Here is a 56405-nt window from a genome sequence, read left to right on the forward strand (position 1 = left end):
AAAGACAAAAATCGTAGATAAAAATGATACATCTATTATTACGCTGCAGCATGACAAAGAGGAGCTCATTCTTACGACTTGCTATCCCTTTTCGTATATCGGCAATGCCCCGAAACGGTACATCATTTATGGAAAAAGAGTTTGATCATAAGTCGCAGGAATCTCTGCGACTTATTTAAATCGAAAAATTCGATTTACATACCGTTCTTTCGATGAGGTTTTTGATGGGTTACAGCGAAACATGTACAACCTGTTGGCTGTAGATGAAGAATTATGATTTGATGTAGTTATGCTCGTTTTCGCTGCTGGTATTAATCAGCCTTTCAGGTTAGAGGTGAAAGATATGGAACAATTAAAAAGCAGAATAAAAAAAGCAATGATAAAGAAAGGTCTTATAAAACCCTGCACAAATTGCAATCATGATGAAGCGATCATAATAGACCCATATGTAAGGCTGGATCTGCAAGATTATTCTTCTGTTTTGAATGTTAGGCCTGAAGCGATTCCTTCCGTCGCTGTCGTATGTGCCGGCTGCGGAAAAATTGATTTATATGCAGCTAAGGTGTTAATGCCTTCGGAATTTATCTGAAAAATCATTCTGCCTGAGTTTTATACAGGAAAATTCAAAAAAGATAGGGAGGATGTTTTTTGGAAAAAGGAGCATTTATTAGGAAAATGGATGACCTGGGGAGAATTGTCTTACCTAAAAGGATAAGAAAAGTATTGAAAATTAACGAACAAGATTCAATAGAGATATTTGTTGAAGATGAAAAAGTCATATTGCGCAAATATTTAGAAGGCAAAGCGTGTTTTGTTACCGGCACGGTGTCGGATAATAATAAAATTTTATCAGGCGGGATTGTGTTAAGCCCTGAAGGAGCGAGAATTCTACTGCAAGATTTATTGTCTCTCCGATTACAAAAAGAAATCTAAAGTAACCCATTATCAAGCTTGCAAATCAATGGCGGAAAAGGCGGTGCGGGAAATGTCAGATTATCCGTTAAAGCATGACCATGTAGGGAGTGTCGTTTGCAAACTGGAAAAAACGGATTTTCAGTCCCTGCTGCTGAAATTCAAATCATGGATGTTCCAGGAGAAAATGCATCCTTTTCTTTTCAAATTGAAAGAAATGAGAGATTTGGGCCTGACCTTTCGTTCGATTTTTCAAAATGATTGTCCGCAGGTGTCTGTGAGTTCGGACAAAATGTACGGCTCCAAAATAGAAGCTTTACAGGCGGCCACAGATGCTGTCGAACATATTCTTAGAAAGCATAAAGCACAAGATAAATTGGAGTTTGGAAATACCGGAAAATCATTAATTATAGAAGCTCGCCCTTAATTTCTAAGGGCGATTCTTTGTTTTGTAGAAAATGCATCCACTTAGAAAAGACATTTAATGAAACCGTGGCAGGCCATCCTTAAATAGAATTCCTTCTCATCAAAAAATGTTTGAGGGCCGTTGCCGAAACTGGCAACAGCTCCGCTTCAGCTCTTTTGCAATTTAAAAACGATAAAATCAGGACATCTGAAATCTTCTGCAAATGACGAATTTTTTTCAGCATCTCTTCTGCTGGCTTTGGTTCTATTAAGCCTTACAGCATGAAGCCTGGTTTCATCAAAGTGTTGATATCGCTCGTCATGCTTATTTTAATATTCAAGTCTTCACAGCGCCCATCCTGATACTCAATCGGCAAATCATTTGGCGTGCCTTTCTATTCCCGGTAACGCATCGACAGCTGTTACAGAAGCTCCAGACTTGGTCAACGGAATCCCGTTCTTGCCTTAAATGTATGGAATATGACGAGATGGCGAATTTTTGATTTTTAATAGAGGGGAATTTTGGTATAACAAAGGGAGAATAGGCTCCTCTATAAAAATAGAAATAAAGACTTCATTAGAGGAATTTAACACCAAATAGTAATAAAAAGGGTTCATTTTTGTAGTTTTCTTTTGAAATCCCATGGAAGCTATTTAATTTTTATGTTAATTTATGCTTTGGACATTGGGAAGGAGCTTCTTTATGAAAAAATTGGTAACATTTTTAGCAGCTTTCACTCTATTATTTATTTTATCTATGAATTCAGTTTCTGAGGCTAATGCTGAAGAATCTAAAAGTTTAGGAACAATTAAAAAAATGAATGACAGTGAACTTGAATTAACATTTTATCATTCTGAAGTTGTTATGAATTCAAATGGTGATGTAACCGTGATTGATAGTATCACTGGCAAAAAAGAGACATTGCCAAGTCGTACTGTCGACAAAAATGATAATCCGGTAGATTTAGAATATGAAAAAAACGATAATGGACTATTAGTAAAGGTGATAAAAAGAAATAGCAGCAATATGTTCAGAACACAATCAGTTGCAAAATGTGTACTTGGAACATCTGGAGGAGCTGTTACAGGCGCAGGTACAGGGGGATTAGCAGGAGCAGCTGTTGGTACTGTAACGATACCGATTGTTGGAACGGTTAGTGCAGGCCTTGTAGGAACTATTGTTGGTGGCGTCGGTGGAGGATTGACTGGTGCTGCAGCATCTTGCTTTGATTAACTGTTTAAAAAAATAACGAGGGAAAGAGAAATCCCTCGTAATTTAATCTGATATATATAAAGGTGATTCCATATGAATAAGTTAATATTACCTTCTATAATCGTAATTTTTATATTGTGGATTTTGTTGCAAATATCATTAAATATGAATATTTTTAAAAATCCATTGAATTATTGCATCGTAATCGTTATATTTTTCTTGTTTTTGAAGTTTGCAAAAGAAAAATAAATAAATACTTTTTCCTTATAATCGTTCTTGTTTCAAATTCTTGCTTTTAACGTTTTTTTAATTTAAAAACGATAAAATCAGGACATCTGAAATCTTCTGCAAATGACGGATATTTTTTCAGTATTTCTTCTGATGGCTTTGGTTCTACTATGCTTTCGAGCATGAAGCCCGTTTTCCTCAAAGTGTTAATATAGCTCGTCAAGGTTCTATGGAAGAACAGCATATTCTCCCGATCGCCAAGCTTTTGTTCGTATGTACCTTCATAAAAATACCGGTCTACATTCCAATGCAGTTTTTTTCCGTCTTTTGTTTTTTCCCAGCCGCTTTCCGGCGTAATGAAGCAGGGATGCAAAATTGAAAAAATAAAAAATCCGCGGTCTGTCAGCAGCCGATGCATTCCCTGAAACGCTTTTTCATAATCCGCAAGGTCTTGCATGACCATATTCGATATAATTAAATCAAAGCTTTTGTCTTCTAACATATTCAGGTCTTCACAGTTCCCGTGCTGATACTCAATCGGCAAATCATCCGGCGTTCTTTCCTTGGCAATGTCGATCATTCTCGGCGAGTAATCGACAGCCGTTACATTGGCTCCGGCCTTGGCCAGCAGCCTGCTGAAATACCCTTCACCGCACCCGGCATCGAGCACACGTTGATTCTTTACCGTTTCAATGAGAGAAAAAATAGCAGGATTTAAAAACACTTCTTTGTGGATGTCTCCAAGTTCGGTATGATTGGCGGCATACGCATCGGCAAATCGATTCCATCTTTGAATGGCTTCTTCTGTGCCAATTTTCTTTGTCATATTTCTCCTCCTTTTCAAAGTCTGTTTATTCATTTAACACGATATCCCCTGATCATAAAACTGATCAATTTTTTCAAAGACCCTTTGAATAAGGGTATTAGAGATAAAAGGATTTAACAAAACGGCACGGAGCCAGCGGTTTCCCCTATATGCAGGCAATGAAAAGAAGACGTTTTCTTCATTCAACAAAAACTGCTGCAATTCGAGATTCCAGTTATCCCATTGAGCTTCATCAAGGTGATGCGGGATGCCTCTAAAGCAGACAACGTTTGTATCCGGCTCGCTGGACAGTTCGAGATAATGGCGCTGTTTCACCCGCTTGGTAAACTCGTCTTTTAATGCGAGGCTTTCATGCAACAGCTCCCTGTAGCCTTTTAATCCAATGTGCTGAAGCGATAAATATAACTTTAGGATATCCGCATGCCGCGTGCCCTGAACACTGATTTCGCCCAAGTTAGCAAAGGCTGTTTCATTCATATAAGGGGCGGAAATGCGAAAACCGGTTTCCAAAACGCCGTGATTTTTGAATAAAACCATTGCACAAGTCTTCGCAATGTACATCCATTTTTGCGGATTGAATGTGATGGAATCTGCCATTTCGATTCCGTTCAGCTTATCGCGGTAAGTTTCTGAAAAAATGAGTGCTCCTCCGTATGCCGCGTCGACATGCAGCCATAATCCGTTTTCCTTTGCGATGTCAGCGATCGATCGAATGGGGTCGATGCTTCCTGTGACTGTCGTTCCGGCCGTGGCTGCAATTGCAAAAGGAATCTTGCCTTCATTTTTTGCCTGCTTGATTTTCTTTCTTAAATCGTCAAGATCCATTTTCGAATCGCTGCTGCTTTTCACCGGGATTACGCTGGAGGTACCCAGTCCCAACAGCATCGCTGCTTTATGCAGGGAAGTATGGCTGACGTCTGAAGCAAAGACGACCGGCTGTCCGGAAAGACCGAATAACCCCGATTCCTTTACCTTCAATTGATCGTTTCGTGCTGCTGCGAGCGCTTGAAGATTCGCGAGGCTTCCGCCGCTTGTCATCACACCTCCTGAGTTGTCGTCATATCCAAACATACGGGCAATGGTGCCCAAAAGCTGTACTTCCATCTTCGAAAAGACAGGCGACATTTCAAGGCTCAGCATATTGTTATTGATTGAAGTGCTGACGAATTCGCCCAGACAAGACATTAGAGTCGGTATGGAATCCATATGCCCCATATAATTCGGGCCTAGAGGATTCATGGAGTTTTTTACAATCGCCTGCAACTTTTTTAAGAGCTCTTCTAATTCGATTCCGGTCTCGGGTATATCGCCGTAATGTGATGATTCCGGAGAAGGCAAAGTGCGGTGATTTCCGGCGTTGCTTGCGTGCTTAATGACAAATTTGACGATTTGATCAACAAGAATCGATATTTCCTTAATATTCTGTCCGTTCGGATCGATAAAAGTGTTACTGGGCAAAAAGGATAGTTTCATAGTTCACACGCTGCTTTCTTTCACATTTTTTCTCAATTATAGCATTTTGATTTTGGCGTAGCATGGTTGATTGCTGAGTATAGAAGGTTCGAAGGAAAAATTAATGTGGTGACAGAAGCTGCTATGACGCCGGTCACAAGACATTTGAGCATGTCTATCGACAGAAGCCCGACACCACGCCGCGTTCTCTTTGGTTCATGTGAGCGTCGCTAAACAATAGGTAGCTTATCGCCGATCATAAAAGTAAGGATATTGATGCAAAAGGATAGATGAATGGAGTTTTTTGAAAATGGAATTTAACGAGCTTATCGAAACGCGTCACTCTGCAAATAATTTTCTGGAAGATGTTCAAATTACGGTGAAAGATTTGGAGCCTATCTTTGAGGATATCAAGCTAGCGCCTTCAGCGTTCAATTTGCAGCACGCAGAGTATAAAGTGGTATTGGAGAAGGATTTAAAAGAAAAAATCAGGGAAGCTGCGAGCGGCCAATATAAAGTACATTCAGCCTCTGCCGTGATTTTAGTGACGGGAGACCGCTACGCCTACCGGCAAACGGAAAAAATCAACGAAGGCATGAGGGATTTAGGAATTATTAAGGACTTTGAGCTGCAGGAAATGGTTGAAAACAATACCCAATTTTACGAGACGCGCGGGGAGCCATTCATGAAGGAAGAAGCGATTCGCAATGCTTCTCTTTCTGCGATGATGTTTATGCTTGCCGCCAAAAACCGGGGGTGGGACACATGCCCAATGATCGGATTTGACAGCGATCAGGTCCGCGAGTTGCTAGAGATCCCGGATACACATGAAATCGTCCTCATGATTACGATCGGCAAAGAAAAAGAAAGCAGCCGACGCTTGAGAGGATATCGCAAGCCGGTTAATGAATTTGTTTCTTTCTATTAAAAAAAGGAGAGGGCGCCTTAAGACAGGCAGCCCTCTTTATCATTTTTCCCCGCGGTGAGACAGTACTTCGACTAAGTGGTCAAGATCAAGCTTAAGGTGGCGAATCATCGCTTTTGATGCCTGCTCGTCGTCTCTTTGTTTCATATGGCGGAAAATTTCCCGATGCTGCTCCAAAATGGCTTCAGCCCGTTTTTCTCCTTCAAAATTCAAAATGCGGAAATAATAAATTAATCCTTCCAAATCGTTGAGCTGCTTCCGCAATAGACTGTTTCGTGTATATTGGATAATTAAGTCGTGAAATGTATCATTTAATTGGATAATTGTGTTTTGATCCTTGGATTGAAGGATGGCTTCCTCCGTTTTTTGCAAAACGTCTTCAATCGTTTTCAGTTCCTCTGCCGTTGCAATTCTTGCCGTCAATCCCGCAGCGAATGATTCAAGCGCCGTTCTGCAAAAATAGATTTCTTCAACGTCCTTGATTGTCGGCTGATAGACCTTCACTCTTGAGTCGATGACGATGAGCCCCTCTTTTTCCAGAACTCTGATCGCTTCTCTTAAAGGGCTTTTGCTGACGCCGAGCTCCTTAGCTAACTTCGCTTCGGCGATTCGTTCACCGGGCTTTAATTTCCCTTCAAATATCATTCGCTTAATCGCATGGTAGGATTGTTCATAAAACGGTTTTGGTTTTTCAATCACGCTTCTCATCCTCGTATTCGTTTTCATTTCGTATTTTACCACAGGTTCCTTCGTGATCTCCCGCTATAGCCATTCCAAGTTAATTAAAATAAGAGAATGAACCCTGAAACGGCGGGAGTTAAAAATAAACCCGATTTCAAGACGACTTTCGGCAGGACATTGGTGAATTTAGCTCCGACATAAGCGCCGCACATCGTACCGATCAAGATTTTGACCAACAGAACATAATCGACGAAGCCTTCTGAAATATAGCCCGCCCCACCGCCTAACGAGAGCGGAATAATGACGAGCATCGTCGTTCCTACGGAATGGCGAATAGACAGATTCAGCATCATCATCAACCCGATTTGAATAAAAGGCGCCGAGCCGATTCCGAACGTTCCGGACAGGATGCCGGCTACGATTCCCAATAAACTGGCCTTGATCCAAAAGGCAAGGTTCGTTCCCTGGTCAGCTTCTTTTTCTTGCAAAAAGAATAATCTGATTAAAATCAGAATGGCCGATAAGAATAACATTCCTGCGGTCATATAGTGCAATGAACTTGAAGGTATCAGAGAAGTCAGCTTAGCTCCTGCAAAGGATCCTATTGCAGCAAAACAGCCGACGGTTAAGCCGATTTTTAGCTTGATATTTCCTTCGCGAAAGTGGCTGTACGTTCCTGATAAGCTCGTAAAAGCCATACCGGCCAGAGATGTTCCCAATGCTGTATGAATCGGAATGTGAAACATCATCGTTAACAGTGCGATGACGAATCCGGCTCCGCCGGCCCCGACAAAGCCAAGCACAAGACCTAATAAAAACATAACCAACACAATCAACATGTTGCTTCTTCCCCTTTATGAATAACTGATTTCGCATCATCTGAGGGTCGACGGTATCTGGTCGACCAAAATCAATGATAACATCTTACTCTATTATTTCCATATTGACAAGAGAGCCAGGAGGGCGTATGTCGTCTACTTTTATTTTTTTAGCCAAGTGAAAGACATTCCTGTTGACAATCAGTCTATTTGTAATTATGATAGTTACATCAAGTGTAACGTTTTTTGTTACAGTTCGACATTAAAACATTAGGAGGAATTTGATTATGAAAATGTTAGTAACAGGAGCAACTGGAAAATTAGGATCGAAAGTTGTGAAAAAACTGCTGGAAACTGTACCGGCGGATCAGTTGGCGGTCAGCGTGCGCAATCCGGAAAAAGCGGAAGCGCTGCAGGCGCGAGGAGTCGATGTGCGTCAAGGGGATTTTGACCGCCCGGAAACATTGGCATCCGCATTTCAAGGCGTTGACCGTCTGCTGATCATCTCTGCCGATGGAGACAATGAGACGAGAATCCGTCAGCACGGCAACGCGGTAGCCGCCGCAGAACGCGCGGGAGTTCGGTTTATCGCTTATACGAGTATTGCGAATGCCCGCGAAAGCAAAAACTTCCTTGCGCCGACTCACAAAGCAACTGAAGAAGCGATTTTGAAAACGGGGATTCCATACTCCTTCTTGCGCAATAACTGGTACTTGGAAAATGAAATGTCGAGTATTCAAGGTGTTTTGGCGGGAGCCCCTTGGGTGACGTCAGCAGAGAACGGCAAGGTGGGCTGGGCGCTGCAGCAGGATTACGCGGATGCAGCGGCGGCGGTTCTGTCCGGCGAAGGCCATGAAAACACCGTCTACGAACTTTCAGGCAAACTATTAACTCAGGAAGAAATCGCTTCTGCCCTTGCAGAAGTATTGGGCAAAGAAGTATCCGTTCAGCATGTTGACGATGCTGCCTATCGCGATATCATGAAAAATGCGGGTGTACCGGATTTTCTGATTCCGATGGTTGTCGAAATCCAAAAAGGCATTCGTGAAGGCACACTTGAAGTCGAAAGCGATGATTTTGAAAAAGTGCTCGGCCGTCCGCTCACTCCAATTAAAGAAGGATTGGCTCAAATTGTTGCAAAAATCTCAGAAGCGAAATAATTAACGGCATTCGAAAGAGTGATGAACAAGATTCCAGTGTTCATCACTCTTTTTTTAAAGATAGATAACTAAAAAACTCACCACAATCACCGCGCATACCTTATAGCCCAAATTCCTTTTTTTAAATAAGTAAAAAATCGACTGGATTCCAGAGCTAATGATGAAGGCGTAAAAAAAGTGTTCAAATGTAAAGTGAAATCCGCGAAATATAAATTGCATGAAAAGGGCGATACCGGTCAGGTAAAACCAGCCGTGATCATCTAACATTTTTTTAAATTCGGATTTAGCTTCATCAGTGGAAGATATAGAAACAGATTCAGTTGACAGCTCTCTTTTTAAAGATAAAAAGCCGGCTGCGAGAACCGAGACCCCTAAAATAAATAGAATAATTGCTTCGAACATTGAATACCTCCGTTTCGACTAACAATAAAAATCCGTCGGGGACGACCATTTTGAATCTTTACAAATATGCACCTGACCGTTATTTGATCTTTTGTTGCTGTATTAAACTTACGGCCACAAGCATGGCGGTGCCGAGTAAGGCAACCGGAAGAAACCATCCGCCAAATCCGCTTCCCAAGTCTAAAGCGATTGACACAGATTCCATTAATATGAGAGAAAAAATGATGAGGCATGCATTTTTTAAGCGGTTGATCAACTTTCGGCTGAGCAGGTAGAACTGTTCAGCGTTTGTTTCATTCAGACGCTTTGGATGATTATGAATCTCAGGGTGCTTTTCTAAGAATTGCATGAACAGAAGGATAAGTAATCCGATCCCCGGCAATATCAAAAGCTCCCATTTTGATCCCCAGCGATCGACTTCACCGAGTGCGTTGTAATGTGCAGGCACTTTTTCGGGGAGTGCTCCCCAGACAGCGGCCAAAAAGATAATTGATCCCAGGTAAAAGAAATAGCCAAATACGTTCCAAACCCGTTCCCCTTTTGTCTTTTTAATTTTAATGTGAGTACCGTTAGCTCTGTTTGGCATATGTGATCTCTCCTTTAGTTTTAAATACGGTTTAACCCATGAAAAAGTTCGGGATTTTTGCCTGTTGGAATAGGGTATATTTGCGATCAGTCCAGGCAATGTTAAGGGAATGTAAATCATCAGCCGGCAATGTTAAGTTATTGTAAATTTTCGATTTGAATCGTTTACATAGGCTTTAATCTCCATCATAATCATAGTGTTTGGTTTGTAGATTTATGTCGAATTAGGGGGGCAACGACTTTGGAAATAGATGTGCAGAAATTGCTTTTTGAATTCATTGGAGGTCTCGGGATTTTTCTTCTTGGTATTAAGTTTATGGGAGAAGGACTCCAAAAATCAGCCGGAGATAAGCTGAGAGACATTTTAGATCGTTTTACAAGCAACCCTCTGATGGGTGTTTTGGCAGGTATGATTGTCACGGTTTTAATTCAAAGCAGTTCCGGCACCACCGTTATTACTGTCGGTCTTGTCAGCGCCGGCTTTATGACCCTCCGCCAGGCGATCGGCGTCATTATGGGTGCGAACATCGGAACGACGGCCACAGCCTTTATTATCGGCTTTGACGTTGGGGCATATGCGCTTCCGATCATCGCCATTGGTTCATTTTTGCTGTTTTTCTTTAAAAACAAAAAGCTCCAGAACATCGGACAAATTCTGTTTGGATTTGGTGCACTTTTCTATGGCTTGGAGTTAATGAGCAGCGGGATGAAGCCGCTTCGGACGGTTGAAGCTTTTCATGATTTAACAGTCAGCATGAGTGCGAATCCAGTTCTCGGTGTGATTGTCGGCACCCTTTTCACCGTTCTCGTCCAAAGCTCAAGTGCAACGATCGGGATCCTGCAAGGGCTGTTTGCCGATTCATTAATAGATCTCAACGGCGCTCTGCCTGTATTATTTGGAGACAATATCGGTACGACGATTACCGCCGTACTGGCATCTCTTGGCGCCTCCGTTGCAGCCAAACGGGCCGCGGCCGTTCACGTATTATTCAACCTGATTGGGACAGTTATCTTCCTGATCTTGCTGAAGCCGTTCACAGCTTTGATTTTAACGCTTCAATCCTCTTTAGGGCTGGACCCTAAGATGGTGATTGCGTTTGCCCACGGGATCTTTAATACGTCGAATACGCTGATTCAGCTTCCGTTTGTCGGCATATTGGCTTTGATCGTTACGAAGCTGATTCCGGGCAAAGATTCGGTTGTGGACTATAAAGCAACACATCTGGATCCGCTGTTCATTCAGCAGTCTCCTTCAATTGCGCTGGGTCAGGTAAAAGAAGAAGTATTGCGCATGGGTGAATTTGCGGTAAAGGGACTTGAGGAAACAAAAGAGTTTTTTAATACAAAACAGGCAAAACATGCGCAAAGCGCTTTTCAAATAGAAGATGCGATCAACAATTTGGACAGAAAGATTACTGATTATTTGATCGAACTGTCAGCGACCACTCTTTCTGAACAAGAATCTGAAGAACATCATATGTTAATGGACACAGTCAGAGACATTGAAAGAATCGGCGATCACTTTGAAAACTTGGTTGAGCTTGGCGAGTACCAGCAATCCAACAGGGTGAAAATTTCCGAAGCGGCAATGGCGGACTTAACAGAAATGCTTGATCTGACTATTTCCACTGTTAAGGAGTCCATCACAGCTCTTGGAGAAAATAACGAAGATGCCGCAAGACGTGTAGTCGAAAAAGAAAATCAAATCGATAAAATGGAACGCAAGCTTCGCAAAAAGCACATTCTTCGCTTAAACGACGGATTATGCAGCGGACAAGCAGGCGTGATCTTCGTCGATATCACCAGCAATCTGGAAAGGATCGGCGACCATGCCGTCAATATTGCAGAAGCTGTTTTAGGCGAAGAAAAGCATTAAAAACCGGGAGTCATTCCCGGTTTTTTATTTTGTAGGCCTTTTTTATCACTGTGTGACATATATACTAAATTATGTGTGGGAAGGAAGAACATTCTTCTTCTGTTGACCTAAATAAAGTATAATAGTTTTATTCTTTAGGAGGTATTAAGATGCAGAAACACAGAAGAAGAAACACAACGGCCTTTACGGTTATGTCATATTTCACATTTTTTGCGGGGGTCTTTTTGTTCGGTATCGGCCTTTACAATGCGGACAACCTGCAGCTCAATGAAAAAGGCTATTACATAGCTGTGATGATTTTAGTGGCGGTCGGCGCGATTTTGACGCAGAAAGTGACGAGAGACAACGCTGAGGATAATGAAATCATCGCGGAGCAGGAGAGAAGACAGAATTTGTCTAGTGGTGAGTAAGCATAAAAAAAGCATCTTTAGGGATGCTTTTTTCAATTTGAAATATTTTTATATTTGTTTTCCAAAACGAAGTCAATCATTCCAATAATTTTTGTATGGTTCGATTTTTTTCTAAAGTGTAAGATGTTTTGGTCTTTGTTTCTCTGTGATTTAGTGATCGTGCCGAACACCCAGATCGAGCTGGCTAAAAGTAATATTGTTAATATCAAAGGAAAAGAATTATGCTCGATGTCATATGAAATGGAAACGACTTGACCAGAAAATATAGCAGTTATAATGCTGGCAGTGAAGGAGCTGTAAAGCGAAGCTTTGATCACGTGGCTAATTTTTAGCGTAGGACCCGAAAAATAAACTTTCAGCCGGTTTAGCGTGGATAAATCTTGTTTTTCGAGGTATGCCATCAGCTCTTCATCGTTTTCAGCTTTCGATGACAATATAGCTTCAGCTTTTTGTTTTGTTTCTTCGAATAATTGTTTGTCTGTTTGCATGTCTTTTGTCCTTCTTTTTTGTTTAATAGACCAACCAAAGCAGAGGTAATGTTTCTCTGCTTTTTAATCAAATTCTTTTTTAAAACGTTCATCTAAAATAAAATCAATCATACCCGTGATTCTGGAATATTCCGCTCTTTTTTGGAAGTGCAGGATTGTTTGCATCGGTCCTTTTCGTGAGGAGATCAGCATCTTGACGATCCAAAGAAAAGAGAAGATCAGATAGAACATGAAGAAGAATGAAAATAGCCTTGAAAGACCATGGTTGAGGGAGGAGATCTGACCAGATAAAAAGGCCGCCATAATGACAGCAGTCATACTGCTAAAAAAAATCCCTTTAATCAAATACGTTAATGTAAAACTTGGATTTGAGTAATAGATTTTTAGCTGATTTAATGTAACAGATTCTTGATTTGCAAGGTATGTAAGCAGCTCTTCGTCACTTTTGTGAGACTCAAGAAGTTTGGCTGTATGTTCAGCTTTTTGAAATAATTGTTTTTCGTTTCTCATTGGATTGTCACTCCTATTCATAAAAAACATGAGATTTTATTGGTTCGGTATATTTTTTAATGCCTTTTTGTATTTTTGTTGTAAAACATAATCAATCATTTTTACGATACGTGCAAACTCGGCTTTCTTGGAAAAGTGTGTAATGAATTGAATCGGCTTTTTTTTCAGGATGACAAGCTGTTTAAGCACCCAGAATAAACACCCCGTAAATATGACAGCTAATATTAGAATGGAGATGCCGGAAATGAAAGGGAATATCGAATCTGCTTGACCAGAAAGAATTGCAGTTATGAACGAAGCCAATATTATACTGAAAAATGCTGCACTGATGAAATAATGAAGCGCAAATGAAGGATCTGAGTAATAGACTTTCAGCTGATTTAAGGTCAGTGAATCTTGTTTAGCGAGAAAGGCTAATAGCTCTTCGTCGCTCTTATCGCGGTAAGTTTTAAGGGTTTTGGCTGTTTTCTGCGTTTCAATGAATACTTGTTTGTCTGTGTTCAATATGAATACCTCCACGATATTTTATATATTAAAGATTTGGAAAAACTGCATAAATACATTATATTATGTATTTATGCAGTTTTCATTAAATAAACAAATTAATCAGTCGTTTCACCAAATATTGCAAATAACACAGCGGACACTGCCGTGCCAATAGCGATTTCAGGTGCTGCAATTCCCGCTATGACAACAGCTGCTACACCCACAGCAGCTACCATAAACCCTCCGACTGCAACCCCAATTGCTCCCCAATCGATTGGTAACGCTTCTACAGGAGCTGCAACTGGTTTGTTAGGTGAGACATATAATTTCTTAATTTTAAAGGTAATTGTAGCCGACATTTCAGTTTTTGTACCATCGACTACCGGAATTTCATCGCTGAATATTGTTAATGAAAGATCCAAAGATTCAACAGAAGGTGAAACGTTTACCATGATATATCCGTTACGAACCGACAAGCCGATATTCTTTAAAAGCTCATCATACGAATGAATTTGTGAAGAACTCAATGATGTTTTTGAGTTTCCTAATACTTCGGTAATGGATGCTCCGACCTTTCCGTTTTTAACTTGTAGTGTGCCCGGTGATGTTTCACTTGGCTTTTTAAATCTCAGTGAAGTAGATAACGTAATATCTAAGTATAGAGACTCGTAAACTGTCTCAGTTTTATCAAAAATAAACATTGTTGTAAATAGTTCAGAAATACTGCTCAGTGCCGGGATATTTGCCAAAACATTTCTCAACATTCTAACTCGTGCGTCATAGACCGGATCTGACGACGGGGTGACACTAGCTGTTCCCTTGTCTCTGCCAGAATAAGCGTCTTTATCAATGCCGATGGCGCCGCTGCCTGTGCCGATTGAATATTCGTAGAATTGGTCAAAGGCCCAGTTTTGCGGCATCGTATACCCGAGGTTGCCGCTGAAGCCGGTCGACATGTCGGCGACGAAGCTGTATTCCGTTAATCCGGCGTCTGCTGTTCTGATACAAATGTTTCTTGGGCCATATACACCGATCTTATATTTAGGGGTATTCGGAATGCTTTGCATTTTATCAAACGCTGCTCTGATTTCGTTAAAATACGGGATGATTTTATTTGTTACTTCATAATCATACGCGTCGAAATCAACGGCAAAATAAATGGTTGTGCCGGATGGGAAGCCTAATCCTTGCGCTGCGTTGACAGCGGCATACGCATCTGTTGTTCCTTGATTTTCTACAAAATACGAGGATTCATAGCCGCCGTCTTGGTAAATCGGAAACACTCTCAAACCTTCATTAAAAATGATTGAAAGCTCGGCAGGAGTCATCGCTTTTGATTTAAGCCCACTGCTTGTCCGCACATTGCCAGTCAAATATCTGCCGACCACTTTATATCCGTTTGTCCGTAAAGTTTTCGCAGTGTCCGCCGTTAAGATTGTGGCAGTATCGCATGCCGCAGCAGCACGTGAAGTATCGCCGGAGCTTGCCAATAAGGCTTTAATCGTTGCCATATTGGCAATTCCTGTTACCGGCAAACACATGAAACTTTGGAAACGTGAGACGGCAGATTTTACTTCAGCATCGTATTTGCCGTCAAATTCACCAGAAGGATAGCCATTGCAATATAGTGCGTACTGAAGAATCTGCACGAGCTTGGTTCGGGAGTCTCCGGGTGAGAGTGTCGGGCATTTGCTTGTTGTACCTGGTCCAAAAAAGCCGTTAGCCACACTTGTACTCATACCTTCTTCTTTTTGCAAGGCATAAATGAGCGCCTTATTTGTCTCTCGGGAATAAACACCGTCACAAGGCATTAGTCCGAAATAATTGTTGTAATCCCGATTTAGATTTTGCTGAATTTGACGGATTTTCGTATCGCCGTTTGAAACCAATGTAAAAGCGCTCATGTTGAGCAATGCTTTCATGATCTGTGCTGTGACAACACCATCTTGTTTGGCCAGGCCCGCAGCTTTTTGAAATTTTTTCACGGCTTCCTCTGTACCTTCAAAGAATTGACCTGTTAATCCGCCGGGATTAAACCCGCTTCCTTTCACCCAAAAAGCGCCTTGTAGAATGTAATTGAGGTTTGTCGGTTTTTCATTTTTGGCCTGCCGTTTGAGCGGAATAAACTTACTCTCTGTTGCCGGTCCGAAATTATCAGCGGGCTCCGCGATTCCGAGCTCGATCTGCAATGCTCTCGTTAGACCGTAAATCGTATTCCAATTCGGTATTCCGTTCTCCTCCACCTTGTTGTAACCGTGTTTCCCGCTGTAGGTTTTGTTTAGCCATTCCTGCGTTTTCAACACCATTTCATCCATTTATGATCCCTCTTTCTTTCATTGTGCTTTCACTATTAGGTGGCAAACGTATGACATAAAAAAATACGGAAATTGATCCTTCATTAAATGAAGCGAAGTCAATTTCCGTATTTTGTTTATCTCAACAGCCCCAAGCTTCCTGTCAGCCGCGCGACTTTTTTCTTATCGCCGCAAACGCCGATTCCAAAATAGCGGTAATCGGAAGCTGCGGTGCTTTGAAATGTTTCAATAAATTCTTCATATGTATGAATGCCTTGCGCGACATCGGTGAAATCGACAGTCAGAATATCGTTGAATTCGTCGGTCAACAGCTTTTGTCTTAATTGATGAAGCAGCTCGGCGTTGCCTTTTAAAATGGGGATTGGAAGTTTGACGATACCCAAATGGTCGATTCCCGAGCCGTCCGTTACATGTTCTCCGAGCAGGCCGGGGTTGTTTTTGCCGAGTGCAGCCCCCAGGATTGCAGCTGTATTGGCAATTAGCCCGAGCGGCAGGCTTTCATCGATGATCAGTGCGCATTTTGTCTCTTCTATCAAATTTGTTCCTCCTTCAGCTGCGGTTTTGGTTTTGTTTCAGAAATATAAAGACCGGCCAATGTGAGCGCTCCTCCGCAAAAAGCAACCCATGTCAGTTTTTCTTGCAGAATGACGACGGATGCGGCAATGGTGATGATGGGTACCATATAGATATAAGCGCTCGTTTTTACCGCCCCAAGCACACCGACCGACCAGTTCCATGTCACAAAGCAAAGCGCAGATGCGCCCGCACCTAAGAACAGGATATTCAGCCAATTGGCGGGGGAGGCGAAAGGGCTTGCGTCGAAGCGGAAATCAAACAGGAACAGAGCGGGAACCATGAATAGCAAGCCGTACAGAAAGATCCGCTGTGTGCATTGGATTGTATGATAACCGAAAGTGCTGATTTTTTTCATCAAAATCGCATATGCTGCCCAGACGAATGCAGAGGCAGCAGCAAGAATGTCGCCGAGCGGATTCAGCTTGAGCATCATTTGTCCGTTAAAGAAAATGAGCGCAAGTCCTGTAAAAGCAGCGGCGAATCCAATGAAGAATCGGGGCTCCAGCTTTTCGCCCGAAAGGAAAAAATGCGCCAATACCGCGGTGATCATCGGAATAACCGCGACGATCATGCCGGCGTTTGAGGCGTAGGTAAGGGTAAGCGCGATGTTTTCCAACAGAAAATAAAGCGTCACCCCGCATAAGCCTGCTCCCGCAAACAGCGCTTCCTGCCTCCAGCTCCGGAATGTCAGCACATGCGGATGCACCATAATCAGCACGATCAATCCGATGAGAAACCGGTAAAACAATATATCTACGGGCGCAAAATCCTCGAGCAGCACCTTTGTCGAGACAAAAGTGGTACCCCAGATGATGATCGTGATAACAGCTGCGAGGTGTCCGGCGGTTTCGCGTCTTGTCTTCATCCTTTGATCTCCTGCCTGTCATATTCAAAGATTTTCATATATTGTTTCGGCGTCAGCCCGACCTGCCGCTTGAAAAATTTCGTCATATGGCTCTGATCGCTGAAGCCTGTTTGGAAAGCGGCATCGATTGGTTTTACGCCTTCTTCCAACAGCTTTTTCGCATGATTGATACGGACGGTTTCCAAGTAGCTGTAGGGGGAAATTCCTTTCTGCTTCGTAAACGACCGCAGGAGGTGATACTTGCTCCAGCCTGCCAGCTTGCTTAAATGTTCAAGCGTAATGTTTTCCTGGTAATGGGATTCCAAATAACCGCACACCGCTTTGACTTCGTCGGACGGTTCAGGCGCATTTTCGAGAAACGCAACATCAGAATACGTCCGAATCAACTCCTCGAGGAGGTTGAGAAAAAGCTCCTCTTTTTTCAAGGCTTTTTCTTTCTGCAATATTTGAATGTGAAGCTCCTTCAAGCTGGCGTTCAGCTCATGACGGAACAAGACATTTTTCGTGAAATATGGGAGGCTGTCGGTTCCGGTGATCTCCTTCACAAATTTTTTCATAACGTCAGGCATCACATTTATGCAGCGATAATCGAGCGCCTTTCCGTCAATCTGCTCGCAACTGTGCGTGTCATAAGGATTGAAAAGCACGAGATCGCCCTGATTAATGATGTATTCTTCTCCTTTGCAAAGCAAATAGCGCTGCCCCTTCTCAATAAAACCAATCACAAAGTACTCGTGAAAGTGATTCGGAAACTTCTGCATAATGCCTTTAAAGCGGTAGGCTTCAACATTTAGATCAGGGTCGAGGAAAAGCGTGCGGGTTTCATTTCGCATGTCGGGCCTCCTTGGTGTGATGATGTTTAAGTTTATCATGTTTTTGAGAAATTTCTTGTATGATGTTGCTTAATGAAAAAATCGTATTTTTTGTGAAAAGAATGAGCACTTTAAAGCTGTCGTGGAATGGAATCACAATGGTGAAGATCATAAGGAGAGTGTTAAACTGACAGCAATTACAGGGTCATAAAAATTGAACCATTGTAACTTTTAGTGTAATATTACACTAAAAAGAACATCGGAGGTTCCTCCATGGATAAAGAATACATAACCGAACTCATTTCATCCAAGTTAAGATTAATCCGTGCGGAAAGCGGCTATACGCAGGAGAAAATGGCGAACGTGCTCGGGATGTCGAAGAAAACGCTCGTGCAAATTGAAAAGGGCAGGTCGGCAGCGGGGTGGGCGCATGTTGTCGCGGTATGCGCGCTTTTTCGGAACAGTGAGGTGCTGCAGGCCGTGCTCGGGGATGAGCCCCTTGAGGTGGTGGAGACTGTCGCTCACCGAAGCATCGACAGACCAAAAGGGAAGACGCTCGGCGGAAAAGTGTGGTGGCGGGACATTGAGAAAAAAGGCGAGTTTCGCCTTCAGCAAAACTTGATTTCTCACCATTACCGCATTTTGGATTCGTATGACGACCTATGGTTCAGCACCTTTGAAAAACAGGATGCTGTGGCGCGTTTGGACGAGCTGTTCAATGAACAGGATGGGGTGGAATGAAGAAAAAGTTAAGTCCTCTGAATTTGCTGGTCTTCATTCCTCCAAGATAAGACATAGTGAAAAAGACTTCGTGTCTCGTCTGTGGAATCGGAGTTGAGAACAGTTTTCCACCCGCTTTATTTTCACTCCAGCACATCATCAAGCAGCTTCCACATCAGCTCCCTCCGGTTTCCTGCGCCCGTCTTCAAAAAAATCGATTTCAAGTGGTCTTGAACGGTGTAAGCCGATATATGCAATTCGTCTCCGATGGCTTTTGTTGAAAGTCCGCGGATGACCCGGTACACGATGTCTTTTTCCCGGTCGGACAGGTTGTAGGCTTCTGCTATCAGCGGTATGGTTTCTGCCGGTGAAGCAGGCTCGAATGAAACGGCGATCTGGCCTGATGGACCAAAGCCGTCTAAACGACTCGCTTTAATGGATAGGCAGGAATGACCCGGAATCGAGATGACCGTTTTTGCCGGATCGGCAGTTTCAGCCGCTGCCCGCGTGCAGACGGCCCGGACAGGTCTCGGCACGGCATCGCTGCCGATCCTTTCCCAGCCGCGCAAGATATTTAGCCAATGGAGGGCCGCTCGATTGCATGACAAGGGCTGCAGGTCTTCCGACAAAATCAGAATGCCTCCGACATGTTTCATGTGAAACACGTCTTTTTTTGACAGGTGGTGTCTGAATTGCTGAAGGTGCCGGCCGATAAGCGGTGCGAGTGAAGCGAGTAAGCTCTTATCCTTTTCTGTAAATAGCGGCTGTCCTCTTTTCCTCAACAGGGTAAGGTATCCCCGGCACTCCCCCTTGCTGAGCAGAACGGCGCGCAATTCATCTTCATAGCCTGCAGGCCCAAGAATGTTGCTGTAGCGTTTGCTTTGCCGGAAGTCTCCTTTGACCGATTCACTTAATATAGCCGCTGTCTGCCGTGTCTGAATTAAGGCTTCGAATCGATTCACATCCTCCTGCGTGTACTCAAGCTCGAATAATTGCGGATGGATCGCTTCAATTTGATCGTCTGTGACGGCTCCGATGGACAGTAAGGTCTTGGGGTCTACAGCCGTGCAGCATGATGCATCAAACGGAATCGCCTGTTTTAATGCAGACAGCATGGCTTCGATATATTGGGGCGAAGAACGGGTTGTGCGCTGCAGTTCGTTCAGTATGTCTTTTAACGGCCGGTTCATGTCGGTCCTCCTCTTTAAAAATCCCAGGTTTAAGGGATGGTGCTTTGTTGCAACTCCTTTATAATTGAGAACAATTCTTAATTAATTTTACTAAAAGGAGAACGGCTTGTCATGAACATGGACTGGAATCATCCTGATGTCTATCAATACGAAAAGAAAATCCCTTTAAAAATCCCATGCTATGAAATGCTCTACGATATGATGGATCGCTTGTTGACGGTCCGGCTTTCTGAAGATGCGGCTAATGTGATGGTCGTCGGGGCCGGAGGCGGGCAGGAGCTCGTGACGCTTGCAAAAAGGCACCCGAATTGGTCATTTACAGGAGTCGATCCGTCTGCCAGCATGCTCGGTTTGGCGAGAAAAAGGCTGGAGCTCGCCGGAATTCAGCTTCAAGCCGATCTGATTGAAGGAGAAGTACAGCAGCTTGAGTGCGGATTTCAATATGATGCTGCGACATGCATGCTTGTGCTTCACTTTGTCCGCCATAAGCTTGAATTTTTGCAGCAGATCGCCTCAAGATTGGCGGATGGCGCTCCATTTTTCATTGCGGCCATTCAAGGCGACATGACGTCAGAGACATTCAAGTGGCAGATGTGTGCCTGGAAGGAGCATATGCTGGCAGGCGGGATTTCTGAACAGGAATGGGAGAGCTTTTCCGCTTCAATCGGCAGCCGCTCTCATCCGGTGCCGGCTTCAGAGGTGGAGGATCTGCTCGGCAAAGCAGGCCTTACAAACGCAACGAGATTTTTCAGCGCTTATGTAATCGACGGCTGGTTTGCTGTGAAAGGAGGCGGCAAACAATGAAGAAACATATTGTCGTGATCGGCGGGTACGGTCATGTCGGCGCCCAAATCTGCCGGAGTCTCGGGGAAAAATATCCGGGCCGTGTGTATGCTGCCGGAAGAAACCTGGATCACGCCGAGCGTTTTAGTCAGGAAACGGGCGGCCAAGTGAAGCCGATGCGTTTCAACAGAGATGCACCGGCTGACTGGGATTGGCTCAAGACGACGAAGCTGGTGATCGTGTGCATCGATCAGGAAAACACTGAGTTGGCAGAGGCTTGTCTGGCGAGCGGCACGGATTATATCGACATTACGGCGAACGGTTCATTTTTAGCTCAGCTTGAACAGCTGAATGACAAAGCATGCCGCGGCACTGGATTATTAAGCGTCGGCCTGGCTCCGGGGCTTACCAATTTACTTGCGCAGAAAGCCGCCCAGGCTCTCGATGAAACGAGCCGGATTGATATTGCGATTATGCTCGGTTTAGGTGACAGCCACGGACAAGCGGCGATCGAGTGGACAGTTGATCATCTGAATACGGTGTATGATGTGAAAGAAAATGGACGCTTGATGGAAGTCAGCAGTTTTACAGACGGCCGGCGGACAAACTTCGGCGGGCGATTGGGGCGCCGGACAGCGTACCGGTTTCCTTTTTCCGATCAGGTGACATTGCCAGGCACATTAGCCGTCCCTTCTGTTTCTACCCGGCTTTGCTTTGATTCAAGGCCTGCCACCGCACTGATTGCGGCCATGCAAAAAATCGGCGCAGCCAAGCTCTTAAACAATAAGGGAATTCGAAATCTGGCGGTCCGTATGCTGGGGGCGCTCAACATCGGATCAGCGCAATACGCGGTAAAGGTGGATGCTGAAGGATTGAAAAACGGCCGGAGCACCGGGACAGGCATCGCGCTGTTCGGCGAAAATGAATCATTCATTACCGCACAGACAGCCGCTGCAGCCGCATCAGCTTTGTATACCGGAAGCTTTCCGCACGGAATATTTCATTTGGAACAGCTGTTTGAGCTTGAATGGGAAGGAAGAGAGTCTTGCTTAATTCAGAAAGAAACCGGTGACCGGTTTGTGATATCGTTTGACATCTTGTTAGAAAGTGAGATGATAAATATTAGAAAATAATAGAAGGAGTGGGAAATATGCAGCCTGAAGATATTGTCAGAAGCGGTCCGAACCAGTACGTTTGCAGAGAGGGGATCGCGAAAGAACTGCCGTCATTTGCGAATGCATTCGAACGGCCCGTCATCATTACTGGAGTCAAATCGTTTAAAGCTTTTACGAGTTATACAACGCCTCCAAACGATTGGAAAGTCGTTCAGCATACGGGCTGCAGTTCCCTAAATAAGATTAAAAAAGCAGCAGAAGCAGCAGAATCGGCAGATGTCATCATCGGGATAGGCGGGGGAACCGTCTTAGATACGGCGAAGGCAGCCGCCGATTTGTTGAACATTGAAGTCATGATGATTCCGACGATCCCGGGAACATGCGCGGCAAGCACGCCGTTAAGCGTGATCTATGATGATGACGGCAACTTTTCGGGCGTCCAATACCATAAGCGCTCAAGCTATTTGACGCTGGTCGATCCGCTGCTTCTCCTTTCTTCGCCGGTCGCTTATGTGAAAAGCGGAATCGGTGATACGCTTGCGAAATGGTATGAGGCCGAAGCGATCATCAGAAATACGGCCGATTCGCTTTCCATCATGGTTCAGACAGGGCTGAGGCAGTCTGTCTATATTCGGGATATTTTGTTGACAGAAAGTCTGAAAGCCATAGAAAGTCTTGAAAAAGGCGAAACCTCCTCATCTTTCGCAAATGTCCTCGAAGCGGTTATCGCGCTGGCTGGCACAGTAGGCGGATATGCGGGACGCTATGGCAGAATGGCCGGAGCCCATGCCATTCACAACGGCTTAACGTTCATCCCCGAAACCCATCGTGTGCTGCATGGCCAAAAGGTAGCCTACGGGATACTCGTGCAGCTTGCTTTAGAAGGACGGACAGATGAAATTGCCGAACTGATTCCCTTTTATGAAGGGCTCGGTTTTCCGAAAAGACTTAGCGATTTAGGCATTTTAGAAAACGTTGAAGAGGCAAAACGGACCGTTGCCGCTCATGCCGTGCGTCCGGATGAATCTTTATGTCTGATGGGATCTTTTCATGAAGCTGATGTGATGGCGGCGATAGAGTCGCTTGAATAAACCTGATAAATAAAACGAGTCAGCCATCCTGTAACGGATGGCTGACTTTGTTAAATTTCCACTTTCACATCGGCGCTTTTTTTCAGTTTTTCAACCTGCTGTCCGAGTTTTTCCTGTCTTTTTTGCTGTTTGAGCATGTCTTGGATTTGTTTCTTGACATCGTCAAACGCAGGTGTGTTTTTCTGTCCGCTGTCTTTTTGCTGTGCGGCAAATTGATCATAGTAATCTTTGATTTCTTTGTCTGTGACCTGATCTGCCGGCAGTTCTTTGTCAATATATTTTTCTGTTTTGATATTGTCGGCAATGTCACTTTTCAGCGTGTTCATGTTTAAGCCGGCTTTCTTGACAGCTTCCTCAAAATCTTGTTCATTTTTATACTGCTTTTTGCTTTCGTCCAGCTGTTTTTCAATTTCTTTCTCAGATGCTTTGTAGCCTTTTTTGTCCGCTTCTTGGGTAATTAAAGCCTGTCCGACCAGGCTGTCGATGGCCTGCTTTTTGATTTGCTGTGCCGCATCTTTTGAAGTCGGATCCTGTCCTGTTTGCTGATACTGCATTTGTGCGGTTGATAATACGCTGTTATAGTCCTTGCCTGTGATCTTTTCATCGTTAACGACAGCCACTGTTTTTGTATCATCGACTTTTTGCTGATCAAGCTTTTTCTGCATGGCTTTCATTTGCTTTTCTTGATCCTGCTGCCCGCTTTGGGCTGTTTTTTCTTGATTGTTTGCCTTGGATTGCTGATCATCATGATTTGAAGTGCAGGCGCCCAATACGACAGCCAATAATCCAATCATGAGAGATGATATGCCTTTTTTCATAATATATCTCCTTTCTTCAAACAGAAGTGATTCTTAAAATGACCTTTAGTGGGCATTCTAAACGATCGTCTCTGAAAAAGAAACCATTTGGAATCAATTTTCCAAAATGTAATCGAATTGAAAGGAGATCGTAATGTGATGGCCGAGTTCCGGTTTACTTGATATGTTTCGGATCAAAGCCGTAGACTTCGAAGTCCTTCGCAAAAATCTCCTGCACCAGCTCTTTTGTTTCGTCATTGTAAAAGCTCTCAAAAGTCGGTAACACCCAGTCGAAGGATGACATGGTGAAAACGGTGTCCGCGAATTTTCCTTTTTTGAGCATAGTATCGGAAAGATGGTGCGGTGATTTCGACAGCTGTGATATCGGAGATTTCAATAATTTGTATTTGTTTTCAATCTCTCTGATTTGCGCGCTGAATTGCTCGAGGTAAATATAATTGGTGACAAACTCTTCTTCTCCTTCGAGATACTGAGGACCAAGGTGCCGGTCAATGGCGCTGATTTCCGGCCCCAAATCTTTTAAATAATGCAAGAATTGGGTGAAAGACAGCCCTGTATTCATGTCACTGTTGAACAGACAGATATAATTCGGGGAGCAAATTGCCGCCAGAAAGGAACTGACTGCTCTCCGGAAAGGGTTGCGCACAAGCTTGTAAGTGTCCTTTTTTCCCTCTTTTAATTCTGCCAGAAGATCCTTCACATAATCCGGCTGCTGCGTATAGATCGTATTTCTGTAGTGATGAACCTCCCCCGCGCATCTTCGGCCAACATCTTCAAGCAGTCCGTTTTGGAAAAAGAACCAGCGATTCAGCGTCGTGCAGCCGCTTTTTGGAATCCAGAACAGAATGATCGGAAAATCTTTCGCAAAAAGAGGGGTATAAAGGTAAATCAAGCGATTCAGTCTCTCATCTTCAAACATGCAGAACACATCCACTTCTTTCTTTGTTTTGGTCCGCCTGAGACAGCGGTTGCCTTTATACACAAAGTATGCCGTCACCAATGAATTGATAGGGCGATAATATGAATATATTTCAAAATGATAAGATCTGGCAGACGGTTCCTTATTGAACCATATATAGAAAAATAAGTTTATGCTTTAAAACAATCTTATGATACTAGAGCATGCCTGTACAGTTTATATTTAATGGAACTTTCTGTTTCACTGCATGCTCCGCCTGAGGTAACATGAAAATGAGAAATGCCTGGGAGCGTTCTGAAAGGTCAGATGCTCAAGGAAAATGGAATAAAGGGAGGGTCGCTCATGCAGATTCGCATGACTGAATATCACGTTCCCGACCCCGAGTCGGGTCCGTACGGGATCGCCGTATGTGCAAACGGGCGCATTTGGTTTACTGAACAAAAGGGAAACCGGATCGGTATGCTCACAGAGTCTGGAGATATTACCGAATATACGATTCCGACGAAGAGCGCAGGCGCCTCGATTATTACTCCCGGGATTAGCGGTGAGCTATGGTTTACGGAGTATAAAGCGGGGAAAATCGGAAAAATGACGCCTCAAGGGGAAATAACTGAGTATGCCCTTCCTCCAGGTACTGCCCCGTTTGGGATCGCCGTAGGCTGTGACGATGCCATGTGGTATACCGATATGGCCGGACATCAAATCGGCAGGCTGTCATCTTCAGGCGAAATCACTGAATATAAACTGCCCAAACCGGGAGCCTTCCCGTCATTTATTACAAGGGGAGCAGACGATGCACTCTGGTTTACACAAAATCAAAGCGGCTCCATCGGGCGAATAACGGCAGATGGAGACATCAGCGAGTATCCGCTTCCTGGAGAACAATCCGGACCCGTCGGAATCACTGCAGGCCCGGACGGAGCTTTGTGGTTTACAGAAATAAACGGAAATCAAATTGGGAGAATTGCGGTCTCAGGGAAGATCAGCGAATACCCGCTTCCGACAGCCAATGCCCGCCCGCACGCGATTACCGCCGGCGGCGATGGTGCCCTGTGGTTTACGGAATGGGGTGCGGGTCAAATCGGCCGCATTACAGTCAACGGGGATATTACGGAATATCCAATTCCGACGGCCGAGTCTGAACCGCACGGGATAGCGGCCGGACCAGCCCAATCGATCTGGTTTGCAGAAGAGTGCGGCCGTATTGGGAAAATCTCTATTCTTGATTAAAAAACGTCCAGTTTTCTGGACATTTTTTATATATTATTCCGTTCTCGTTTCCATTCTGCGGTTGGGAGAGCCAAGGCCTTTATTCATCAAGTAAAAATGGAAAATGTATTCACCGATTGCCATAGCGACTGCTGCAAAAAACGCGGCCAATGCAGCGGTGTTTGCAGCCGTTCCCATCGCAAGAGCCATCAGCCAAACGACAAGAAAAGCGACGCCTAAATCGGCTAAAGTGGCTGTGATGTTATTGGTCTTCGGCAAAATAAACAAATCACCCAGCAAATAGGATACCGCGCCAAGAACAATTGTGATGAAGAGGGTGTTTTCAAAACTGAAACTAAACCCGAGCCCGAGAACAAGGTACAGTATCACAATTGTCATGATGCCTTTAATGGCAAGGGCTTTCACATGTTCCATAACAATTCGCTCCTTTATACGAGATTTTAGTTTTTCTTTTCCTCGTATTCAGAAAACGAAACATGCAAACTTGCTTTTTTAACGGGCTCAGACATTTTTCCGCCATTCTTTCTGTTTCTTGCATAGTAGATGATATAGCATAACGCCATAAATGGAACACCGCAAAAAAGGGCGATTCTTTGGTTCGGATCAAAGGCAATGCCGATGCAGGATGCCAGACATAATAGAAAAGCGGCAATCGGTACTGCCGGATAAAACGGTGTCCGGTATTTTAAGCCGTCTGCGGTGTTTCCTTCAGCCAAAAAGCGTCTGCGGAACATGAACTGCGAGGCTGCAATGCTCATCCAGACGGCAACAACGGCAAAGCCTGAAATTGATACAAGAACGATATAGACGGAATCAGGTGCAAAAACACTGGAGAGCAGCGACAGAATGCCGCCGATCATACTGAAAATCAGCGCGTTCAACGGAATTCCCCGTGAAGTCAGCTTTTGAAAAACGGGGTGTAACGTTTTTTCTTTTGACAGTGACCAGAGCATCCGGGAGCAAGCATATAAGCCTGAGTTGGCCGCGGAAAGCAGAGCCGTCAGAATCACAAAATTCATAATGTCGGCCGCGTATGGAACACCGATACGGTCAAAAACGACGACGAACGGGCTTTTGATCACACCGGCTTCTTTGACCGGAATGAGGCATGAGAGCACGAAAATCGTTCCGATGAAGAAAAGCACCAGTCTCCAGAGTGTTGTCTTGATCGCTTTTGGAATGTTCTTTTCCGGTTCCGCGCTTTCTCCGGCGGCAATCCCGATCAGCTCCGTACCCGAAAACGCAAAATTCACGGAGAGCATCGCCATAAAAATTGGAAGGAAACCGTTCGGAAAGAGCCCGCCTTCTCCTGCAAAGTTTGAAAGAAGCGGTGCGGAATCTGTATTTTGTAGCGGGATGATGCCGAATATCGCCGCTCCGCCTAAAATAATAAACAATATAATGGCAAGCACTTTAATGCTCGAAAACCAAAATTCGGACTCGGCAAAAAATCTCACTGAGACAGCATTGAACACGAAAATCAGTGCAGCGAAAACCGCGCTCCACATCCACACCGAAGTATCGGGGAACCAGCGCTGCATTAATAACCCGGCAGCGGTAAATTCCGAACCCAGCGCGACAGCCCAGGTCAGCCAGTAAAGCCAGGCGACGGTGAATCCGGTGCCCGGCCCGATGAATTTAGAGGCATACATATGAAACGATCCGGTCACAGGCATGGCGACCGATAATTCGCCGAGGCAGAGCATGACAAGGTAGACGATCAGAGCCCCGACTAAGTAGGCTAAAATCGTTCCGGCAGGACCCGCCTGTGAGATCGTATAGCCGGAACTTAAGAAAAGACCCGTGCCGATAACGCCTCCCAAGGAGAGCATGATCAGGTGTCTCGTTTGCATTTTTCTTTGAAAGTTCTGACGATTGTTGTTTGACTGTTCCATCATATCTCCAGCTTTCTCGCCCAGTCGGCGACGGCTTTTATGTCTTCAGGTGTTGTTCTGCAGCAGCCGCCGATCAGCTGTGCTCCTTGGTTGTACCAGCTGCGGGCGCTTTCTCCGAAGGAAGCTTTGCATGCCGCACCATGCCATGTTTTTGTCTCCGGATCATACTGTTCACCGGAATTCGGATAGACGATAATCGGTTTAGCTGTATGCTTTTTGATGCCGCCAATGAGCGAAGAGACATGCTCCAGCCGCGTACAGTTTACGCCAACTGCCGCAACCTGGTCATGCTGATCGAGCCATTTCGCGCATTCGCCGGCTTTCGTGCCGTCGCTGATATGACGTCCGTCTTTAGCGCTGAAACTGATCCACGCATGTGTGTCAGGGAATTCTTTCAATAAATGAACGATTGCTTTTGCTTCTGAAAGGCACGGTATTGTTTCACAGGCTAACATATCGGCGCCTGCATCGATTAAAGCGGCCATTCGCTGCCTGTGAAAATCGGCCAATTCGTCTTCTGTGACGTCATAATCCCCCCGATATTCGGAACCATCCGCTAAAAAAGCGCCGTAAGGGCCTACTGAAGCGGCTACAAACGGTTTGGGCCGGCCTTTGCGGTTTTCCGGAACCGCCCAAAATTCATCGCGTGCTTCTACAGCAAGACGTACAGACTCCCGGATAAGGTGGAGCGCTTCTTGTTCACTGAGGCCGCGTTTTGTGAAACCTTCAACCGTCGACTGATAGCTGGCTGTCATCGCGCAATCGGCGCCCGCACGGAAATAATCCAGATGCACTTGTTTGATAAGCTCGGGGTTTTCGATGAGCATTTTTGCAGACCACAGGCTGTCGTTCAAATCACAGCCGTACCGTTCAAGCTCGGTGGCCATCGCGCCGTCAAGTGTGATGATAGGAAATTGTTCTAAAATCGATTGGATCGGATTGGTCATCTCATTGTTGAGGATCTGTCGTTTGAGACCCCGGCCTCCTTTTTTAGAGTTTTTAAAAATATATGAAAAATAGTTTAAAAGACTTCAGTAGCTTTTGTCAATCTACCAAAAATCAGTTTTTACTAGTAGCTTTTGTCGTTTTCTATTTAGGGTAAAACGGTACGTCTCCGCATATTTTTTTAAAAAAAGACTGATAAGGAGTATTGGATGGATGAAAAAACTGATTATCAATGCTGATGATTTTGGATATTCAAGAGGCGTGAACTATGGAATTATTGATGCCTATAAGCTGGGGATTTTAACATCAGCGACGTTCATGACAAATATGCCGGGCGCAGGTCATGCGGCGCGGCTGGCTCGCGAATCGCCCGGGCTCGGGATCGGCGTACATTTGGTGCTGACCTGCGGAAGACCGCTTTTGTCTGATCACCGGACGATCGTCGATGCAAAGGGGAATTTTCGCAATCTCGCATTTTATCAAGGTGCTTTTACAATTGATACTGATGAAGTATACCGCGAGTGGAAAGCGCAGATTGAAACATGCATCAACAAGGGCTTGGAACCCGATCATTTGGACAGCCACCATCATATCAACGCTTCCCCGGGCATCTCAGACGCATTTTTGACGCTCGCCAAAGAGTACCGTTTGCCTGTCAGGCGCAATATGGAGAGTGCTGTGATCACGGAAAAAGGAGTGAAAACAACAGACTTTTTTTCACCTGTCCTCGAAGCGGCTTTAAAGGATGAAGAAGCCGTCTCTGAACTGTTTGAAGAGCATGATACTGTGGAGGTCATGACCCACCCGGCATACCTCGATAAGGAGCTTTTGACGAACTCTTCTTATACTTATCCGAGAGTCGATGAACTTGAATTTTTAACCGATCCGGACGTTGTCATCCGTTTGAATAAGCTTACTGATGTCCAGCTCGTATCATTTAGGAATTTGACATAAGGAGAATGCCGGAATGAAACATATTTTTCAGCTGCTGGGAAAGTCTTTGCTGATTCCGATTACCGTTCTTCCGATCGCCGGCCTGCTGCTGCGTCTTTCTGCGGAAGATATGCTGAATATACCGCTTTTTCAAGCGTCAGGCGTGATATTGAACAATATGGATGTCCTGATCGCAATCGGCATCGCCATGGGCTTTGCCCGTTCAAAAGATAAAGGAATTCCTGCGCTGACAGGATATTTGGCGATAACCGTATTAAAAGAGGGGCTCGGCATCTTGAATCCTGATCTTGATATGAGCGTCTTCGGCGGGGTGCTCGCCGGCCTGATGGCGGCTTTCATTTATAACCGGTTTCAACATACGAAACTGCCAAGCATGTTTTCATTTTTTGGCGGAGAGAAGTTTCCGATTACGATGATCGTATTGGTGACGATTCCGGTGGCAGGCTTTTTTTCAATCGTCTGGCCTTATGCAGAAGCGGCGATCGACACTTTTAGCCAGTCGCTTGTAGGTCTTGGCGCTTTCGGGGTGTTTGTATTCGGATTTCTGAATCGGTTTTTGCTGCCGTTCGGCCTTCACCATGTCATGAATACGTATATTTATTTTGGGCTTGGGCGCTATGAGACGGCATCCGGCGAAGCGGTGACAGGGGAAATTACGCGGTTTTTGAATGGAGACCCGACAGCCGGCTACTTTCTCGGCGGCTTTTTTATCACGATGATGTTTGGCATTCCGGCGATCGCTTTGGCAATCGCGCATGCAGCCAGAACGAGAAAAAAGGAAACGAAAGCGCTCATGTCTTCAGGAGCAGCCACATCACTGATCACCGGGATTACGGAACCAGTTGAATTCACGTTTTTATTTACTTCGCCTTTATTGTACTTTCTTCACTCGGTCTATACGGGACTTGCCGGAGCGGTGCTCTGTTTGCTTGGGATTCGTCACGGCTTCTCATGGGGAGCAGGCGCAATCGATTATTTGCTGAACCTTAATTTATCAGACGGCGGATTATGGATCATACCCGTCGGCCTTGCCTTTTTTGCTCTCTATTATGTTACGTTTTACTTTGTGATTATAAAGCGAAACATTCCGGTGATCGGAAGGGAACAGGAAACACCTGAAGGAAACCGGCTGCATCAGTCTATGGCTGCAGGCATTCTTAAGCATATCGGCGGCCGTGAGAATGTCGTGACTTGCGAAAACTGTATAACCCGTTTGCGAATGAAATTAAAAGACACGTCCTTGGCGGATGAAGCGCAATTAAAGCAATTAGGAGCGCACGGTGTGGTCAAAATTGACCAGCATCATATCCAGATTGTGATCGGAACGGATGCTGGGAATGTGAAAAAAGATTTGCAGAACTTAATCGGGGAGACTCCGCCGGATTAAAAACTGGAGTTGATTGTCCCGTACCTTTTGGAAAAATCACGAGTCTGCGAAAAATAAGCTTGCACCTCCAGCAGCGTGAGGCGTTATGATAGGAATAAATCGTCAGTTGGAGGGGATTTTTATGGAAAATGACGGATATTATTCAATCGGTGTTTTTTCAGAAATGACAGGGACATCCATTCGGACGCTCCATTATTACGATGAAATCGGCCTGTTGAAGCCTGAAAAACAGCCGGGAACAGGCCGCCGTTTCTACACAGACAGAGATGCGAGAGAGTTGCAGAAAATCACATGTTTTAAGTTTCTCGGGTACAGTCTTGAACAAATTCGCGCTTTCATGAAGGATGCATGCTTTGATGCCGGCCTGATTGAGGCGCTGCAGGAGCAGAAAAAGGTGCTGGAGGAGAAAAAGGAACATATTGAAACAGGGCTGAAAGCGATAAACAGGACAATCGGTCTTCTGGAGGAGGAAGAGGAAATCGACAGTTCTGTTTTCATGAGCCTGCTGAACAGCATCCAGACTGAGAAGGAGCAGCGCATATGGCTTGAACAGCAGGTGTCCAAACGTTTTGCCGATGATGTATTCGGCAAATCAGAAGATGAGATGGCCAAATTGGATCAAGAGTATGTTCGTTTATCTAAGGTAGCCAAGCGGCTCATGGGAAAACCGGTTGATGACCCCGAAGTGCAGGAAATGGCGGACCGATATATGAAGACGAGTTTGGAATTTGTCGGAGAGGGCGTGCTGTCGGCTTTAGGACAGATGGAGACAATCGAATCGCAGCAGCTGGCAGAGAAGTTTTCTTCACCTTTTACAAAAGAAGAGGATGAGTGGCTGCAGCAGGTGTTCGAATATTACATGATTCACAACGATTTCTGTCCCGAAAACGGCCGATGAAAAAATCCGCCGGAGCTTTTAATGCAAAAGCTCCGGCTCAATTTTCGCCGTTTCATTATCAAGTGAAACATGCAGTTGATGGTTTTGATTAACCGAAGCGAAAAAGATTTCATCCATTCGTTCAAGCCCTTTTTTTTTCAGCTGGTTTTTGAGCCAGCTTTCCGTTACATTCAATTGGTGAAGGACAGATGTGTACACTTTCCCTTCAATGATGACCGGATATGAAAATTCGCCGCTGCTTTTTTGAATCCCCATATCTTCAGCCGTGACTTCCATTTTATTTGGCTTTTTGTATACCGTTAAATTTCCATTCGCCTCTATAAACGCCATTTCTACGTCGCTGACATTGAAAACATCTTTTTCACGAAGCATTTGCAGAACATTATCCACCGAATATCTGATTCGTTTTAAATTGCCGACAATAAACGTTCCATTTTTGATGACGATGGTCGGTTCAAATGTAATCAGACGTCCGAGTGTTCTGTTTTTGATCATGATTTTTGAAGCGAGTCTTTGCAATAGGGCAATCGCAGCCACCGCAGCGGCGGTATGCAAATGTTCAATCCTCGGATCGGCTATGTCAGCTCCGACGACAGCCCCCAATGTAATAATGATTAAAAAATCAAATACAGGCATTTCGCCGATTGAGCGTTTTCCCATTAGCAATGTAACAGCCAATAAAAGCGGAAGGATGGTGATGATTCGCCCGTAGACAACCAAAATTTCTTTCATAGTTTCCATTTTCTCGCTTCCTTTTTATAGCCTTTTGCCAATTCAAGATTGACGGCCGTCATTTTCGAGTTGAGGTCATGATATGGATAAGAATCGCTTATTTCAGGAAGCCGGTTGGCATCCTCCTGGTTTGAAATCACACGACCCGCCGAAACAAACCGTTTTGGGGGAATTGTAACACCGATTACTGTTGCTCCCGGTTCAATCACCGTATTCTCTTGGATATAGGCATCAAAAACAAGGCTTTGCATCCCGACAAAAACATTGTTGTCAATTCTTACGGGGCCGTGAATTTGACATTGCGGGGCGAGTGATACTTTCTCGCCTATGTAAATGGAATACGATTCACGATCTTTAAAAACGGATTGTTCAGTAACAGGGCTGTTGTATTCATAGTTTTTCATACCGTGCAAGACAGCTCCGTCCTGGATATTGCAATCATGGCCGATGTAGATTTTTAATCCCGTGTCTCCTCTGATCGAAGAGAAAGGCCCGATGAAAACGTTTCGCCCGATGACCACACTGCCGATGACCGAGGCGAAATGATGGATGTATGAGGACGCATCAATATCTGGAATATCAGCTTCTTGATTAAATGACGCGGTAATATTGGGGCTGACATTGTCTTGGATCAGCAGCTTTTCAAGAAACTTCCCGGCGAGTGACGAAACCGTTAACCCGAGGATGAGTTTGTTGCTTAATTTCATATGACCTGCCTCCTTTATTCAGGTAGTCTGTCTAAAAAACGGGATAATATTTATGGGCGGCGGTCTGAAACTAAAAAAGAGGATATGGGGAGATAACGGCTAATAAAGCAATGGAATAGGTTTTAGGAAGCGTTCAAGACGATTACCATTCTCATCTCTAAAAAAACAAAGGAAAGGATTCATTTAGAGGAGGAAATTTACGGTCAGCTTGCCTTGGCTGACTCCTCGACAGAGCTCTATTTTAAGGGAGGTTGAAACTTTGAATCTATCTTTGGCAGTTGCATTAGTTATATCTGTGTTTTTAAATATATTTCAGCTGGCACAACTCAAATCCAATAACCGTAAAAACGCAAACTGGAATGAGAGTACAAAAAGGCCGCTCAATCCCTTTACTTCCATTATTTGGACTTATTTCGCCATTATCATTCTTTTGATGTTGGCTGCATTAGTAACCGTTATCATACAGCTTAACGAATAATATTAGCGCTTCTCTTCTGCTGCCGGCTTTTTATTATTGCCACAGTCATAACGAAAAATGCGCAGAAATTGCAAGGAGAAAAAACGATGAAAACGGGATCGCTCGCTTTGACACACACGGAAACGATTGCCCCGAAGGGATCTATTTTAAATGAAGAGACGTTCGAATTTGAAACTCAAAAAAGATGGGCAAATCGTAAAGCATGCGGTAGAAAATCATAAGGAAGAGACAAATACCGCAGCTCCTCCTGCCAAAAAGGATAGAGACATTGGACATGTCAAAAAAACAGGAGGCAACCCGCTGCCGAATACAGGAAATAATCGCCTGTACCGTGCTTTACTTATTGGACCCATCCTTCTTATTATCGGACTTGCTATGTTTGTTTTAAACTGTAAAAAGACTCAAAATCAAAGTGCGTAAATATTCCCCAAAAGACAGCGTTACGGCTGTCTTTTTCGTTTGCGGAACAGCACTTCGCCCACGGCACCTGCGGAAACGCCGAGCACATAAGCCAATAAATCGCTCCACAAAAATCCATAACCGAGAATGAGTCCGCCGAGCGGAACGGCTCTGATATCATCAATCCATGGAGCGTGATACAGCTGGCTGCATTCGATTAAAAAACAAAATGCGAGCGCAATCAGCGCCACTGAAGCTGTCTTCGCGTTTTTGAACAAAAAGCCTGCGCCGAAGAAAATCATCAGCGCCCACAGCGCATCCCCTAAATAGGCATTCACGATGTCCGGCAGCATATCGGCCGCCTTTCTTGAAGCAAGCCCCGCCGCCATCGCTGCGAATATCAGCGCAAGCCGGCGGATACGGCTTCTTTTCATATTCATGGCTGGACCCCTTTTCTGCCAAAGCAGGTGAAGTAAATCTTTGGAGACATGACGGATACAAGAGGAAAAACGTTTTATTATTTTGGACGGTTTAAAATGAACGAAAAAAGCCGCCGGATACGGCGGCTTGTGTTATATCGCATTTTTGCTTTCGGTTTTTTGTTCGGTGCCGGAGCGTTCCCAGCATTCGACGCCTTCATGGTTTTCAAGAACATCTTTATAAAAGACCGGATCTTTTCCAGCTTTTCGCTGTTTCACATAGTCTTTCAAGGCGGCAAATGCCACTTTTGACAGCAGGAAAATCGCGATTAAGTTGACGATGACCATCAAGCCCATGAACAAGTCGGCGAGGTCCCACACAAGCTGGACTTTTGATACCGATCCGAAGATAACCATCGCAAGCACACAGATTCTGTAAATGAAGAGCCATGCTTTGTTCGTGTGCAGGAATTCGATATTCGTTTCTCCATAGTAGTAGTTTCCGATTAAGGTGCTGAAAGAAAACAGGAACACCATAATGGCAAGAAAGCCTGAGGCCCATGCTCCGATGTGCGTGCTGAGCGATGCTTGCGTCAACTCGATTCCGCTCAGCCCCGGTTCTTGATACGCATCGGAAAACAAAATGATAAAAGCTGTGCTTGAACAAATCACCAAAGTGCTCGTGAAAACCCCTAAAGCCTGGACAAGACCCTGTTTGACAGGATGGCTCGTTGTCGCTGCGGCTGCTGCATTCGGCGCGCTGCCCATCCCGGCTTCATTCGAGAAGAGGCCGCGTTTGATTCCGTTCATCAGCGCTGCGCCGATGGCTCCGCCTGCCGCTTGTTCAAGGCCAAACGCATGACCGACAATCAAAGAGATGACGTCCGGCAGTTTCGTAATGTTCATCAGCATGACAAAAACGGCGACGCCGATATATAAGACGGCGAGAAATACGACAATATATTCGGACAGCTTGGCGATCCGTTTGATACCGCCGAAGGTAATGATGCCGAAGGCAATCGTAATGATAATCCCCAGTGTAAGACGGTCTGTGCCGAATGAGTTTTCAAAAGCGACCGTTATCGTATTGGACTGGACCGCGTTAAACACGATTCCGAAGGATAATGTAATCAAGACGGCAAACAGCGCACCCATCCAGCGTTTTTTCAAACCCTTTTCCATATAGTAAGCAGGGCCGCCGCGGAAGCCGTCTTTATCCTTTATTTTATAAATTTGCGCCAGCGTGCTTTCGACAAAGCTTGACGCCGAACCGATGATGGCGATGATCCACATCCAAAAGATAGCGCCGGGTCCGCCCAAGGCAATGGCGATCGCAATCCCCGTAATATTTCCTGTGCCTACTCTCGCGGCCATGCTAATGCAAAAAGCCTGAAAAGGAGAGATTCCGTTTTTGTCGGGTGCTCCTTCCTTTAAAACCCGGAACATGTCTTTCAGCAAGCGAACTTGAAAGAACTTCGATTTAAAAGTAAAAAACAGTCCCGAAGCCAGAAGCATAATAATTAATAGTTTTGACCAAAGAAAATCATTTGTGACAACAATGACTTCTTGAAGGAATTGCTGCATGCTTTCACCTCTTTTTTGTGATTTTAAAAAATACTGAGATCCCATTCACGGGCTATATGTTTTAACAGCATTCCGCCCGTCATGCTGTTGCCGTAATCGTCAATCGCCGGACCGTAGATGCCGATGCCGCATCCATGCCGAAAAGGCTGTTCTCTTTTCATGCTGGCAGGCACCGCGCACATGATTCCGCCGGAGACGCCGCTCTTTGCCGGAATGCCGACAAAGGCCGCGAATTTTCCTGAAGCATTGTACATGCCGCACGTCAGCATTAAAGCTTTTGTCAGCCTGGCGACATCCTTCGGGATCACCTGCTCTTGGCGGAGAGGGTGATATCCGTCATTTGCGAGAACCATGCCGATCAAGGCGATGTCTTCAGTGCTTCCTTCCATGGAGCATTGCTTCAAATAGACTTCAAGCGTTTCTTCGACGTCTGCTTCGAGGAAGCCGGTTTCCTTTAAATAATGGGCCAATGCTCTGTTCCGATGGGCGGTTTGCCACTCTGACCGAAATACTTCCTCATTGATTTCAAGCCGTTTTCCAATCATTTTTTCAATGACTTCATGAAGCGACTCCATTTTTTCCAGTGCCGATTCACCGGGTAGGATCGACGCAACGGTCAGCGCTCCGGCGTTGATCATCGGGTTAAACGGCTTTCCCGGCTTGTGCATTTCAAGGCGGATGATTGAATTGAACGCGTCTCCCGTCGGTTCTACATCAACACGGTCTAATACGTAAGAAATCCCTTTCGTCAAACACGCTGCGATAAAGCTGACCACCTTTGAGATGCTCTGGAGTGTGAATGATACGTCCCAAGTTCCTGCTTTGATCACCGTTTGATCAGAACCGATCACACAGATGCCGAGCTGGTTAGAGTCGATTTTTCCTAAAGCGGGAATGTATTCGGCGTTGCGTCCGCTTGCGGAAAAAGGACGGTAATGTTCAACCAAATCTTCAAGGCGGGATTGCCAGAAGCGGGCGTCATAGCGTTCTTCCAATACTTCATTCATCGAATTTCCTCCAATCTGACCTGTTAAAGCTTGCAGGTTTGCTGAAAAAATACGAGGCTCTAAAAAGCGGTGATTAGGGCATGGCGGCAGAAGGCAAAGGGGTATAAGCCTCTGCCGCACAAGTTGTTTTAAAGCCTGTTCTTTCCTGGGAAAAGGGGTTTGGGTTGCGCAAGGGAGTGAGTTGCGGGAAAATATAAGCGTTTTCAAATAGAGAAAATATACATTCAATTTATAATAGAACCTACATAAACCTACAAAAAGCGACAAAAATATTTAAAAAATAAGCCAATTGATTTAAAAATCAAATCGACTGTGGGTAAAATGGGAGTTGCGGAAAACGTGCGGTTAAAGTCAAAATAAAGCAACACGTTTGTAATGGAGGATCAGCATGATGGGTGGAAATTGGGGAAGCGTGATGAAAAAGGCGGCCCGGCTTGTAAAGAAAGACGGCTATATCTTAACAGTGATGATGTTAACGGTGCCGCTCGCAGGAGAGCTGAAGTTTTATCCGTTGAACGAGACCTTCCGGGTCAGCTTCGGCGTTCCAACTTTTTTCTTTCTTTTGTTGCTGCTGCGGAATGTCCCGGCTGTGCTGTCCGGCTTTTTAACGGGAGCGGCCGTCGTCGGGTTTCGGGTGCTGCTTGATGCATTCGGCCCGGGGCAGATCGATTGGTTGTCATCCTTTTATCACCATTATCCGACTTTTTTCTTTTATTTCACATATGCGTTTCTATTCTACTTGGCAAAAGTGAAGCGATTTCAATTTCGCCCGCTCTACATCGGGTTTCTGGGCTTCGGAATTGAACTGATTGCCGATGGAGCCGAACTGGTTGTTCAATATATGATGTTCGAGTCTACCGTCACCCCGGGAAAGATCCGCGACATGATGGCGATTGCTTTTTCCCACAGCTTTATTGTGCTGAGCTTTTTTAATGTCATGAAGCTGTATGAAACGCAATCGCGGGAAAAGCAGATCCGCGAACAAAATGAGCACATGTTGATGATCGTTTCAAATTTATATGAAGAAACCGTTCATTTGAAAAAGACGTTGAAGAATACTGAAGAGATTACGAACGAATCCTATCAGCTGTACAGGCTCTTAAATAGACAGAGCGATAACAATTCCTCTGTCCGGCAGATCAGCCAGAAGGTGCTGCGCCTCGCCGGTGAAATCCACGAGGTCAAAAAAGACAACCAGCGCATTTTCGCCGGGCTTTCAAAACTAATTTCGAAAGAAAGCTTCAGAGACTACATGGCGGCAGAAGATCTGGTCCGGCTTGTGACCGGCATTAATCGAAAGTATGCCGAATCGCTCGAAAAAGACATTGACTTTCATTATTCGATAGGCGGAGAACATCCAAAATACCACGTGTATACTGTATTATCCGTGATTAATAATATTATGGCAAATGCGGTGGAAGCGATTCAAAGACAGGGCTCCATCCGCCTCAGCCTCTATAGGCGCGCCGATGACATGCTGGAATGCCGCGTGGAAGATGACGGACCGGGCATTCCAGAGAAAGTCGGGGATGTGGTGTTTGAGCCGGGATACACGTCAAAATATGATGAATTCGGAACCCCTTCAACCGGAATCGGTTTGTCTTATGTGAAGGAAACTGTCGAGGAACTCGGGGGGAGCATTCGATTTCAGAGTGATGCAAGCGGTGTTGTGTTTACGATCAGACTTCCGGTCCAACAATTGATTCAGAAAGGGTGAAGGCCTGTGCGTTTTTTTATTGCAGATGATGACCGTGCTGTGCGATCGATTTTAAAACAAATCATTGAAGACGAAGATTTGGGAGAAGTGGCCGGAGAAGCGGAAGACGGCTGCGATTTGGAAGGCCACGTCCTGAATTTGCAGCAAATTGATATTTTGTTTGTCGATCTTTTAATGCCGCTCCGCGACGGAATTGAGACGGTTCGTCATTTGTATGGCGCTTTCTCAGGGAAGATCATCATGATTTCCCAGGTGGAATCGAAGGAAATGATCGGTGAAGCCTATTCTTTGGGGATTGAATATTATATACATAAACCGATTAACCGCATTGAAATCTTGAACGTCATTCAAAAAGTCAAGGAGCGCATCGAGCTGGAAAGGTCGATCCATGATATACAATCTTCGCTGAACCGGCTCGTGAGTCTCGGCAGCGGACGAAAAAACGGCTTTAGGGAAAAAAGCATTCAGGAAACGGGCGAATTTCTCCTTTCTGAACTCGGAATCGTCGGGGAGAGCGGGTCCCAGGATTTACTCGCCATCCTTCAGTATTTGTTTGATGATGAACAGACTTCATTATATGAAAAGGACTTTCCGCCGCTCAAACAGATTTTTCATCAGATTGCCGAGCAAAAGCTCGGGCCGGCTGCTTCACCCGTGGAGATCAACAGGGAGATTAAAGCGTCTGAGCAGCGGATACGGCGGGCGGTCAGCCATTCGCTAAACCATTTCGCATCACTCGGTTTAACAGATTTTTCAAATCCGCGGTTTGAAAGCTATGCGTCCCGTTTTTTTGACTTTACTGTCATCAGCAAAAAAATGAAAGAGCTGCAGAAAGACTCTGCCGCCGCCTTGCCGTCCGCCCGCGTCAACACGAAGAAATTTATTCAGGTTTTCTTTTTGGAAGCCAAGCGGTTGAGCGAAAGCGCCGGAAAAAGGGGTTAAAAAGAGCTTCCTCACCTTAGAGGAAGCTCTTCTGCATGCCGGTTACCCAGCGTATTCTCTTTTCAGCAGCGAAAACATGTATACGTCAATCAGTCTTCCTTTCGCTTTCTCGTAATCTCTTAGCAGTCCTTCCTTTTGAAAGGATAACGAGTTGAGGAGTTTGATTGAAGGCGTGTTTTCGGGCTCTACCTTCGCTTCGATCCGGTTGAGGTTCAAGCTTGTAAAGCCGTAGTCGATCAGCTTTTGAACAGCTTCGGAAGCAAAGCCTTTTCCCCAATGATTTCTCCCTAAGTCATAGCCGATTTCAGCTCTGCCGTTTTCCTGGTCGATCATATTAAAACCGCACGTCCCGATGACTTCATCCGTTTCTTTCACAATGATTGAAAAGCGGTTTGCCTGCCCTTCAAGGCTTAAATCATTGATCATTTGGATCATGTCCCGCGCCTGTGAGACGTCTGTAAAAGGCGTGATATTCATATATTTTGTGACTTCCGGATCTGACCAGTATTGACAGAGGACATCTGCATCTTCCAATTCCATTTTTCTCAAAGTCAATCTTTCTGTATAAAGGGTTTCCATGTTCTTGCCTCCAAGTTCCGTATTATTAGGAATGTGAAAGGACCATTCATCGATTTGCGCATCATTCATGTTCATAGAATAAAAAGTAAACTGTTATCGGGAAACGGAGGGATAAATCCCTTTTTTATCTAAAATGGAAAGTGCAATTTCGGCAGCGGAGCTTCCGGCAGCCCGTTTTTCACCTTGAATATGAACAGCAAAGAAAAAAGTATTATCGGCAGTTTCTACATACCCGATAAACCAACCGGCATGGAGTTCCCCGTTGATTACCGAGGTTCCGGTTTTACCGGATAAAACCCTGCCATTTGATTCTTCTAAACGTATTGAATCTTTCACAGTTTCAATATTAGACTGTTTAAAATCAAATTCGTTATCATAAAACTTTTTTAATATATTGACCTGTTCAAGTGGGGAAATTTGAAGAGAGCCATCCAGCCAATAATCGGCCGGGACTGAAAAATCCTCATTTCCATAATGTATAGATTTGAGATAATGACGTAAATGATCCTCCCCAATTTGCCGGTCCAATTTTTGAAAATACCATGTTGTGGAGCTGCTCATCGCAGAGAATAAATCCTGGTCTTGATTCCATTCTTTATACGGATATTGAGTCCCATCCCAAGTCATGTGAGAGTCGTTCTTCGTGATGATCCCGGATTCCAGTGCGAGCAATGCGCTAAACACCTTGTAGGTGGAAGCAGGTGCGAATCTGGAGGTGCTTTCTTTCCTATTGTATATTGTATACTTTTTCCTATTAGAATTAAACAGGACAAAGCCCCCTGAGGCTGAAAATTTATCAAAAAAAGTGCTGTAATCTTCGTATTCTACATTGGTGCCGGGTAAAAAGCGTGTTTCTTTTTGCATGGCCAATATAGACACAGAAGGAGTACCGGCTAATATGGTCCCAAGAACAAGAGTGAACACTAAGGCGCTTTTCGCCTTTAGCAAAGGTGATGCCGTCTGAAAGTTGACAACTGTAACAATCCGTCTTTTGATATGTTTGTATGAGCTGCTGAATTCAGAAGCGGCTAACAAAGACGATGTTCTTTGCTTAATTGAAGTGAATTTTAAAATCACCTCGCCATATTTGAGGTGCAACTTTTTATCAAGCGTTTTTAATACGGCAAAGTCGCAAGAAATCTCCATCTCCGTTTTCGCTTCCTTTGATAAATACCATACGAGAGGATTAAACCAATAGACGATTTTCAACAGGCAAAGAAAATAGTTGATAAGCATATCTTTTCGTTTGCAATGGTACAGTTCATGAAGCAAAACACATTTCATTTCGTCGGCTGAAAACATTGAAATATCTTTTGGCAAGATAATATATGGACGAATGACCCCAAATGTAATGGGGGATTTTATCAATGGGGAACGGCCCAAAATGACTTTTTGATGAAAGCGTATTTCCTCTTTACATGTGTGAAAAAGGGATAATAGCTCTTTGTTGTTAACAATTTGCAGGTTCTTTTTTATTTTGCCGATTTTTAGATTGCTATAAAGAGTAGCCAAAAGCATAACGGCAACGCCCAATATCCAAACTGCGAAAAAGGCTGAATCTATCATTTTGGAAGACGATTGTTCAATCGACATCGAAAAGTCCTGCACCCAGTTTACATGTTGGCCGATTGCTTCTGTCGTCTTGTCTGTGGAGTGGGATTGGGATAATGCCGATTGAGCTCCTCCTAAATTCAGAATCCAGTCAAAATGATGGCTTTTTAGAAAATGAAAGGGGATAAAAGGAGCGATCAATGCCAAAAGAGAAATCACGCTAATATAATAGTGGGTGCCTACAGTGATTTGAGTCCTGAGCAGTTTTTTAATGAGTATGATGATAGAAAAAAACAGAGACAATAGAATTTGACTAACCAAAAAGGGAATAAAGAAAGAACTGCTCATTTCATTCCTTCTTTCTGTTCTTATGTTCTTCTAATATTTGATACAATTCATTAATTTCTTCACCTGACAGCTGATCATTCTCCAAAAAGTTTAATACCATCGAATTAAGAGTTCCATTGTAAAACCGGTTTAAAAAACTGTGACTCTTAACCTCTATATAATCACTTTCGTCTATATTTGGTGTGTAAACGAAAACCCGTCCTTCTTTATGGTGGTTTAATGCGCCTTTTTTAATGAGGCGCAGCAGCATGGTTTGGATGGTTTTAGGGCTCCATGTACTGGTTTTGGATAACTCTTTAATTACCTCATTGGTATTGATCGAAGAATGCTTCCAGATGACTTTCATCACTTCTAATTCCGCATCAGAGATTTGAGGTATTTTTTTCATTTTAATCATCCTATACTTACAAATGTAATACTCTCATTATAGGTTTGCCATTTTAAGAAGTCAATTTAACTGGAGTGAACATGCAGTTTCTGCATTTTTAATTCCATCACTTCCCTCCGTTCATTTGTCCCCGGTGGAAACGAGGTCATCATTTCCTTCCGAAAAAACGGTTGCATTTAAATCTTACATATGTAATACTTTCAAAGACTACATTTGTAAGATTTGATGTTTGAGTCGGCTGAAAGATCGTACGTACCAATTATTGTTTCGTGATCGTTCAAGCCATAACACTGTAGGGATAGTGGAAAGAGTGCTTCATCTGGTTACGATCAATCAAATATTCAAACGGAGGGAGACGATTTTGATGAAATTATGGTTCAGTACTTTAAAACTGAAAAAGGCTGCAGCAGTGTTGCTTTTCTCTTGCGTCGCGCTTGCAGGATGCGCTAACAATCAAACGAATGCCTCGCAACCTGCCGAGAAGAATGAAAAGACGGAGATGAAAAATGATTTTGCAAAACTTGAGGAACAATTTGATGCAAAACTCGGGATCTTTGCATTGGATACAGGTACAAACCGGACGGTAGCGTATCGGCCGGATGAGCGTTTTGCTTTTGCTTCGACGATTAAGGCTTTAACTGTAGGCGTGCTTTTGCAACAGAAATCAATAGAAGATCTGAACCAGAGAATAACATATACACGTGATGATCTTGTAAACTACAACCCGATTACGGAAAAGCACGTTGATACGGGAATGACGCTCAAAGAGCTTGCGGATGCTTCGCTTCGATATAGTGACAATGCGGCACAGAATCTCATTCTTAAACAAATTGGCGGACCTGAAAGTTTGAAAAAGGAACTGAGGAAGATTGGTGATGAGGTTACAAATCCCGAACGATTCGAACCAGAGTTAAATGAAGTGAATCCGGGTGAAACTCAGGATACCAGTACAGCAAGAGCACTTGTCACAAGCCTTCGAGCCTTTGCTCTTGAAGATAAACTTCCAAGTGAAAAACGAGAGCTTTTAATCGATTGGATGAAACGAAATACCACTGGAGACGCCTTAATCCGTGCCGGTGTGCCGGACGGTTGGGAAGTGGCTGATAAAACTGGAGCGGCATCATATGGAACCCGGAATGACATTGCCATCATTTGGCCGCCAAAAGGAGATCCTGTCGTTCTTGCAGTATTATCCAGCAGGGATAAAAAGGACGCCAAGTATGATGATAAACTTATTGCAGAGGCAACAAAGGTGGTAATGAAAGCCTTAAACATGAACGGCAAATAAAAACATTGCGATGAATCCGTCAAAACATCATCTTACATAAAGTCACTTGGTGATCAAGCTCATATCATTGTCCGGCAATGGTGTGGGCTTTTTTTGTTTTCTCTCTTTAAAGATCATGTGAAGAAAAACGGGAAAATCGGTCTGCGGGAAAGGACCGGGTTTTTGTCGAAATCATAGGCGAATGGGTTGGATTGTGACAAAATTCGACACATCTATTGGCGGTGCGACTTGATGGACCATCAACCGCGTCTCTCCTCCTGTTTACAATACTTTACAGTTCATTAATAAACTCTGCCTATAATAGAACCCGATCAATCATTTGTATAGAGAGGGGTAATACGAATGACACATGAAGGACCGCTGGAGGAATGGATGAAAAAGCTGAGCGAGGAAAGCCTCAAGGACAATACGTTTGACCGCCGCCGTTTTATTCAAGGGGCCGGCAAAATAGCCGGGCTTTCGCTCGGACTTGCAATTGCGCAATCGATGGGGGCAATGGAAGTCAATGCAGCACCGACATTCTCCGAATATCCGTTTACACTTGGCGTAGCATCGGGAGATCCGCTTTCTGACAGCGTCGTGTTGTGGACAAGGCTGGCGCCCGATCCGCTAAACGGGGGCGGGATGCCGAATGAAGCTGTATCCGTGAAATGGGAGATCGCGGAAGACGAACGCTTCCGCCGTATCGTCAAACGGGGAACCGAAAAAGCGACACCGCACCTTGCACACTCGGTACATGCTGAGGTATCCGGACTGAAACCGAATCATGTGTACTATTACCGCTTTAAATGCGGCAGCCAGCTGAGCCCCGTCGGCAAGACAAAAACGCTTCCGGCGGCAGGGGCAGATGTTGCTACATTCACATTCGCTTTTGCTTCATGCCAGCAGTACGAACACGGCTATTATACCGCCTATCAGCATATGGCGAAGGAAAAGCTCGATCTTGTGTTTCATCTCGGCGACTATATTTATGAGTACGGTCCGAATGAATATGTTTCAAAAACAGGCAATGTCAGGACACACAGCGGTCCTGAAATCATGTCGCTGCTTGATTACCGAAACCGCCATGCCCAATACCGTTCAGATGCAAACTTGAAAGCCGCGCATGCCGCTTTCCCGTGGGTTGTCACATGGGACGACCATGAAGTGGAGAACAACTATGCGAATGTCATCCCTGAAAAAGGCCAGTCAGTAGAAGCGTTTATTAAACGGCGCGCCGCCGCATACCAAGCTTATTACGAGCATATGCCGCTCCGCCGCAAATCCCTGCCGAACGGTCCTGATATGCAATTGTACCGGAATTTTTCCTATGGAAATCTGGCGGACATTAGCGTGCTTGATACCCGTCAGTATCGCGATGACCAAGCCAATGGAGATGGCAATAAGCCTCCTTCTGATGAATCGAATGATCCGAAGCGGACACTGCTTGGAGCCGAACAGGAGGCTTGGCTGTTTGACAACCTGAGTCGTTCGGGGGCGCACTGGAACATCATTGCACAGCAGATTTTCTTTGCGCAATGGAACTTTGGGACAAGCGCGGCGCCGATTTACAGCATGGATTCGTGGGACGGATACCCCGCTCAGCGCAAGCGGGTGATCGACTTCATCAAATCTCAAAAACTGAACAACATCGTCGTCCTCACCGGTGATGTGCATGCCAGCTGGGCAAATAACCTGCTCGTTGACTTTGACAATCCAAAATCGGACATCTTCGGTGTGGAATTCGTCGGGACGTCGATTACATCTGGAGGAAACGGCGCTGATAAAAGAGCGGATACGGATAAGATTTTATCGAACAATCCTCATATAAAGTTTTTCAATGATTACCGCGGCTATGTGCGCTGTACGGTCACACCGGAAGAATGGCGGACAGATTACCGCGTGGTCCCATATGTGACAGAACCGGGTGCCGCGATTTCGACAAGAGCTTCCTATGTTTATCATAAAGACTACACAGGGCTGAAACGGACCGCTTCTAACATTGTGCCTGGAGGCGTGAAGAAGTCAAACGAAGTCGAAGAAGACCGTTTCCTCGCACATACAAGAGCCCATCAGAAGCAAGTGAAGCAAAAGGAGAAAAAAGTAACCCAGTAATCAATGAAAGGATGACAGCAAAATGCTTTCAAATATCGGTATTCCGGGTCTCATCCTGGTTCTGGTAATTGCGCTGATCATTTTCGGGCCTTCAAAGCTTCCGGAAATCGGCCGGGCTTTTGGAAAAACGCTGACCGAATTCAAAAGCGCGACAAAGTCTTTAGTATCTGCCGATGACAATGAGATCGGACAAGAGACTAATGTGAAAAAGCAAAGCGATCCATCGGCAAAATAGATGATCAATAGAGCGGGCGGGTGAACCCGTCTGTTCTTTTTTTCTGTTTAGCATGTGAAGGGGAGGAAGTCGAAGGTGAAAAAAAGGGAAACACATTTGATTGCCCATCTTGAAGAGCTGCGCCAGCGAATCATTAAAACGCTTCTGACGTTTATTCTGTTTCTCATCACCGGCTTTTTGTTTGTTCAGGACATCTATGACTGGCTGATCAGAGACCTTGATGAAAAGCTTGCTGTACTGGGGCCGGGGGATATTCTATGGGTTTATATGATGATTGCGGGGGTGCTGGCGATCGCAGCCACCATACCGGTGGCCGCTTTTCAGACATGGCGGTTTGTGGCGCCTGCGCTGACCGACCGCGAACGGAGGGCGGCATTATTTTATATTCCGGGGCTGTTCACTTTTTTTATTTTAGGGATTGTATTCGGTTATGTTGTGCTCTTTCCGCTCGTTCTTCAGTTTTTAATCGGATTATCCGCCGGCCATTTTCAAACGATGTTTACGGCGGAGCATTATTTTCGCTTTATGATGAACCTGACACTGCCATTCGGGTTTTTGTTTGAAATGCCCCTCATCGTGATGTTTTTAACGAGCCTCGGGATTTTAAATCCGGCCAAGCTCCGTAAAATGAGAAAAATTTCTTATTTTGCGCTGATCGTCGTATCAGTTGTGATCACGCCGCCCGATTTTATCTCGGATGTGTTGGTGATCGCCCCGCTGCTTGTATTATACGAATTAAGCATCTCTTTATCGGCATTGATTTACCGGAAAAAAACCGCTGTGCAACCAGGGGCTGAGGCCCAAGGCTGAAGACGGACCGTGTCTTCAGTCTCTTTTTTTTTGCTTGATATAAAAAAATCAGAAAATAATGATATTGACAATTTGTTTATTTGTCTTACAATTAAACAAAAAGATGAATGGAGGGGTTTTCTAAAACAGAAACATCGCATTTCAACTGAATGATAACGCTTTCTCAGGAAATGAACGACAGGGGGATGACGGAGATGAGTCAATTACGGAAGGCGCCGGAAGGCATATTAGGTTTCCCGGTGGCACCCTTCAACAAGGAAGGAAAACTGGAGGAAGAAGCACTTTACGAAAACATCCGCTTTTTATTGGATGAAGGGCTTGAGGCGGTTTTTATCGCTTGCGGCTCAGGAGAATTTCAGTCTCTCAGCGCAAAGGAATATGAGCAAATGGTCGAAATTGCCGTCTCGGCGGCGGGCGGGAAGGTGCCTGTTTACACAGGAGTGGGCGGCAACTTGAGCACCGCTTTGGAATGGGCGCGGATTTCCGAGGAAAAAGGGGCTGACGGCTATCTGATTCTCCCGCCATACTTGATACACGGAGAGCAGGAAGGCCTCTATCAGTATACGAAAACAATCATTGAAAGCACGGATTTAAACGCCATCATTTATCAGCGAGACAATGCGGTTTTGACACTTGAACAGATTCAGCGGCTGACCGATCTCGAGCAGCTTGTCGGGCTCAAAGACGGCATAGGGGATATGGCGTTGAATATCAGTTTGTCGTATACGATAGGAGACAGGCTGGGCTGGCTCAACGGAATGCCGATGGCTGAAGTCACGATGCCGGCCTATGCTCCGATTGGCTTCACGTCGTATTCTTCGGCGATATCCAATTATATTCCTCATATTTCAAGGATGTTTTATGAGGCATTATTAAACGGCAACGACCAGCTTGTCAAAGAGATTTATGAGCATGTCATCATGCCGATTAACGAGATCCGCAAACTTCGGAAGGGCTATGCCGTGTCTTTGATCAAAGCCGGTATGGAAATCATGGGCCTTCATGTGAAAAACACGGCGAGACCGCCGATCGTTCCGGTGGAAAAAGAACATTGCCGGCAGCTCGAAAACATTCTGAAAAACGCGATGGCGCGTTATCCGAAAACGACCGCTGCCCTATAAACAAAAGGAGGAATTTGAAGATGTCTGTTGCAGCTGAAAATAAAACGTATTTTAACTTTATCAACGGCCGCTGGGTGAAGGCTGAATCGGGCGGGATGGAACAGAGCTTGAACCCGGCAGATACACGGGATATCGTCGGGCTTGTGCAAAAATCTTCGATTGCGGATGTAGACCGGGCGGTTGAAGCGGCCAAGCAGGCCAAAAAGGCTTGGAGAAAGCTGTCGGGAGCGGAGCGCGGTCAATTTCTTTACAAGGCCGCTGATATCATGGAACAGCGCCTCGATGAAATTGCCGAGTGTGCGACGCGTGAAATGGGGAAAACACTGCCTGAAGCAAAAGGAGAAACAGCGCGGGGAATCGCGATTCTCAGATACTATGCCGGAGAGGGAATGAGGAAAACGGGCGATGTGATTCCCTCCACCGACACATCCGCTTTCATGTACACCGACAGGGTGCCGCTCGGTGTCGTCGGCGTCATCTCGCCTTGGAATTTTCCCATTGCCATCCCAATTTGGAAAATGGCGCCTGCCCTCATCTATGGAAACACGGTCGTCATCAAGCCGGCTACAGAAACCGCAGTCACCTGCCTTAAAATTATCTCGTGCTTTGAAGAAGCAGGGATTCCGTCAGGCGTGGTCAATGCGGTGACAGGGCCGGGATCATCGGCCGGCCAAAGGCTTGCCGAACACCCGGATGTGAACGGAATTACATTTACAGGGTCGAACCAAACCGGAAAAATTATCGGCCGGACGGCGTTTGAAAGAGGGGCGAAGTATCAGCTTGAGATGGGCGGCAAAAACCCGGTGATCATAGCAGATGACGCCGACCTTGATAGTGCGGTTGAAGCGGTCATCAGCGGAGCGTTTCGGTCGACGGGTCAAAAGTGTACGGCGACAAGCCGCGTCATCGTCTTAAACGGTGTTTATAACCGGTTTAAAGAAAAGCTGCTTCAACAAACAAAAGAAATTACAATCGGCGACAGCTTAAAAGAAGATGTCTGGATGGGACCGATTGCGAACAAACAGCAGCTTGACAACTGCCTGTCCTATATTGAAAAAGGAAAGCAAGAAGGAGCGGACCTCATTTTCGGCGGCGATAGGCTGGCAGATGGAAAATACGAAAACGGCTATTATATCAGGCCAGCCATTTTTGACAATGTCACTTCCGGCATGACGATTGCCCAAGAAGAAATTTTCGGCCCGGTCATCGCATTAATCAAGGCGGATACACTTGAGGAAGCTTTGGAGACGGCCAATGACGTCAAATTTGGCCTGAGCGCCTCCATTTTTACGCAAAACATCGGCCGGATGCTGTCATTCATAGATGAAATTGAAGCGGGGCTCATTCGCGTCAACGCCGAAAGCGCCGGTGTCGAACTGCAGGCGCCATTCGGCGGCGTTAAACAATCGAGCTCGCATTCACGGGAACAGGGGGAGGCAGCAAAAGAATTTTTTACAGCTGTGAAAACCGTATTTGTCAAACCGTAAATCAATCGTTTCGGTACAAATGAATAAAGGAGAAGATGCTATGAAAAAAAATCGTGCAGCCTCCCCCCATACCGCGGGGAAAAGAAGTTCTGTCCGCTGGTTTGTCGTGTCTATGCTGTTTCTCGTCACATCCATTAATTATGCCGACCGTGCGACACTCTCGATCGTCGGCGATTCTGTGCAGCATGAGCTTGGGCTGAGTTCGGTGGCGATGGGGTATGTCTTTTCCGCATTTGGCTGGGCGTATGTTGTCGGCCAAATTCCCGGAGGCTGGCTGCTCGACCGCTTTGGGTCGAAAATCATCATCGCCGCCAGCATCTTCTTTTGGTCATTGTTTACCCTTTTGCAGGGAACGCTTGGCTTTTTCGCCGCGGGAACGGCCGTTATCCTTTTATTTGCGCTCCGGTTTCTCGTCGGTCTGTCAGAAGCGCCGTCCTTCCCGGGCAACGGCCGGGTGGTGGCTTCCTGGTTTCCAAGCTCTGAACGCGGAACAGCATCGGCGATCTTCAACTCGGCGCAGTACTTTGCACTTGTCATTTTTTCACCGCTGATGGGGTGGCTCGCCCACTCATTCAGCTGGCATACGGTTTTTGTCATTATGGGTGCTCTGGGGATTGCGATGTCGTTTATTTGGCTGAAAACGATTTACGAACCCAAAAAACACCCGAGAATCAATGCCGCCGAACTGGCGTACATCGAAGAAGGCGGCGCGCTTGTCTCGATGGATGAGGGAAAGAACGCGGAAAAGAAGGAAAAGGAGTCCCAATGGCCTTACATTAAGCAGCTTTTAAGAAGCCGGATGCTGCTCGGGGTGTATATCGCCCAATACTGCATCACAACGTTGACCTATTTCTTTCTGACCTGGTTTCCGGTCTATCTCGTTCAGGCACGCGGCATGTCGATCCTTGAAGCGGGTTTTGTCGCATCGCTTCCTGCAATCTGCGGATTTTTAGGAGGATTGCTGGGCGGGTTCGTGTCAGACTTCCTTTTGAAAAAGGGCTGCTCGATAACGGTTGCCAGAAAAACACCGATCATCCTCGGCATGCTGATGTCCTGCTCGATGATCGTATGCAACTATGCAGATTCATCTTGGCTGGTCGTTTCCATCATGTCGCTTGCCTTTTTCGGAAAAGGATTTGGCGCGCTGGGCTGGGCGGTTGTGTCAGATACCTCGCCAAAGGAGTGTGCCGGCTTGAGCGGCGGCATCTTCAACACCTTTGGAAATATTGCGTCCATCACGACACCGATTATCATCGGATATATCGTGAATGCGACAGGCTCATTTAACGGAGCGCTTGTGTTTGTCGGTGCCAATGCGATTGCCGCGGTATTAAGTTATCTGTTTCTCGTCGGGCCGATCAAGCGCATCGAACTGCAGAAAGAGGAAGACCATGCGGACACCACTTTATCCATATGAAATGTAAGCGCTTTAATAAGAGGGAGGCTAAATCGATATGAATACAAACATCCACCAGCATGTAAAAGAGGAGAAAGCATCGCAAACACCGTCAATTGCTGATATGAAGGTCATACCCGTGGCAGGGCGCGACAGTATGCTTTTGAATTTAAGCGGAGCTCACGGCCCCTTTTTCACACGGAATATCGTAATTTTAAAAGATTCATCAGGCGCTCTCGGTGTCGGCGAAGTTCCGGGCGGCGAACGGATCCGCCAGACGCTGGAGCAGGCGAAGCCGCTTGTCATCGGTCAGCCGCTCGGCGCTGTTCAATCGATTTTGCAGTCTGTCAGGCGTCGTTTTAAAGACCGGGATGCCGGAGGACGCGGGGTGCAGACCTTTGACCAGCGGACGACAATACACGCAGTGACCGCATTGGAAGCGGCTTTGCTCGATTTGCTCGGGAAATTTCTCGGCGTCCCTGTAGCGTCGCTCTTGGGGGAAGGCCAGCAGCGGGAAAAAGTGAAGATGCTCGGCTATTTGTTTTACATCGGCGACCGAAAGCGCACAACGCTTCCCTATATTAGTGAGCAAGAGGCAAGTGACGATTGGTTCCGCCTCCGCCGCGAAGAAGCGTTGACACCCGGGGCGATCGTCCGTCTTGCTGAAGCAGCTCAAGAACGATACGGTTTTCAAGATTTTAAATTAAAAGGCGGCGTCCTTTCGGGAGAAGAAGAAATCGAGGCGGCATCCGCTTTGGCAAAACGGTTTCCCGAGGCGAGAATCACCCTTGACCCGAATGGCGCGTGGTCATTGGAAGAAGCGATTGCGCTTTGTAAGGGAAAACGGGATGTGCTCGCCTACGCGGAAGACCCTTGCGGAGCGGAAGCCGGATACTCGGGTCGGGAAATCATGGCCGAATTCCGCCGTGCGACAAGCATTCCGACAGCGACGAATATGATTGCGACAGACTGGCGGCAAATGGGGCACGCGATACAACTGCACGCTGTTGATATACCGCTGGCAGATCCGCATTTCTGGACGATGCAGGGATCTGTCCGCGTTGCCCAAATGTGCCATGAATGGGGGCTGACGTGGGGTTCTCACTCCAATAACCATTTTGACGTCTCATTGGCCATGTTCACCCACGTTGCCGCAGCAGCTCCCGGCGACATCACGGCGATTGATACGCATTGGATTTGGCAGGATGGACAGCGTCTGACAAAACAGCCTTTTTCAATTGCTGACGGATATGTCCAAGTTCCTGATCAGCCGGGGCTCGGCATTGAAATCGACATGGAACAGGTGGAAAAAGCAAATGAACGGTATGAGAAAATGAAAGCAGGCGAGCGGAATGATGCCGTTGCCATGCAGTTTTTGATTGAAAATTGGCGTTTCGACCCTAAACGTCCTTGTCTTGTTCGTTAATTGCGGAAACAGCGGTTTGAGAGGCCCCTAGCCGACATTGTCATACGCGATATTTTGTCTTACAATATGAACAACTGAAAGGGGGCCCACAGTCGTGGAAGAAGATATGGAAACATTGCAGGTCGAATCAGTCAATCGCAAGACATTGGCGAAACAGGTTGTAGAACGAATCGTCCATTTATTATCAAGCGGCCAATTGAAACCGGGGGACAAACTGCCGACGGAGATCGAGCTCATGGAAAAACTGAATGTGAGCAGACCCGTTCTCCGCGAAGCTTTAATATCACTCGAAACGCTCGGAATTATTAAAAGAAAAACCCGGGACGGCACGTATTTTAATGATAAAATTGGCATCCAGCCGTTTTCTGTCATGCTGGCTTTGGCGGTTGATAATTTGCCGGCCATTATTGAAGCGAGGATGGCGCTGGAACTCGGGCTTGTCACGATCGCCGCAGAAAAGATCAATGACAGTCAGCTCGAAAGGCTGCAGGAAACGATCGATATCATTGCAAACAGCACGGATAATCATTATGGAGAAGCAGATAAAGAATTTCACCGGATTATCGCTTTGAGCGCGAACAACCCGGTGCTTGAGGGCATGATTCAATCACTCTTGATCACACACGCCAAAATCGACAGCCAGATTCCATACAGGGAAAGGGACCGGACTGTCGAATATCATACGAATATTTTGAAAGCCCTTCAACAAAGGGACCCATATCAAGCCTATCACCATATGTATGAGCACTTAAAATTTGTACGTGACAAAATACTGAATGGTCTTCGTGATGAAAAAAACAATCATTAAGTTGTTTGACAGCGCTTTCTAACATGTGCCGCAGCGGGAGAAGGGCTGTGGAAAGGCGCTGATCGAAAAGGGGAGTTGATCAATACTTATGCTTGTCAATCAAACTGAAACCCCGCTGTACATTAAGGTGAACGAAAAAGACAATACCGCAATCATCGTCAATGCCGGCGGACTGCCGAAAGGGACGGTGTTTCCTTGCGGGCTTAAACTGCAGGAGCGGATACCTCAAGGTCATAAAGTGGCTTTAACGAACATTACACAGGGCGGAGCCGTTATTCGCTACGGTGAGGTTATCGGCTATGCCGTCAAACCAATCGAAAAAGGCGGGGGGATTTCCGAGTCGCATATCATGCTTCCGGAAGCTCCGCCGCTCGATGAACTGCCCATCGCCAACAAAGTTCCAAAACCCGCTCCCCCTCTTGAAGGGTACACATTTGAAGGATACCGGAATGAAGACGGGAGCGTCGGCACGAGAAACGTGCTTGGCATTATGACAAGCGTGCAATGCGTCGCAGGCGTTCTCGATTACGCAGTTAAACGAATTAAAGAGGAACTGCTTCCAAAATATCCGAACGTTGACGGTGTCGCTGCATTAAATCATCAGTACGGCTGCGGTGTGGCGATTAATGCGCCGGAAGCCAAAATCCCGATCCGAACGATTCAAAATATCGCCAGACACCCTAATTTCGGCGGGGAAGCGATGGTGATCGGACTCGGCTGCGAGAAGCTCCTTCCGACGAGGATAGAGCCGGAAGGAGACGCTGAAAACATTCTTTCATTGCAGGAACGGCGAGGGTTTGAGCAAATGATACAATCGATTATGGAAATGGCCGAAGAGCGCTTAAAAAGGCTGAATGAACGGAAGCGGACAACATGTCCCGCTTCAGACCTGGTGATTGGCCTTCAGTGCGGTGGCAGCGACGCTTTCTCAGGAGTGACCGCAAACCCCGCGGCGGGATATGCGGCCGACTTACTCGTCCGGGCAGGGGCCACGGTTTTATTTTCGGAAGTCACCGAAGTCCGCGATGCCGTTCATCTCTTAACACCGCGCGCTGTCAATGAAGAAGTCGGCCGCGCCCTGATTCGGGAAATGGCTTGGTATGACCGCTATCTGGAAAGAGGCGAATCAGACCGAAGCGCCAATCCGTCGCCAGGGAACAAAAGGGGCGGGCTGGCAAACGTGGTTGAGAAATCGCTCGGCTCGATCGCGAAATCGGGAAGCAGCCCGATCAATGCCGTACTCGCGCCAGGTGAAAGGGCTGTACAGAAGGGACTCACTTTTGCAGCGACACCTGCAAGCGATTTTGTATGCGGCACCCTGCAACTGGCTTCGGGCATGCATTTGCAAGTATTTACAACCGGAAGAGGAACGCCGTACGGCCTTGAAATGGCTCCGGTTATGAAAGTGGCAACCCGGCAGTCATTATCAGAAGATTGGCGCGATTTAATCGACGTTAACGCCGGACGGATCGCAACAGGTGAAGCTTCAATAGAAGAAGTCGGCTGGGAAATTTTCAGGACGATCCTTAACGTCGCAAGCGGAAGGAAAACATGGGCGGAACATTGGGGGCTCTCCAATGACTTGTGTTTGTTCAACCCCGCGCCTGTGACTTGATCGAAAAGCACCTTGATAAGGTGCTTTTTTAATTGTGAACTCGTTTTTAACAAGAAGTATAAAGTGGTTCTTTTTTCATATTTCCTCTTTGGTAAACTAAACCGCAGTACCTTTCGGAGCCTTGGCGCATCAACCATACTGCCTGTTTTTTCAGAGGGCCGGCATACGATTTGCAGGGTGGTGATTCTTATTTCCTATTTATCTAATTTATTCCATGTTGTAACATAAAAAAGTATCATTTTCAAGCATGTCATTCGCATTAAAATGAAGTGCTTGCAGCTTAACTTAAAAGCCCTTGGAGGTTTAATAAAATGAAAAAGATGATGATATTGTGTTTTTCTATAATACTAATCTTTACAGGAGGATGCAGTATGAACGACAGCCAAAACGGCAAGAACGGCAATCAAGAAGAAGCGGTCAAGCCGAAAGATATGGACCCGAAAGACCTCCCGCAGGTTCCGGCGTTCCAAGATGAGAAAACAAGAGAATACATGGCATCAACAAAGGAAGTCGAGCCGGGCTATTATTTGCTTGAGTCTAAACTGAAAGGGTTTACGATGTTGTTTCCGGAGGATGGGGAGTATGAAGCAGAGCTATCCTCAAATAATGGAAAGAACATAGAGAGCCTCGCCTTTAATAGCTATGACAAAAAAACAAATATTGTTCTTAATGCTCAAGTTAAGTATTATTCTCAGCAATCGTATGTTAATAAACCCAAAACGATGCTTGAAATTATTAGCGGACAGAATGGATACAAAGGAAAATACCAAAAAATCGATCAGTCCGGAAAAGATATATATTTTGCTCATATGAAAGAGGTATTTGATGATATAGATCGAAAATACAATTTTTCATATAGTTATTTTGGTTATGTAAAGTCTACAGAAGAGGACTATTTAGGTGTTGAATATAACTTTACATTTGCATGCCATAAAGAAGATCAACCATGTTCCCTCTCAGAAGAAAAAGCGAGAAAAACCGCAAAGAAACTTGTTAATTCAATAACCTTCAGTACAGAAGGGGAAGAAAAATGAGGAATAAAAATTTATTTGAAAATGAGAATGTGAAACTGCGTTTAATAAATTTAGAATACAGCTATAAAGAAAGATTTGCATCTGAAAATGCAAATGAAGTGAAAAAAGCTAAAGAGGACTTTGTCGCTGATGTACGCAGAATCTATAAAGAAGAAACAAATAAAGAACTTCCCAAAGATATAAAAATTTATACCTCAAAGGAGATCTTACAGAATAAAGATTCTTCTGTTAAAAGCTCAGGCTATGATGGTACTGCTATATATATTCAAGATAAAACTCATGACACCAATCAGCTTCAAATAATTTCTCAGGGAAGTGCTGATAATGAGGACTGGGTATATAACTTTTCA

At 45.2% G+C, this 56405-nt stretch carries 61 protein-coding genes (2 of these 61 running past the window's edge); 34 read left to right on the forward strand and 27 right to left on the reverse strand.

What is annotated here, in order from left to right:
* The 6 genes from M1D67_RS01245 to M1D67_RS01270 form a co-directional block, all read left to right on the forward strand.
* Positions 1-145 carry the 3' portion of a class D sortase gene (locus M1D67_RS01245; protein ID WP_128823272.1) on the forward strand. Its footprint begins 416 nt before the window's first position, so the window shows 145 of its 561 coding nt (coding positions 417-561); its start codon lies beyond the left edge, outside the window; it ends in the stop codon at positions 143-145.
* Positions 146-343: 198 nt separating this feature from the next.
* Positions 344-589: a hypothetical protein gene (locus M1D67_RS01250; protein WP_035337421.1), complete on the forward strand. Its 246-nt coding sequence runs from the start codon at positions 344-346 to the stop codon at positions 587-589.
* Positions 590-648: 59 nt separating this feature from the next.
* Complete coding sequence (locus tag M1D67_RS01255) at positions 649-933, forward strand: AbrB/MazE/SpoVT family DNA-binding domain-containing protein (protein WP_280640106.1); 285 nt, start codon at positions 649-651, stop codon at positions 931-933.
* Between the two features lie 52 nt (positions 934-985).
* Positions 986-1339, forward strand: coding sequence for a hypothetical protein (locus tag M1D67_RS01260; protein ID WP_458117719.1), 354 nt, complete (start codon positions 986-988; stop codon positions 1337-1339).
* A gap of 681 nt (positions 1340-2020) precedes the next feature.
* Entirely contained in the window at positions 2021-2551 is a 531-nt protein-coding gene (locus M1D67_RS01265; RefSeq protein ID WP_043054026.1) for a hypothetical protein, read from the forward strand.
* 72 nt (positions 2552-2623) lie between these two features.
* Positions 2624-2779 (forward strand): hypothetical protein, encoded by a 156-nt coding sequence (locus M1D67_RS01270; RefSeq protein WP_026580436.1) that lies wholly within the window; start codon positions 2624-2626, stop codon positions 2777-2779.
* 46 nt (positions 2780-2825) lie between these two features.
* On the opposite strand, the gene M1D67_RS01275 is transcribed toward M1D67_RS01270, so the two are convergent.
* Positions 2826-3584 (reverse strand): class I SAM-dependent methyltransferase, encoded by a 759-nt coding sequence (locus M1D67_RS01275; RefSeq protein WP_458117720.1) that lies wholly within the window; start codon positions 3582-3584, stop codon positions 2826-2828.
* Between the two features lie 33 nt (positions 3585-3617).
* On the reverse strand, positions 3618-5057 hold the full coding sequence (locus M1D67_RS01280; protein ID WP_458117721.1) for a pyridoxal phosphate-dependent decarboxylase family protein: 1440 nt from the start codon (positions 5055-5057) through the stop codon (positions 3618-3620).
* A gap of 289 nt (positions 5058-5346) precedes the next feature.
* On the opposite strand from M1D67_RS01280, the gene M1D67_RS01285 reads away from it, so the two are divergent.
* Positions 5347-5964 (forward strand): nitroreductase family protein, encoded by a 618-nt coding sequence (locus tag M1D67_RS01285; RefSeq protein WP_020449953.1) that lies wholly within the window; start codon positions 5347-5349, stop codon positions 5962-5964.
* A 39-nt stretch (positions 5965-6003) separates the two neighbouring features.
* On the opposite strand, the gene M1D67_RS01290 is transcribed toward M1D67_RS01285, so the two are convergent.
* Both M1D67_RS01290 and M1D67_RS01295 read right to left on the reverse strand, forming a co-directional pair.
* Complete coding sequence (locus M1D67_RS01290) at positions 6004-6669, reverse strand: GntR family transcriptional regulator (protein WP_039073258.1); 666 nt, start codon at positions 6667-6669, stop codon at positions 6004-6006.
* A 74-nt stretch (positions 6670-6743) separates the two neighbouring features.
* Positions 6744-7481 carry a sulfite exporter TauE/SafE family protein gene (locus M1D67_RS01295; RefSeq protein WP_035337405.1) on the reverse strand — a complete coding sequence of 246 codons (738 nt, stop codon included), beginning with the start codon at positions 7479-7481 and terminating at the stop codon, positions 6744-6746.
* Positions 7482-7747: 266 nt separating this feature from the next.
* On the opposite strand from M1D67_RS01295, the gene M1D67_RS01300 reads away from it, so the two are divergent.
* On the forward strand, positions 7748-8620 hold the full coding sequence (locus tag M1D67_RS01300) for an SDR family oxidoreductase (protein ID WP_039073131.1): 873 nt from the start codon (positions 7748-7750) through the stop codon (positions 8618-8620).
* A 54-nt stretch (positions 8621-8674) separates the two neighbouring features.
* Here the strand turns inward: M1D67_RS01300 and M1D67_RS01305 are convergent, their stop codons facing one another.
* On the reverse strand, positions 8675-9022 hold the full coding sequence (locus M1D67_RS01305; protein ID WP_224146510.1) for a hypothetical protein: 348 nt from the start codon (positions 9020-9022) through the stop codon (positions 8675-8677).
* Between the two features lie 79 nt (positions 9023-9101).
* The gene (locus M1D67_RS01310) at positions 9102-9608 is read right to left on the reverse strand and encodes a DUF1648 domain-containing protein (RefSeq protein ID WP_224146509.1); all 507 of its coding nucleotides are present in this window, start codon (positions 9606-9608) and stop codon (positions 9102-9104) included.
* 240 nt (positions 9609-9848) lie between these two features.
* Between M1D67_RS01310 and M1D67_RS01315 the strand changes: the two genes are divergently transcribed.
* Together M1D67_RS01315 and M1D67_RS01320 are read left to right on the forward strand one after the other, a co-directional pair.
* On the forward strand, positions 9849-11483 hold the full coding sequence (locus M1D67_RS01315) for a Na/Pi cotransporter family protein (RefSeq protein WP_023857728.1): 1635 nt from the start codon (positions 9849-9851) through the stop codon (positions 11481-11483).
* Between the two features lie 149 nt (positions 11484-11632).
* Positions 11633-11893 (forward strand): YiaA/YiaB family inner membrane protein, encoded by a 261-nt coding sequence (locus M1D67_RS01320; RefSeq protein WP_020449960.1) that lies wholly within the window; start codon positions 11633-11635, stop codon positions 11891-11893.
* Positions 11894-11925: 32 nt separating this feature from the next.
* Here the strand turns inward: M1D67_RS01320 and M1D67_RS01325 are convergent, their stop codons facing one another.
* The 7 genes from M1D67_RS01325 to M1D67_RS01355 all read right to left on the reverse strand — a co-directional run bounded on the left by M1D67_RS01325 (position 11926) and on the right by M1D67_RS01355 (position 17966).
* A complete protein-coding gene (locus M1D67_RS01325) occupies positions 11926-12381 on the reverse strand; it encodes a hypothetical protein (RefSeq protein ID WP_479831547.1) in 456 nt (151 codons plus the stop codon).
* A 63-nt stretch (positions 12382-12444) separates the two neighbouring features.
* Positions 12445-12891, reverse strand: a complete 447-nt coding sequence (locus M1D67_RS01330; RefSeq protein WP_023857730.1) for a hypothetical protein — start codon at positions 12889-12891, stop codon at positions 12445-12447.
* Between the two features lie 36 nt (positions 12892-12927).
* A complete protein-coding gene (locus M1D67_RS01335) occupies positions 12928-13395 on the reverse strand; it encodes a hypothetical protein (RefSeq protein WP_023857731.1) in 468 nt (155 codons plus the stop codon).
* 98 nt (positions 13396-13493) lie between these two features.
* The gene (locus M1D67_RS01340) at positions 13494-15692 is read right to left on the reverse strand and encodes a glycoside hydrolase domain-containing protein (RefSeq protein ID WP_479831548.1); all 2199 of its coding nucleotides are present in this window, start codon (positions 15690-15692) and stop codon (positions 13494-13496) included.
* A 116-nt stretch (positions 15693-15808) separates the two neighbouring features.
* Positions 15809-16228 (reverse strand): DUF2000 domain-containing protein, encoded by a 420-nt coding sequence (locus M1D67_RS01345; protein WP_020449964.1) that lies wholly within the window; start codon positions 16226-16228, stop codon positions 15809-15811.
* Positions 16225-17133 (reverse strand): DMT family transporter, encoded by a 909-nt coding sequence (locus M1D67_RS01350; RefSeq protein WP_105979366.1) that lies wholly within the window; start codon positions 17131-17133, stop codon positions 16225-16227. The genes M1D67_RS01345 and M1D67_RS01350 overlap by 4 nt, the downstream gene beginning before the upstream one ends.
* Entirely contained in the window at positions 17130-17966 is an 837-nt protein-coding gene (locus M1D67_RS01355; RefSeq protein ID WP_479831549.1) for an AraC family ligand binding domain-containing protein, read from the reverse strand. The genes M1D67_RS01350 and M1D67_RS01355 overlap by 4 nt, the downstream gene beginning before the upstream one ends.
* A 252-nt stretch (positions 17967-18218) precedes the next feature.
* Here M1D67_RS01355 and M1D67_RS01360 point away from each other — a divergent pair, with 252 nt between their 5' ends.
* A complete protein-coding gene (locus tag M1D67_RS01360) occupies positions 18219-18686 on the forward strand; it encodes a helix-turn-helix domain-containing protein (protein WP_025810853.1) in 468 nt (155 codons plus the stop codon).
* Between the two features lie 122 nt (positions 18687-18808).
* Here the strand turns inward: M1D67_RS01360 and M1D67_RS01365 are convergent, their stop codons facing one another.
* A complete protein-coding gene (locus M1D67_RS01365) occupies positions 18809-19855 on the reverse strand; it encodes a helix-turn-helix transcriptional regulator (protein ID WP_224066835.1) in 1047 nt (348 codons plus the stop codon).
* A gap of 111 nt (positions 19856-19966) precedes the next feature.
* On the opposite strand from M1D67_RS01365, the gene M1D67_RS01370 reads away from it, so the two are divergent.
* From M1D67_RS01370 to M1D67_RS01380, 3 genes are read left to right on the forward strand one after another with little or no spacing between them, the layout of a single operon-like run.
* On the forward strand, positions 19967-20659 hold the full coding sequence (locus tag M1D67_RS01370; protein WP_479831550.1) for a class I SAM-dependent methyltransferase: 693 nt from the start codon (positions 19967-19969) through the stop codon (positions 20657-20659).
* On the forward strand, positions 20656-21771 hold the full coding sequence (locus M1D67_RS01375) for a saccharopine dehydrogenase family protein (protein ID WP_212110277.1): 1116 nt from the start codon (positions 20656-20658) through the stop codon (positions 21769-21771). Before M1D67_RS01370 ends, M1D67_RS01375 begins: the two co-directional genes overlap by 4 nt.
* A 17-nt stretch (positions 21772-21788) precedes the next feature.
* On the forward strand, positions 21789-22844 hold the full coding sequence (locus tag M1D67_RS01380; protein WP_035337387.1) for an iron-containing alcohol dehydrogenase family protein: 1056 nt from the start codon (positions 21789-21791) through the stop codon (positions 22842-22844).
* Between the two features lie 50 nt (positions 22845-22894).
* Here M1D67_RS01380 and M1D67_RS01385 read toward each other — a convergent pair whose 3' ends face one another.
* A complete protein-coding gene (locus tag M1D67_RS01385; RefSeq protein ID WP_020449972.1) occupies positions 22895-23662 on the reverse strand; it encodes a SurA N-terminal domain-containing protein in 768 nt (255 codons plus the stop codon).
* 154 nt (positions 23663-23816) lie between these two features.
* Entirely contained in the window at positions 23817-24581 is a 765-nt protein-coding gene (locus tag M1D67_RS01390) for a sulfotransferase family 2 domain-containing protein (protein ID WP_144498638.1), read from the reverse strand.
* Between the two features lie 342 nt (positions 24582-24923).
* Here M1D67_RS01390 and M1D67_RS01395 point away from each other — a divergent pair, with 342 nt between their 5' ends.
* Positions 24924-25811: a Vgb family protein gene (locus M1D67_RS01395; RefSeq protein ID WP_101561667.1), complete on the forward strand. Its 888-nt coding sequence runs from the start codon at positions 24924-24926 to the stop codon at positions 25809-25811.
* A 33-nt stretch (positions 25812-25844) separates the two neighbouring features.
* On the opposite strand, the gene M1D67_RS01400 is transcribed toward M1D67_RS01395, so the two are convergent.
* From M1D67_RS01400 to mmuM, 3 genes are read right to left on the reverse strand one after another with little or no spacing between them, the layout of a single operon-like run.
* Positions 25845-26225, reverse strand: coding sequence for a DUF2512 family protein (locus tag M1D67_RS01400; RefSeq protein ID WP_003178548.1), 381 nt, complete (start codon positions 26223-26225; stop codon positions 25845-25847).
* Positions 26226-26251: 26 nt separating this feature from the next.
* Positions 26252-27706 (reverse strand): S-methylmethionine permease, encoded by a 1455-nt coding sequence (gene mmuP, locus M1D67_RS01405; RefSeq protein WP_020449975.1) that lies wholly within the window; start codon positions 27704-27706, stop codon positions 26252-26254.
* Positions 27706-28653 carry a homocysteine S-methyltransferase gene (gene mmuM, locus M1D67_RS01410; protein WP_023857745.1) on the reverse strand — a complete coding sequence of 316 codons (948 nt, stop codon included), beginning with the start codon at positions 28651-28653 and terminating at the stop codon, positions 27706-27708. Before mmuM ends, mmuP begins: the two co-directional genes overlap by 1 nt.
* A gap of 211 nt (positions 28654-28864) precedes the next feature.
* On the opposite strand from mmuM, the gene chbG reads away from it, so the two are divergent.
* From chbG to M1D67_RS01425, 3 genes are all read left to right on the forward strand, one after another.
* Positions 28865-29605, forward strand: a complete 741-nt coding sequence (chbG, locus tag M1D67_RS01415) for a chitin disaccharide deacetylase (RefSeq protein ID WP_101561665.1) — start codon at positions 28865-28867, stop codon at positions 29603-29605.
* A gap of 13 nt (positions 29606-29618) precedes the next feature.
* The gene (locus tag M1D67_RS01420; RefSeq protein ID WP_101561664.1) at positions 29619-30992 is read left to right on the forward strand and encodes a PTS transporter subunit EIIC; all 1374 of its coding nucleotides are present in this window, start codon (positions 29619-29621) and stop codon (positions 30990-30992) included.
* Between the two features lie 121 nt (positions 30993-31113).
* Entirely contained in the window at positions 31114-31890 is a 777-nt protein-coding gene (locus M1D67_RS01425; RefSeq protein ID WP_144498636.1) for a MerR family transcriptional regulator, read from the forward strand.
* An 18-nt stretch (positions 31891-31908) separates the two neighbouring features.
* Here the strand turns inward: M1D67_RS01425 and M1D67_RS01430 are convergent, their stop codons facing one another.
* Together M1D67_RS01430 and M1D67_RS01435 are read right to left on the reverse strand one after the other, a co-directional pair.
* A complete protein-coding gene (locus tag M1D67_RS01430; protein ID WP_026580456.1) occupies positions 31909-32631 on the reverse strand; it encodes a DUF421 domain-containing protein in 723 nt (240 codons plus the stop codon).
* Positions 32619-33329: a gamma carbonic anhydrase family protein gene (locus tag M1D67_RS01435; protein ID WP_479831551.1), complete on the reverse strand. Its 711-nt coding sequence runs from the start codon at positions 33327-33329 to the stop codon at positions 32619-32621. Before M1D67_RS01435 ends, M1D67_RS01430 begins: the two co-directional genes overlap by 13 nt.
* A gap of 259 nt (positions 33330-33588) precedes the next feature.
* Here M1D67_RS01435 and M1D67_RS01440 point away from each other — a divergent pair, with 259 nt between their 5' ends.
* Together M1D67_RS01440 and M1D67_RS01445 are read left to right on the forward strand one after the other, a co-directional pair.
* Positions 33589-33807, forward strand: a complete 219-nt coding sequence (locus tag M1D67_RS01440) for a hypothetical protein (protein WP_101561661.1) — start codon at positions 33589-33591, stop codon at positions 33805-33807.
* 168 nt (positions 33808-33975) lie between these two features.
* Positions 33976-34227, forward strand: coding sequence for a hypothetical protein (locus M1D67_RS01445; RefSeq protein ID WP_128823257.1), 252 nt, complete (start codon positions 33976-33978; stop codon positions 34225-34227).
* Positions 34228-34247: 20 nt separating this feature from the next.
* Here the strand turns inward: M1D67_RS01445 and M1D67_RS01450 are convergent, their stop codons facing one another.
* The 3 genes from M1D67_RS01450 to M1D67_RS01460 all read right to left on the reverse strand — a co-directional run bounded on the left by M1D67_RS01450 (position 34248) and on the right by M1D67_RS01460 (position 37216).
* A complete protein-coding gene (locus tag M1D67_RS01450) occupies positions 34248-34646 on the reverse strand; it encodes a ribosomal maturation YjgA family protein (RefSeq protein WP_023857752.1) in 399 nt (132 codons plus the stop codon).
* A 132-nt stretch (positions 34647-34778) separates the two neighbouring features.
* Complete coding sequence (locus tag M1D67_RS01455; RefSeq protein WP_020449985.1) at positions 34779-36209, reverse strand: alanine/glycine:cation symporter family protein; 1431 nt, start codon at positions 36207-36209, stop codon at positions 34779-34781.
* Between the two features lie 23 nt (positions 36210-36232).
* Positions 36233-37216, reverse strand: a complete 984-nt coding sequence (locus M1D67_RS01460) for a glutaminase (RefSeq protein ID WP_025810838.1) — start codon at positions 37214-37216, stop codon at positions 36233-36235.
* Positions 37217-37604: 388 nt separating this feature from the next.
* Here M1D67_RS01460 and M1D67_RS01465 point away from each other — a divergent pair, with 388 nt between their 5' ends.
* Both M1D67_RS01465 and M1D67_RS01470 read left to right on the forward strand, forming a co-directional pair.
* On the forward strand, positions 37605-38933 hold the full coding sequence (locus M1D67_RS01465; RefSeq protein ID WP_031305214.1) for a sensor histidine kinase: 1329 nt from the start codon (positions 37605-37607) through the stop codon (positions 38931-38933).
* Between the two features lie 6 nt (positions 38934-38939).
* Positions 38940-39875, forward strand: coding sequence for a DNA-binding domain-containing protein (locus tag M1D67_RS01470; protein ID WP_020449988.1), 936 nt, complete (start codon positions 38940-38942; stop codon positions 39873-39875).
* 42 nt (positions 39876-39917) lie between these two features.
* On the opposite strand, the gene M1D67_RS01475 is transcribed toward M1D67_RS01470, so the two are convergent.
* The 3 genes from M1D67_RS01475 to M1D67_RS01485 form a co-directional block, all read right to left on the reverse strand.
* Complete coding sequence (locus M1D67_RS01475; RefSeq protein WP_020449989.1) at positions 39918-40454, reverse strand: GNAT family N-acetyltransferase; 537 nt, start codon at positions 40452-40454, stop codon at positions 39918-39920.
* Between the two features lie 93 nt (positions 40455-40547).
* The gene (locus M1D67_RS01480) at positions 40548-42353 is read right to left on the reverse strand and encodes a BlaR1 family beta-lactam sensor/signal transducer (protein ID WP_145645855.1); all 1806 of its coding nucleotides are present in this window, start codon (positions 42351-42353) and stop codon (positions 40548-40550) included.
* A gap of 1 nt (position 42354) precedes the next feature.
* On the reverse strand, positions 42355-42741 hold the full coding sequence (locus M1D67_RS01485; protein ID WP_020449991.1) for a BlaI/MecI/CopY family transcriptional regulator: 387 nt from the start codon (positions 42739-42741) through the stop codon (positions 42355-42357).
* A 364-nt stretch (positions 42742-43105) separates the two neighbouring features.
* Here M1D67_RS01485 and blaP point away from each other — a divergent pair, with 364 nt between their 5' ends.
* The 12 genes from blaP to M1D67_RS01545 all read left to right on the forward strand — a co-directional run.
* The gene (gene blaP, locus M1D67_RS01490) at positions 43106-44029 is read left to right on the forward strand and encodes a class A beta-lactamase BlaP (RefSeq protein ID WP_146875282.1); all 924 of its coding nucleotides are present in this window, start codon (positions 43106-43108) and stop codon (positions 44027-44029) included.
* 342 nt (positions 44030-44371) lie between these two features.
* The gene (locus M1D67_RS01495) at positions 44372-46123 is read left to right on the forward strand and encodes an alkaline phosphatase D family protein (protein WP_023857756.1); all 1752 of its coding nucleotides are present in this window, start codon (positions 44372-44374) and stop codon (positions 46121-46123) included.
* A gap of 22 nt (positions 46124-46145) precedes the next feature.
* Positions 46146-46358 (forward strand): twin-arginine translocase TatA/TatE family subunit, encoded by a 213-nt coding sequence (locus M1D67_RS01500; protein ID WP_020449994.1) that lies wholly within the window; start codon positions 46146-46148, stop codon positions 46356-46358.
* A 75-nt stretch (positions 46359-46433) separates the two neighbouring features.
* Positions 46434-47168: a twin-arginine translocase subunit TatC gene (tatC, locus tag M1D67_RS01505; protein ID WP_479831552.1), complete on the forward strand. Its 735-nt coding sequence runs from the start codon at positions 46434-46436 to the stop codon at positions 47166-47168.
* A 194-nt stretch (positions 47169-47362) separates the two neighbouring features.
* The gene (kdgD, locus tag M1D67_RS01510; protein WP_123032484.1) at positions 47363-48289 is read left to right on the forward strand and encodes a 5-dehydro-4-deoxyglucarate dehydratase; all 927 of its coding nucleotides are present in this window, start codon (positions 47363-47365) and stop codon (positions 48287-48289) included.
* Between the two features lie 20 nt (positions 48290-48309).
* On the forward strand, positions 48310-49776 hold the full coding sequence (gucD, locus tag M1D67_RS01515; protein ID WP_145654065.1) for an alpha-ketoglutaric semialdehyde dehydrogenase GucD: 1467 nt from the start codon (positions 48310-48312) through the stop codon (positions 49774-49776).
* Positions 49777-49816: 40 nt separating this feature from the next.
* Positions 49817-51193, forward strand: a complete 1377-nt coding sequence (locus M1D67_RS01520) for an MFS transporter (protein WP_025810831.1) — start codon at positions 49817-49819, stop codon at positions 51191-51193.
* Positions 51194-51230: 37 nt separating this feature from the next.
* Positions 51231-52598, forward strand: a complete 1368-nt coding sequence (gene gudD / locus M1D67_RS01525; protein ID WP_145624645.1) for a glucarate dehydratase — start codon at positions 51231-51233, stop codon at positions 52596-52598.
* Positions 52599-52704: 106 nt separating this feature from the next.
* On the forward strand, positions 52705-53406 hold the full coding sequence (locus M1D67_RS01530) for a FadR/GntR family transcriptional regulator (RefSeq protein ID WP_154495802.1): 702 nt from the start codon (positions 52705-52707) through the stop codon (positions 53404-53406).
* An 88-nt stretch (positions 53407-53494) separates the two neighbouring features.
* Positions 53495-55021, forward strand: a complete 1527-nt coding sequence (garD, locus tag M1D67_RS01535) for a galactarate dehydratase (RefSeq protein ID WP_033155080.1) — start codon at positions 53495-53497, stop codon at positions 55019-55021.
* 311 nt (positions 55022-55332) lie between these two features.
* Positions 55333-56055, forward strand: a complete 723-nt coding sequence (locus M1D67_RS01540; RefSeq protein ID WP_026580465.1) for a hypothetical protein — start codon at positions 55333-55335, stop codon at positions 56053-56055.
* A protein-coding gene (locus M1D67_RS01545; RefSeq protein WP_479831553.1) for a DUF6792 domain-containing protein crosses the window boundary here: on the forward strand, positions 56052-56405 show its 5' end (the start). It continues 1566 nt past the right edge of the window; only the first 354 of its 1920 coding nucleotides appear in the window; it begins with the start codon at positions 56052-56054; the stop codon falls past the right edge of the window. The genes M1D67_RS01540 and M1D67_RS01545 overlap by 4 nt, the downstream gene beginning before the upstream one ends.

The organism is Bacillus sp. PK6-025, assembly GCF_056530265.1.

Excerpts from the sequence above, each read along its gene's own strand:
- M1D67_RS01250 (WP_035337421.1), top strand. The coding sequence starts at position 344 with ATGGAACAATTAAAAAGCAGAATAAAAAAAGCAATGATAAAGAAAGGT.
- M1D67_RS01260 (WP_458117719.1), top strand. The coding sequence starts at position 986 with ATGTCAGATTATCCGTTAAAGCATGACCATGTAGGGAGTGTCGTTTGC.
- M1D67_RS01265 (WP_043054026.1), top strand. The coding sequence starts at position 2,021 with ATGAAAAAATTGGTAACATTTTTAGCAGCTTTCACTCTATTATTTATT.
- M1D67_RS01270 (WP_026580436.1), top strand. The coding sequence starts at position 2,624 with ATGAATAAGTTAATATTACCTTCTATAATCGTAATTTTTATATTGTGG.
- M1D67_RS01275 (WP_458117720.1), bottom strand. The coding sequence starts at position 3,584 with ATGACAAAGAAAATTGGCACAGAAGAAGCCATTCAAAGATGGAATCGA.
- M1D67_RS01280 (WP_458117721.1), bottom strand. The coding sequence starts at position 5,057 with ATGAAACTATCCTTTTTGCCCAGTAACACTTTTATCGATCCGAACGGA.
- M1D67_RS01285 (WP_020449953.1), top strand. The coding sequence starts at position 5,347 with ATGGAATTTAACGAGCTTATCGAAACGCGTCACTCTGCAAATAATTTT.
- M1D67_RS01290 (WP_039073258.1), bottom strand. The coding sequence starts at position 6,669 with ATGAGAAGCGTGATTGAAAAACCAAAACCGTTTTATGAACAATCCTAC.
- M1D67_RS01295 (WP_035337405.1), bottom strand. The coding sequence starts at position 7,481 with ATGTTGATTGTGTTGGTTATGTTTTTATTAGGTCTTGTGCTTGGCTTT.
- M1D67_RS01300 (WP_039073131.1), top strand. The coding sequence starts at position 7,748 with ATGAAAATGTTAGTAACAGGAGCAACTGGAAAATTAGGATCGAAAGTT.
- M1D67_RS01305 (WP_224146510.1), bottom strand. The coding sequence starts at position 9,022 with ATGTTCGAAGCAATTATTCTATTTATTTTAGGGGTCTCGGTTCTCGCA.
- M1D67_RS01310 (WP_224146509.1), bottom strand. The coding sequence starts at position 9,608 with ATGCCAAACAGAGCTAACGGTACTCACATTAAAATTAAAAAGACAAAA.
- M1D67_RS01320 (WP_020449960.1), top strand. The coding sequence starts at position 11,633 with ATGCAGAAACACAGAAGAAGAAACACAACGGCCTTTACGGTTATGTCA.
- M1D67_RS01325 (WP_479831547.1), bottom strand. The coding sequence starts at position 12,381 with ATGCAAACAGACAAACAATTATTCGAAGAAACAAAACAAAAAGCTGAA.
- M1D67_RS01330 (WP_023857730.1), bottom strand. The coding sequence starts at position 12,891 with ATGAGAAACGAAAAACAATTATTTCAAAAAGCTGAACATACAGCCAAA.
- M1D67_RS01340 (WP_479831548.1), bottom strand. The coding sequence starts at position 15,692 with ATGGATGAAATGGTGTTGAAAACGCAGGAATGGCTAAACAAAACCTAC.
- M1D67_RS01350 (WP_105979366.1), bottom strand. The coding sequence starts at position 17,133 with ATGAAGACAAGACGCGAAACCGCCGGACACCTCGCAGCTGTTATCACG.
- M1D67_RS01355 (WP_479831549.1), bottom strand. The coding sequence starts at position 17,966 with ATGCGAAATGAAACCCGCACGCTTTTCCTCGACCCTGATCTAAATGTT.
- M1D67_RS01360 (WP_025810853.1), top strand. The coding sequence starts at position 18,219 with ATGGATAAAGAATACATAACCGAACTCATTTCATCCAAGTTAAGATTA.
- M1D67_RS01365 (WP_224066835.1), bottom strand. The coding sequence starts at position 19,855 with ATGAACCGGCCGTTAAAAGACATACTGAACGAACTGCAGCGCACAACC.
- M1D67_RS01370 (WP_479831550.1), top strand. The coding sequence starts at position 19,967 with ATGAACATGGACTGGAATCATCCTGATGTCTATCAATACGAAAAGAAA.
- M1D67_RS01375 (WP_212110277.1), top strand. The coding sequence starts at position 20,656 with ATGAAGAAACATATTGTCGTGATCGGCGGGTACGGTCATGTCGGCGCC.
- M1D67_RS01380 (WP_035337387.1), top strand. The coding sequence starts at position 21,789 with ATGCAGCCTGAAGATATTGTCAGAAGCGGTCCGAACCAGTACGTTTGC.
- M1D67_RS01385 (WP_020449972.1), bottom strand. The coding sequence starts at position 23,662 with ATGAAAAAAGGCATATCATCTCTCATGATTGGATTATTGGCTGTCGTA.
- M1D67_RS01390 (WP_144498638.1), bottom strand. The coding sequence starts at position 24,581 with ATGTTTGAAGATGAGAGACTGAATCGCTTGATTTACCTTTATACCCCT.
- M1D67_RS01395 (WP_101561667.1), top strand. The coding sequence starts at position 24,924 with ATGCAGATTCGCATGACTGAATATCACGTTCCCGACCCCGAGTCGGGT.
- M1D67_RS01400 (WP_003178548.1), bottom strand. The coding sequence starts at position 26,225 with ATGGAACATGTGAAAGCCCTTGCCATTAAAGGCATCATGACAATTGTG.
- mmuP (WP_020449975.1), bottom strand. The coding sequence starts at position 27,706 with ATGGAACAGTCAAACAACAATCGTCAGAACTTTCAAAGAAAAATGCAA.
- mmuM (WP_023857745.1), bottom strand. The coding sequence starts at position 28,653 with ATGACCAATCCGATCCAATCGATTTTAGAACAATTTCCTATCATCACA.
- chbG (WP_101561665.1), top strand. The coding sequence starts at position 28,865 with ATGAAAAAACTGATTATCAATGCTGATGATTTTGGATATTCAAGAGGC.
- M1D67_RS01420 (WP_101561664.1), top strand. The coding sequence starts at position 29,619 with ATGAAACATATTTTTCAGCTGCTGGGAAAGTCTTTGCTGATTCCGATT.
- M1D67_RS01425 (WP_144498636.1), top strand. The coding sequence starts at position 31,114 with ATGGAAAATGACGGATATTATTCAATCGGTGTTTTTTCAGAAATGACA.
- M1D67_RS01430 (WP_026580456.1), bottom strand. The coding sequence starts at position 32,631 with ATGGAAACTATGAAAGAAATTTTGGTTGTCTACGGGCGAATCATCACC.
- M1D67_RS01435 (WP_479831551.1), bottom strand. The coding sequence starts at position 33,329 with ATGAAATTAAGCAACAAACTCATCCTCGGGTTAACGGTTTCGTCACTC.
- M1D67_RS01450 (WP_023857752.1), bottom strand. The coding sequence starts at position 34,646 with ATGAATATGAAAAGAAGCCGTATCCGCCGGCTTGCGCTGATATTCGCA.
- M1D67_RS01455 (WP_020449985.1), bottom strand. The coding sequence starts at position 36,209 with ATGCAGCAATTCCTTCAAGAAGTCATTGTTGTCACAAATGATTTTCTT.
- M1D67_RS01460 (WP_025810838.1), bottom strand. The coding sequence starts at position 37,216 with ATGAATGAAGTATTGGAAGAACGCTATGACGCCCGCTTCTGGCAATCC.
- M1D67_RS01465 (WP_031305214.1), top strand. The coding sequence starts at position 37,605 with ATGATGGGTGGAAATTGGGGAAGCGTGATGAAAAAGGCGGCCCGGCTT.
- M1D67_RS01475 (WP_020449989.1), bottom strand. The coding sequence starts at position 40,454 with ATGGAAACCCTTTATACAGAAAGATTGACTTTGAGAAAAATGGAATTG.
- M1D67_RS01480 (WP_145645855.1), bottom strand. The coding sequence starts at position 42,353 with ATGAGCAGTTCTTTCTTTATTCCCTTTTTGGTTAGTCAAATTCTATTG.
- M1D67_RS01485 (WP_020449991.1), bottom strand. The coding sequence starts at position 42,741 with ATGAAAAAAATACCTCAAATCTCTGATGCGGAATTAGAAGTGATGAAA.
- blaP (WP_146875282.1), top strand. The coding sequence starts at position 43,106 with ATGAAATTATGGTTCAGTACTTTAAAACTGAAAAAGGCTGCAGCAGTG.
- M1D67_RS01495 (WP_023857756.1), top strand. The coding sequence starts at position 44,372 with ATGACACATGAAGGACCGCTGGAGGAATGGATGAAAAAGCTGAGCGAG.
- M1D67_RS01500 (WP_020449994.1), top strand. The coding sequence starts at position 46,146 with ATGCTTTCAAATATCGGTATTCCGGGTCTCATCCTGGTTCTGGTAATT.
- kdgD (WP_123032484.1), top strand. The coding sequence starts at position 47,363 with ATGAGTCAATTACGGAAGGCGCCGGAAGGCATATTAGGTTTCCCGGTG.
- gucD (WP_145654065.1), top strand. The coding sequence starts at position 48,310 with ATGTCTGTTGCAGCTGAAAATAAAACGTATTTTAACTTTATCAACGGC.
- M1D67_RS01520 (WP_025810831.1), top strand. The coding sequence starts at position 49,817 with ATGAAAAAAAATCGTGCAGCCTCCCCCCATACCGCGGGGAAAAGAAGT.
- gudD (WP_145624645.1), top strand. The coding sequence starts at position 51,231 with ATGAATACAAACATCCACCAGCATGTAAAAGAGGAGAAAGCATCGCAA.
- M1D67_RS01530 (WP_154495802.1), top strand. The coding sequence starts at position 52,705 with ATGGAAACATTGCAGGTCGAATCAGTCAATCGCAAGACATTGGCGAAA.
- garD (WP_033155080.1), top strand. The coding sequence starts at position 53,495 with ATGCTTGTCAATCAAACTGAAACCCCGCTGTACATTAAGGTGAACGAA.
- M1D67_RS01540 (WP_026580465.1), top strand. The coding sequence starts at position 55,333 with ATGAAAAAGATGATGATATTGTGTTTTTCTATAATACTAATCTTTACA.